The organism is Janthinobacterium kochi (genome assembly GCF_051380715.1).
In the GTDB taxonomy this organism is placed as follows: Bacteria; Pseudomonadota; Gammaproteobacteria; order Burkholderiales; family Burkholderiaceae_D; genus Janthinobacterium.
Window position 1 is genome coordinate 280,853 of record NZ_JBNYXO010000006.1, and the last position, 57,037, is coordinate 337,889.

The 57,037-nt window shown below is 62.8% G+C and carries 51 protein-coding genes and 1 riboswitch (2 of these 52 cut by a window edge); of the genes, 36 read left to right on the forward strand and 15 right to left on the reverse strand.

The features are described from left to right. Positions 1-27 carry the start of a rhodanese-like domain-containing protein gene (locus ACQ4WL_RS16025; protein ID WP_436510633.1) on the reverse strand. 390 nt of this gene lie to the left of the window's left edge, so only the first 27 of its 417 coding nucleotides appear in the window; the start codon lies at positions 25-27; the stop codon falls past the left edge of the window. A 106-nt stretch (positions 28-133) separates the two neighbouring features. Between ACQ4WL_RS16025 and gpmA the strand changes: the two genes are divergently transcribed. The 17 genes from gpmA to ACQ4WL_RS16110 all read left to right on the forward strand — a co-directional run bounded on the left by gpmA (position 134) and on the right by ACQ4WL_RS16110 (position 18,209). Beyond that, positions 134-880: a 2,3-diphosphoglycerate-dependent phosphoglycerate mutase gene (gpmA, locus tag ACQ4WL_RS16030; RefSeq protein ID WP_436510634.1), complete on the forward strand. Its 747-nt coding sequence runs from the start codon at positions 134-136 to the stop codon at positions 878-880. Positions 881-956: 76 nt separating this feature from the next. Continuing rightward, the gene (locus tag ACQ4WL_RS16035) at positions 957-2,420 is read left to right on the forward strand and encodes a murein hydrolase activator EnvC family protein (RefSeq protein WP_436510697.1); all 1,464 of its coding nucleotides are present in this window, start codon (positions 957-959) and stop codon (positions 2,418-2,420) included. Positions 2,421-2,468: 48 nt separating this feature from the next. After that, positions 2,469-3,962, forward strand: coding sequence for a S41 family peptidase (locus ACQ4WL_RS16040; protein WP_436510635.1), 1,494 nt, complete (start codon positions 2,469-2,471; stop codon positions 3,960-3,962). Between the two features lie 88 nt (positions 3,963-4,050). Next, complete coding sequence (locus ACQ4WL_RS16045; RefSeq protein ID WP_436510636.1) at positions 4,051-4,812, forward strand: HesA/MoeB/ThiF family protein; 762 nt, start codon at positions 4,051-4,053, stop codon at positions 4,810-4,812. A gap of 93 nt (positions 4,813-4,905) precedes the next feature. Then, positions 4,906-5,358, forward strand: coding sequence for a type II secretion system major pseudopilin GspG (gene gspG, locus ACQ4WL_RS16050; protein ID WP_436510637.1), 453 nt, complete (start codon positions 4,906-4,908; stop codon positions 5,356-5,358). A 12-nt stretch (positions 5,359-5,370) separates the two neighbouring features. Then, positions 5,371-5,850, forward strand: a complete 480-nt coding sequence (gspH, locus tag ACQ4WL_RS16055; RefSeq protein ID WP_436510638.1) for a type II secretion system minor pseudopilin GspH — start codon at positions 5,371-5,373, stop codon at positions 5,848-5,850. After that, positions 5,847-6,242 (forward strand): type II secretion system minor pseudopilin GspI, encoded by a 396-nt coding sequence (gspI, locus tag ACQ4WL_RS16060; protein ID WP_436510639.1) that lies wholly within the window; start codon positions 5,847-5,849, stop codon positions 6,240-6,242. The genes gspH and gspI overlap by 4 nt, the downstream gene beginning before the upstream one ends. Beyond that, positions 6,242-6,877: a PulJ/GspJ family protein gene (locus ACQ4WL_RS16065; RefSeq protein ID WP_436510640.1), complete on the forward strand. Its 636-nt coding sequence runs from the start codon at positions 6,242-6,244 to the stop codon at positions 6,875-6,877. Before gspI ends, ACQ4WL_RS16065 begins: the two co-directional genes overlap by 1 nt. Next, positions 6,874-7,848 (forward strand): type II secretion system minor pseudopilin GspK, encoded by a 975-nt coding sequence (gspK, locus tag ACQ4WL_RS16070; protein ID WP_436510641.1) that lies wholly within the window; start codon positions 6,874-6,876, stop codon positions 7,846-7,848. The genes ACQ4WL_RS16065 and gspK overlap by 4 nt, the downstream gene beginning before the upstream one ends. A gap of 19 nt (positions 7,849-7,867) precedes the next feature. Beyond that, positions 7,868-9,097 carry a type II secretion system protein GspL gene (gene gspL / locus ACQ4WL_RS16075; protein ID WP_436510642.1) on the forward strand — a complete coding sequence of 410 codons (1,230 nt, stop codon included), beginning with the start codon at positions 7,868-7,870 and terminating at the stop codon, positions 9,095-9,097. After that, positions 9,094-9,633, forward strand: a complete 540-nt coding sequence (locus ACQ4WL_RS16080) for a type II secretion system protein M (RefSeq protein WP_436510643.1) — start codon at positions 9,094-9,096, stop codon at positions 9,631-9,633. The genes gspL and ACQ4WL_RS16080 overlap by 4 nt, the downstream gene beginning before the upstream one ends. Then, positions 9,630-10,406 (forward strand): type II secretion system protein N, encoded by a 777-nt coding sequence (locus tag ACQ4WL_RS16085; RefSeq protein ID WP_436510644.1) that lies wholly within the window; start codon positions 9,630-9,632, stop codon positions 10,404-10,406. Before ACQ4WL_RS16080 ends, ACQ4WL_RS16085 begins: the two co-directional genes overlap by 4 nt. Next, on the forward strand, positions 10,403-12,646 hold the full coding sequence (gene gspD, locus ACQ4WL_RS16090) for a type II secretion system secretin GspD (RefSeq protein WP_436510645.1): 2,244 nt from the start codon (positions 10,403-10,405) through the stop codon (positions 12,644-12,646). Before ACQ4WL_RS16085 ends, gspD begins: the two co-directional genes overlap by 4 nt. Positions 12,647-12,656: 10 nt before the next feature. Then, complete coding sequence (gene gspE / locus ACQ4WL_RS16095; protein ID WP_436510646.1) at positions 12,657-14,078, forward strand: type II secretion system ATPase GspE; 1,422 nt, start codon at positions 12,657-12,659, stop codon at positions 14,076-14,078. A gap of 10 nt (positions 14,079-14,088) precedes the next feature. After that, positions 14,089-15,309 carry a type II secretion system inner membrane protein GspF gene (gspF, locus tag ACQ4WL_RS16100; protein WP_436510647.1) on the forward strand — a complete coding sequence of 407 codons (1,221 nt, stop codon included), beginning with the start codon at positions 14,089-14,091 and terminating at the stop codon, positions 15,307-15,309. Between the two features lie 16 nt (positions 15,310-15,325). Beyond that, positions 15,326-15,889: a type II secretion system protein N gene (locus ACQ4WL_RS16105; RefSeq protein WP_436510648.1), complete on the forward strand. Its 564-nt coding sequence runs from the start codon at positions 15,326-15,328 to the stop codon at positions 15,887-15,889. A 79-nt stretch (positions 15,890-15,968) separates the two neighbouring features. After that, complete coding sequence (locus ACQ4WL_RS16110) at positions 15,969-18,209, forward strand: patatin-like phospholipase family protein (protein ID WP_436510649.1); 2,241 nt, start codon at positions 15,969-15,971, stop codon at positions 18,207-18,209. Here ACQ4WL_RS16110 and ACQ4WL_RS16115 read toward each other — a convergent pair. Next, complete coding sequence (locus tag ACQ4WL_RS16115) at positions 18,182-18,967, reverse strand: helix-turn-helix domain-containing protein (RefSeq protein WP_436510650.1); 786 nt, start codon at positions 18,965-18,967, stop codon at positions 18,182-18,184. The genes ACQ4WL_RS16110 and ACQ4WL_RS16115 overlap by 28 nt on opposite strands. A gap of 168 nt (positions 18,968-19,135) precedes the next feature. Here ACQ4WL_RS16115 and ACQ4WL_RS16120 point away from each other — a divergent pair, with 168 nt between their 5' ends. Continuing rightward, complete coding sequence (locus ACQ4WL_RS16120; protein ID WP_436510651.1) at positions 19,136-19,750, forward strand: outer membrane protein; 615 nt, start codon at positions 19,136-19,138, stop codon at positions 19,748-19,750. A 152-nt stretch (positions 19,751-19,902) separates the two neighbouring features. On the opposite strand, the gene ACQ4WL_RS16125 is transcribed toward ACQ4WL_RS16120, so the two are convergent. From ACQ4WL_RS16125 to ACQ4WL_RS16160, 8 genes are all read right to left on the reverse strand, one after another. After that, the gene (locus ACQ4WL_RS16125) at positions 19,903-20,097 is read right to left on the reverse strand and encodes a hypothetical protein (RefSeq protein ID WP_076565067.1); all 195 of its coding nucleotides are present in this window, start codon (positions 20,095-20,097) and stop codon (positions 19,903-19,905) included. 15 nt (positions 20,098-20,112) lie between these two features. Then, positions 20,113-21,471, reverse strand: a complete 1,359-nt coding sequence (hslU, locus tag ACQ4WL_RS16130) for an ATP-dependent protease ATPase subunit HslU (protein WP_436510652.1) — start codon at positions 21,469-21,471, stop codon at positions 20,113-20,115. A gap of 134 nt (positions 21,472-21,605) precedes the next feature. After that, a complete protein-coding gene (gene hslV, locus ACQ4WL_RS16135) occupies positions 21,606-22,142 on the reverse strand; it encodes an ATP-dependent protease subunit HslV (RefSeq protein ID WP_010394217.1) in 537 nt (178 codons plus the stop codon). Positions 22,143-22,363: 221 nt separating this feature from the next. Next, positions 22,364-22,816, reverse strand: coding sequence for an RNA polymerase-binding protein DksA (dksA, locus tag ACQ4WL_RS16140; protein WP_034753066.1), 453 nt, complete (start codon positions 22,814-22,816; stop codon positions 22,364-22,366). Between the two features lie 482 nt (positions 22,817-23,298). Further along, on the reverse strand, positions 23,299-24,405 hold the full coding sequence (locus ACQ4WL_RS16145; RefSeq protein ID WP_436510653.1) for a CobW family GTP-binding protein: 1,107 nt from the start codon (positions 24,403-24,405) through the stop codon (positions 23,299-23,301). A 138-nt stretch (positions 24,406-24,543) separates the two neighbouring features. Continuing rightward, complete coding sequence (locus tag ACQ4WL_RS16150; RefSeq protein WP_436510654.1) at positions 24,544-25,491, reverse strand: tyrosine recombinase XerC; 948 nt, start codon at positions 25,489-25,491, stop codon at positions 24,544-24,546. A 7-nt stretch (positions 25,492-25,498) separates the two neighbouring features. Continuing rightward, on the reverse strand, positions 25,499-26,176 hold the full coding sequence (locus tag ACQ4WL_RS16155) for a DUF484 family protein (RefSeq protein WP_426087405.1): 678 nt from the start codon (positions 26,174-26,176) through the stop codon (positions 25,499-25,501). 178 nt (positions 26,177-26,354) lie between these two features. Then, the gene (locus ACQ4WL_RS16160; RefSeq protein ID WP_436510655.1) at positions 26,355-27,431 is read right to left on the reverse strand and encodes a porin; all 1,077 of its coding nucleotides are present in this window, start codon (positions 27,429-27,431) and stop codon (positions 26,355-26,357) included. Between the two features lie 415 nt (positions 27,432-27,846). Here ACQ4WL_RS16160 and ACQ4WL_RS16165 point away from each other — a divergent pair, with 415 nt between their 5' ends. After that, complete coding sequence (locus tag ACQ4WL_RS16165) at positions 27,847-29,349, forward strand: tetratricopeptide repeat protein (protein WP_436510656.1); 1,503 nt, start codon at positions 27,847-27,849, stop codon at positions 29,347-29,349. A gap of 23 nt (positions 29,350-29,372) precedes the next feature. On the opposite strand, the gene dapF is transcribed toward ACQ4WL_RS16165, so the two are convergent. The 3 genes from dapF to ACQ4WL_RS16180 are packed head-to-tail and all read right to left on the reverse strand — an operon-like array spanning position 29,373 to position 31,989. Then, positions 29,373-30,236, reverse strand: a complete 864-nt coding sequence (dapF, locus tag ACQ4WL_RS16170) for a diaminopimelate epimerase (protein WP_436510657.1) — start codon at positions 30,234-30,236, stop codon at positions 29,373-29,375. Positions 30,237-30,247: 11 nt separating this feature from the next. Continuing rightward, positions 30,248-31,123: an LpxL/LpxP family acyltransferase gene (locus ACQ4WL_RS16175; protein WP_436510658.1), complete on the reverse strand. Its 876-nt coding sequence runs from the start codon at positions 31,121-31,123 to the stop codon at positions 30,248-30,250. After that, positions 31,120-31,989, reverse strand: a complete 870-nt coding sequence (locus ACQ4WL_RS16180; RefSeq protein ID WP_436510659.1) for a lysophospholipid acyltransferase family protein — start codon at positions 31,987-31,989, stop codon at positions 31,120-31,122. The genes ACQ4WL_RS16175 and ACQ4WL_RS16180 overlap by 4 nt, the downstream gene beginning before the upstream one ends. 188 nt (positions 31,990-32,177) lie before the next feature. On the opposite strand from ACQ4WL_RS16180, the gene metK reads away from it, so the two are divergent. The 5 genes from metK (at position 32,178) to metF (ending at position 36,946) form a co-directional block, all read left to right on the forward strand. Further along, positions 32,178-33,344, forward strand: coding sequence for a methionine adenosyltransferase (gene metK / locus ACQ4WL_RS16185; protein WP_071079821.1), 1,167 nt, complete (start codon positions 32,178-32,180; stop codon positions 33,342-33,344). 143 nt (positions 33,345-33,487) lie between these two features. Then, the gene (locus ACQ4WL_RS16190) at positions 33,488-34,000 is read left to right on the forward strand and encodes a hypothetical protein (RefSeq protein WP_436510660.1); all 513 of its coding nucleotides are present in this window, start codon (positions 33,488-33,490) and stop codon (positions 33,998-34,000) included. Between the two features lie 58 nt (positions 34,001-34,058). After that, positions 34,059-34,126: riboswitch (S-adenosyl-L-homocysteine riboswitch) on the forward strand. 24 nt (positions 34,127-34,150) lie between these two features. Further along, complete coding sequence (ahcY, locus tag ACQ4WL_RS16195; protein ID WP_436510661.1) at positions 34,151-35,575, forward strand: adenosylhomocysteinase; 1,425 nt, start codon at positions 34,151-34,153, stop codon at positions 35,573-35,575. A 197-nt stretch (positions 35,576-35,772) separates the two neighbouring features. Beyond that, positions 35,773-36,129, forward strand: coding sequence for a phage holin family protein (locus ACQ4WL_RS16200; protein ID WP_436510662.1), 357 nt, complete (start codon positions 35,773-35,775; stop codon positions 36,127-36,129). After that, on the forward strand, positions 36,116-36,946 hold the full coding sequence (metF, locus tag ACQ4WL_RS16205; RefSeq protein ID WP_436510663.1) for a methylenetetrahydrofolate reductase [NAD(P)H]: 831 nt from the start codon (positions 36,116-36,118) through the stop codon (positions 36,944-36,946). Before ACQ4WL_RS16200 ends, metF begins: the two co-directional genes overlap by 14 nt. Positions 36,947-36,956: 10 nt before the next feature. Here the strand turns inward: metF and ACQ4WL_RS16210 are convergent, their stop codons facing one another. Continuing rightward, positions 36,957-37,568: a 5-formyltetrahydrofolate cyclo-ligase gene (locus tag ACQ4WL_RS16210; protein WP_495542730.1), complete on the reverse strand. Its 612-nt coding sequence runs from the start codon at positions 37,566-37,568 to the stop codon at positions 36,957-36,959. Between the two features lie 65 nt (positions 37,569-37,633). Here ACQ4WL_RS16210 and ACQ4WL_RS16215 point away from each other — a divergent pair, with 65 nt between their 5' ends. From ACQ4WL_RS16215 to ACQ4WL_RS16230, 4 genes are all read left to right on the forward strand, one after another. Further along, positions 37,634-39,580, forward strand: a complete 1,947-nt coding sequence (locus ACQ4WL_RS16215; RefSeq protein WP_436510665.1) for a lytic transglycosylase domain-containing protein — start codon at positions 37,634-37,636, stop codon at positions 39,578-39,580. A gap of 22 nt (positions 39,581-39,602) precedes the next feature. Then, positions 39,603-40,319 (forward strand): glutathione S-transferase family protein, encoded by a 717-nt coding sequence (locus ACQ4WL_RS16220; protein WP_436510666.1) that lies wholly within the window; start codon positions 39,603-39,605, stop codon positions 40,317-40,319. A gap of 10 nt (positions 40,320-40,329) precedes the next feature. Beyond that, entirely contained in the window at positions 40,330-41,427 is a 1,098-nt protein-coding gene (locus ACQ4WL_RS16225) for a tRNA nucleotidyltransferase/poly(A) polymerase-related protein (RefSeq protein ID WP_436510667.1), read from the forward strand. 86 nt (positions 41,428-41,513) lie between these two features. After that, positions 41,514-42,227 (forward strand): GNAT family N-acetyltransferase, encoded by a 714-nt coding sequence (locus ACQ4WL_RS16230; protein ID WP_116742988.1) that lies wholly within the window; start codon positions 41,514-41,516, stop codon positions 42,225-42,227. Here ACQ4WL_RS16230 and ACQ4WL_RS16235 read toward each other — a convergent pair. After that, a complete protein-coding gene (locus ACQ4WL_RS16235; protein ID WP_070220829.1) occupies positions 42,219-42,743 on the reverse strand; it encodes an Lrp/AsnC family transcriptional regulator in 525 nt (174 codons plus the stop codon). The two genes, ACQ4WL_RS16230 and ACQ4WL_RS16235, sit on opposite strands and share 9 nt — an antisense overlap. A gap of 125 nt (positions 42,744-42,868) precedes the next feature. On the opposite strand from ACQ4WL_RS16235, the gene hppD reads away from it, so the two are divergent. The 8 genes from hppD to kefC form a co-directional block, all read left to right on the forward strand. Further along, positions 42,869-43,996, forward strand: coding sequence for a 4-hydroxyphenylpyruvate dioxygenase (gene hppD / locus ACQ4WL_RS16240; protein WP_436510668.1), 1,128 nt, complete (start codon positions 42,869-42,871; stop codon positions 43,994-43,996). A gap of 295 nt (positions 43,997-44,291) precedes the next feature. Further along, positions 44,292-47,888: an indolepyruvate ferredoxin oxidoreductase family protein gene (locus ACQ4WL_RS16245; RefSeq protein WP_436510669.1), complete on the forward strand. Its 3,597-nt coding sequence runs from the start codon at positions 44,292-44,294 to the stop codon at positions 47,886-47,888. A 123-nt stretch (positions 47,889-48,011) separates the two neighbouring features. Continuing rightward, positions 48,012-49,535: a S41 family peptidase gene (locus tag ACQ4WL_RS16250; RefSeq protein WP_436510670.1), complete on the forward strand. Its 1,524-nt coding sequence runs from the start codon at positions 48,012-48,014 to the stop codon at positions 49,533-49,535. A gap of 163 nt (positions 49,536-49,698) precedes the next feature. Then, complete coding sequence (locus tag ACQ4WL_RS16255; RefSeq protein ID WP_436510671.1) at positions 49,699-52,410, forward strand: TonB-dependent receptor plug domain-containing protein; 2,712 nt, start codon at positions 49,699-49,701, stop codon at positions 52,408-52,410. A 126-nt stretch (positions 52,411-52,536) separates the two neighbouring features. Then, entirely contained in the window at positions 52,537-54,312 is a 1,776-nt protein-coding gene (locus ACQ4WL_RS16260) for a M14 family metallopeptidase (RefSeq protein WP_436510672.1), read from the forward strand. 98 nt (positions 54,313-54,410) lie between these two features. Beyond that, a complete protein-coding gene (locus tag ACQ4WL_RS16265) occupies positions 54,411-55,577 on the forward strand; it encodes an MGDG synthase family glycosyltransferase (protein WP_436510673.1) in 1,167 nt (388 codons plus the stop codon). A 10-nt stretch (positions 55,578-55,587) separates the two neighbouring features. Then, positions 55,588-56,160 carry a dual specificity protein phosphatase family protein gene (locus ACQ4WL_RS16270; protein ID WP_436510674.1) on the forward strand — a complete coding sequence of 191 codons (573 nt, stop codon included), beginning with the start codon at positions 55,588-55,590 and terminating at the stop codon, positions 56,158-56,160. A 62-nt stretch (positions 56,161-56,222) separates the two neighbouring features. Continuing rightward, a protein-coding gene (gene kefC / locus ACQ4WL_RS16275) for a glutathione-regulated potassium-efflux system protein KefC (protein ID WP_436510675.1) crosses the window boundary here: on the forward strand, positions 56,223-57,037 show its 5' end (the start). 1,012 nt of this gene lie beyond the right edge of the window; 815 of the gene's 1,827 nt are visible here — the first part of the coding sequence; it begins with the start codon at positions 56,223-56,225; its stop codon lies off the right edge, out of view.

Sequence of the window (57,037 nt, forward strand, 5' to 3'; positions counted from 1 at the left end):
AAAAATGTGGTCGATAATGAATTTCACGTAGGGTCCAATGGTTTAAGTCAATCCGCGCATTATAAAATAGAAGCTGGACGAGGTCTTTTTACGTTTTGCTTTTTTGATTTGAACCCCTTGAGAAGATAGAACTATGTACAAAATCGTTTTCATGCGTCACGGCGAGTCCACCTGGAACCTCGATAACCGCTTCACCGGCTGGACCGACGTCGATCTGACGGAAAAGGGCGTCAACGAAGCCAGGGCCGCCGGCCAGATCCTCAAGCAGGAAGGTTTTACGTTCGACCTAGCCTACACTTCCGTCTTGAAGCGCGCCATTCGTACCCTGTGGCTGGCGCTCGACGAGATGGACATGATGTATTTGCCGATCAAGAACGACTGGCGCTTGAATGAGCGCCACTATGGCGCCCTGCAAGGCCTGGACAAGGGCGAGACGGCCGCCAAGTATGGCGACGAGCAAGTACTGGTCTGGCGCCGCAGCTACGACACGCCGCCGCCGCCGCTGGAAGCGAACGACGACCGCGCCTCGTTCAACGATCCGCGCTATGCCGGCTTGCCGAAGGCGTCGATTCCGCTGACCGAATGCCTGAAAGACACCGTCGCGCGCGTGATGCCGGCCTGGGACGAAGAGATCGCCCCAGCCATCCGCGCTGGCAAGAAAATCATCATTTCGGCCCACGGCAACAGCCTGCGCGCGCTGATCAAGATGCTCGACGGCATCAGCGACAGCGATATCGTCGGCCTGAACATTCCGAACGGCCAGCCGCTCGTGTATGAACTGGACGCCGACCTGAAACCGATTCGTCATTACTACCTGGGCGACCCGGCAGCGATTGCGGCAGCGCAAGCGGCCGTGGCGAACCAAGGGAAGGCCAAGTAACTTGTTGTCTTTCTTCCGCGGCACAGCGATCGCCCCCTCTGCTGAACGACCCCTGCCGGCGTGGCGCGCCGGCGCCATGCTGTGCGCAGCGCTGCTGTTGTCGAGCGGCGCCGTACAGGGTGCCAAGCCCACCGAACGCAGCAAGCAGAAAGCGGCCGCGGAAGCACAACGTGCTGGATTGCAACAAAAGCTGACGGCGCTCAAGCGCGACATCAGCCGCACGGAAAGCGCCAAGGATGACGCGGCCGATACCCTGGCCGAGTCGGAAGAGGCCATTTCCAACGCCAACCGCGCCTTGCGCGACCTGGCACAGGAGCAAAGCGCGACGGGCGTGAAACTCAATGCGCTGGGGCAGGAGCACCAGCAACTGACGGCCACCGTCGAGAAACAAAAGACGCAGCTGTCCAAATTGCTGCGTGAACAATATGTCGCTGGCAACGAAGACCGCATCAAGCTGCTCTTGTCGGGCGACAATCCGAACCGCATCAACCGCGACTTGCAACTGATGGCGTATGTGTCGCAGGCGCAGGCACGCCTGCTCGATGCCTTGCGCGCCAACTTGCTGGCCGTGGAGAAAAACCAGGCGGACGTGCAGAACGCCAAGGATGAACTGGAAGAAATCGCGCAGGAAGAGCGCGACCAGAAGGCCCTGCTGGTGCAGGAAAAGGCGCGCCGCGCCGCCTTGCTGACGAGCTTGTCGCAGCGCCTGGTGGCGCAGCGCAAGGAAGTGGGCAATGTCGAGCGCGACGAACAGCGCATGGGCAACCTGGTCGACAAGCTGGCGAAACTGATCGAAGAGCAGGCCGCCGCCGCAGCAGCCGAAAAGAAACGCCAGCAATTGCTGGCCGAGCAGCGCGCCGCCGCGAAAGCGGCCGCCGACGCCAAGATCGCGGCGGAAAAACGCGAACGCTTGCTGGCCGCGCGCGCCAAGGCCGCCCAGGCGCAGGCCGAACGCGAACGCCTGGCGAAAGAGCAACAAAACAAATCGGGCAAGATCAAGCCGCAGACGCCGCCACCGCCGCCTGTGAAACTCGAACCGATCGATGACGACGAGCCGCCGCAGGTGGCCAAGGTGACACCGAAGCCGGAACCCAAGCCGGAGCCGGAGCCGGAACGCCCAAGCCTGGGCCCGGCCGCGCCGGCCGGCGCCTTTGCCAGCCTGAAAGGGCAACTGCGCGCCCCCGTGGCGGGCAAGATCGCCGCCCGCTTCGGCAGCAAGCGCGGTGACGGCCCCAGCTGGAAGGGCGTGTTCATCCGCACGGGCGAAGGCAGCGAAATCCACGCCATCGCCGGCGGCCGCGTGGTGTTTTCCGACTGGCTGCGCGGTTTCGGCAATTTGATCATCGTCGACCATGGCGGCCAGTACATGAGTATTTATGGCAATAACCAATCCTTGCTGAAACGGGTGGGCGATGCCGTCAAGGGTGGCGACGCCATTGCCAGCGCCGGCAACAGCGGCGGCAACGAGGAATCAGGGCTATACTTTGAATTGCGCCATCAGGGCCGCGCCTTCGACCCCGCCACCTGGGTGAAGTTTTAAGTTCCCCACCATTGCTGCGGCAGCGAATTTGTAGATTGTGAAGAAGACATGGGCATCAAAGTCAAAAGTATCGGCCTGATCGGTCTGGGCGTACTGGCCGGCATCGGTATGTCGCTGCAGTTCCCGGCCGTGGCGCAAAAAATCACGAATGCCCCGCTGCCGCTCGATGAGCTGCGCCAGCTGTCCGATGTCTTTGGCCTGATCAAGTCTGATTATGTCGAGAAGGTGGAAGACAAGAAACTGCTGACGGAAGCCATTTCCGGCATGGTCTCGTCGCTGGACCCGCATTCTGTCTACCTCGACAAGAATGCCTTCAAGGAAATGCGCGAAAGCGTGCAGGGCAAGTTTGTCGGCATCGGCATCGAAGTGAGCATGGAAGACGGCTACGTGAAAGTCGTCTCGCCCATCGAGGACAGCCCTGCCGCCAAGGCCGGCATCCTGGCGGGCGACCTGATCACCCGCCTCGACAATATCCCGCTGAAAGGCTTGCAGCTGGAGGAAGTCATCAAGAAGATGCGCGGCCAGCCTGGCACCAAGCTGGTGCTGACGATGTCGCGCAAGGGAGAAAGCAAGCCGCTGGTGTTCCCCATCGTGCGCGAGGAAATCCGCGTGCAAAGCGTGAAAGCCAAGATGGTCGCGCCCGGCTATGCCTGGCTGCGCATCGCCCAGTTCCAGGAACCGACCGTCGATGACATGGTCAAAAAGATCAATGCGCTGTATGCGCAAGACCCCAAGCTGAAGGGCCTGGTGCTGGACTTGCGCAACGATCCCGGTGGCGTCGTGCCGGGCGCCATCGGCGTGGCGACAGCATTTCTTCCGGGTAACTCCGTCATCGTTTCGACCAAGGGCCAGTTGCCCGAGTCGAAACAGGTGTTTTATGGCCGCCGCGAATTCTATGCGCCGCCGGGCGCCAAGGCCGACCCGCTGGCCAAGTTGCCGGCCGCGCTGAAAACCGTGCCGCTGGTGGTGCTGGTCAATGCCGGTTCCGCGTCCGCCTCGGAAATCGTCGCCGGCGCCTTGCAGGATTACCAGCGCGCCACCGTCATCGGTACGCAAACGTTCGGCAAGGGTTCCGTGCAAACCTTGCGCCAGATCACGGCCGACACGGCCGTCAAGCTGACGACGGCCCGCTACTACACGCCGAAAGGCCGGGCCATCCAGGCGCGCGGCATCGTGCCCGACTTGCTGGTCGATGAAACGGCCGAAGGCGATGGCTGGAACAGCCTGCGCGTGCGCGAGGCGGACCTGGAAAAACACTTGAGCAGCAACGATGGCAAGCCGGAAGCGGCCAAGCCGACCATGGAAGGCATGCAGGAACAGCTGGAAGAAGAGCAGCGCCTGATCGCCACCGCGAAAAAGCGCAAGCCGCTCGAATACGGCGCCAAGGACGATTTTCAACTGCAGCAAGCCTTGAACCACTTCCAGGGCTTGCCGGTGCAGCTGGCCAAGGCTGACGCCAAGGGCGAGAAGATCAGCGCCAAGCCGGAAATCGCTTCCGACATCAAGGCCGATGACAAGAAGATTCCGGTGCAGAAACCTTGATGCTTAACCCAATGCAAAAGCTGGGGTCAGTCGCTTCGCGATCGGGATGTGCCCCATTGGGGCGCATCCCCCCAGCGGGTCTGACCCCGTGAACGACAACCAACTACTGCGCTATTCGCGCCATATCCTGTTAGACGAGATCGGCATCGAAGGCCAGCAAGCCTTGCTCGATGCGCATGTGCTGGTGATCGGCGCGGGCGGGCTCGGCTCGCCGGCGGCCATGTACCTGGCCGCCAGCGGTGTTGGCAAGCTGACCCTGGTCGATGACGATACGGTCGATCTCACTAATTTGCAGCGCCAGATCGCCCACACGACGCAGCGTGTGGGCCAGCCGAAAGTGCTGTCGGCGCGCGAAACCTTGACCGGCATCAATCCCGAAATTGACATCGTCGCCTTGCAAGAGCGCCTCGACGGCGCGCGCCTGGCCGAACTGGTGGCTTCCAGCACGGTGGTGCTCGACTGCACCGACAACTTCGCCACACGCCACGCTGTCAACCGCGCCTGCGTGGCGGGCAAGGTACCGCTGGTGTCGGGCGCCGTGATCCGTTTCGATGGGCAAGTGAGCGTGTTCGACCCGCGCACCGGCACGCAGCCGTGCTATTCCTGCCTGTTTCCGCAGGAGCAGCAGTTCACGGACGAGGCGTGCTCGAGCATGGGCGTGTTCGCGCCGCTGGTGGGCGTGGTGGGCGCCATGCAGGCGGCCGAGGCGTTGAAACTGGTGATGGGCGTGGGGCAATCGATGGCCGGGCGCCTGCTGCTGCTCGACGGCTTGCACATGGAATGGAGCAGCATGCAGGTCGCGCGCGACCCCGGCTGCGCCGTTTGCGGTGTAGTGGTCTTGCCGCTCTGAGTAGCCCTGCACAAATTTTTCCCCATATGACAGGCTTTGTCATATTTCCGCTTTATACTCTGCACTCATTACTTACCTTCTTCTCTCTTTCTTATGCAAAACGCAGCAAACCATCCGATACGCCAGCGCCGCGCGCGCGGCTTCACCTTGATCGAAATCATGGTCGTGGTGGTGATCATGGGCATCCTCGCGACGCAGGTGGTGCCTATGCTGATCTCCCGCATCGGCGAATCGAAAGTGGCGTCGGCGAAAGTCAACATCGCCACCGTGATGCAGCAGCTCAAGCTGTACCACCTGGACAACCAGCGCTACCCGACCACCGAGCAGGGCCTGCGTGCCTTGGTCGAGAAACCGACCACGGGACCGGCCGCGAATGGCTGGAAGGCGGGCGGCTATGTGGACAAAATGCCGAAAGATCCATGGGGCAATCCCTACCAGTACCTGTCGCCAGGCTTGAAAGGCGAAGTCGACATCATTTCGCTGGGCGCCGACGGCCAGCCTGGCGGTAGCGGCGACGACGCCGATATCGGCTCTTGGGAACTGTAAGTTTTTCATTGCATGCCTGCCATGACCACCGGTCTGCGCCAGCGCGGCTTCACGCTGATCGAATTGCTGGTGGTGATGGTCATCATCGGGGTGACCCTGGGCCTGGTGTCGCTGAACGCCATGCCGAATGGCCAGCAAGCCCTGCAAAAGGAAGCCGAGCGCATCGCCTTGCTGCTGCAGCTGGCGCGCGATGAAGCCATCGTGCGCAGCCGGCAGGTGGCGTTCGAGGCTGACGAAAATCAATACCGTTTCCTGGTGCTCAATGAAAAGCTGTGGCAACCCGTGACGCAGGATGATCTGCTGCGTGAGCGCAGCTTCAGCAATACACCCATGCTGCTCAGCGTGCAGCCGTCGAACAGCGTGGCCCAGCCGCTGCGCATCATTTTCGGCCGCGAACCGGTCGACAAGCCTTTCGTGCTGACCCTGGCCAGCGGCGAGCGCAGCGTGGCCATCCGCGCCGACGGCATCGGCCATTTCACGGTCGAACAATGATGGGCCTCTCCCGACAACGCCGCCAGCGCGGCTCGCAGTTCGGCTTCACCTTGCTGGAAGTCCTGGTGGCCCTGGTCATCGTCGGCACGGCCCTGGGCGCCTCGCTGCGCGCCGTGGGCAGCCTGACGCAAAACAGCGACGGCTTGCGCAGCGCCATGATGGCCACCTGGTCGGCGGAAAACCACCTGGTGCAGCTGCGCCTGGCGAAGACTTTCCCGCAGACGGGCAAGCGCACGGTCGACTGCCCGCAAGGCGATTTAAAGCTCATTTGCGAAGAAGAAGTGGTGGCCACGCCGAATCCCCGTATCCGGCAAGTGCGCGTCAACGTGTACGACGTGCAATATCCGGCCCGGCGCATCGTGCGTCTGGTGTTGCTGGCGTTCAACGACTGATGGCGCGCCGCAATCACTCCACCGCCGGTTTCACCTTGATCGAGTTGCTCGTGGCGATCGGCATCCTGGCCATGGTCGCCGTGCTGGGCTGGCGCGGCCTGGACAGCATCGTGCGTTCGCGCGAAGTGCTGAGCAGCCAGCTGGAGCAGGCGCGCGGCATGCAGCTGGCGTTTGCCCAGATGCAGAGCGATTGCGACCACCTGGCCGGTGCCGGCCAGAGCAATACCCTGATGAATGGCCGCACCAACCTGAGCGCCGAGACCGACCGCCTGACTCTGGTGCGCCTGGCCGCGTCGGAGCAGGAGCCGCAGCAGTTGCAAGTGGTCACTTACCGCCTGCGCGGCGGCGTGCTGACGCGGCGCGAGTCAAATGGCACGCGCGACCTGGTCGTGCTCGACACCCTGTGGCAGGCGGCGCGCGACGATACCGATACCTCCAACGCCGACGTGGCCCTGATGCGCGGCGTCGGCAGCATGGTCATGCGGGGTCAAAAGCGCCAGAATACGCCGAATCCTGAGTGGATCACCATGCTTGCCGGTACAAAAACAGATGATTTTGTCGGCCTGGAAGTGACCTTGCAAATGCCGGGCCAGGATGCGGGCCTGTCCAAAGTCTTCTTGTTGGGGCCGGGATGAAGCGCTTTTCGCTCCCGGCGCGCCAACGCGGCGTGGCCGTCATCACGGCCTTGCTGCTGACGGCGCTGGTCATCACGGTCGTCGCCAGCCTGTTCTGGCAGCAGCAGGTGCAGGTGCGTTCGATGGAAAACCAGCGCCTGCGCCTGCAGACGCAGTGGGCCATGCGCGGCATGGTCGACTTCGCCCGTTTCTGGTTGCGCCAGGATAATCCCTCGCTGACGGCGGCCGACGGCGTGTGGGCCACGCCCATCGAGGAAGCGCGGCTCGACGATTACGTCGACCGCGAAAAGGTCGACACGGAAAAATTCGATGCCACCGTCTCGGGCCGCGCACTCGACGCGCAGGCGCGCTTTAATATTACCAACTTGGCCACCACGGGCGTCGTCAACCCACCCTACGTGCAGGCGTACCGGCGCTTGCTGGCCAACTTGCAGCTCGATAGTTCTCTGGCGCAGGCCACGGCCGATGCCGTGCTGCGCGCGCGGCCGAAACCGCGTGCCCCCGACAGTGGCACCGATGGCAAGACGCCCGCTACCCCCGCCACCACGGGCGGCGGCAGCGAACCTGTGGCGTTCACGCAGATCGAGGATTTGCTGGCCGTGCCCGGCTATACGCCGCAAGCCATCGAGAAGCTGCGCGACTTCATCATCGTGTTGCCGAAAGCGACTGCGGTGAACGTGAATACAGCGTCGGCCGAGGTGCTGTCGGCCATTACCGACATGTCGGTGTCCGAGGCCAGTGCGCTGACCTTGAGTAATCCGCGTAAAAAGTTTGTCGATAGAACAAATTTCCAGAATAATATCAACGGCAAAATGCCGATCGACGGTGTGGAGATTGATGTGAAAAGTCAGTACTTCCTGACCGTGATCCGCGTGCGCCTGGACCGCGCCGCGCTCGATGCGCAGGCACTGGTGTGGCGCGAGCCGAATCCTGCGCGCACCACCAGCCTGGTCTGGTTGCGGGAAAATTAACAGCTGAAAGCGAGTCACTTTGACAATATTGTATATCCGTCACCCGGCCAAGGCGTCCACCGACAGTGCGCCTGCCTGCTCCTTCGTGCTGGCCGGCGATGGCGGCGCCCTGCTACAGCAGGGCAGCGCGCCGCTGGGCAGCCTGGGCCAACTGATCGCCGGTGCGAAGCAGGTGGTATTGCTGCTGGCGGCGGCCGACGTGACGCTGCTGCGCCTGAAAACCCCGCCGCTGGCCGGCGCCCGCCTGCGCGCGGCCTTGCCTGGCCTGGTGGAAGAACATATCCTCGGTGACGCGCAGGATTGCCTGCTGGCCGCCGGCGCGCCGGACGCTGCCGGCATGCGCACGGTGGCCGTGGCGCAGCGCGCCTGGGCCGAGGTACTGGTCAAGGCTTTACTGGCGCAAGGCGCGCGCAAAGTGGTGCTGCTGCCATCGCAGCTGTGCCTGCCCTTGCAGCCTGGCAGTGTGACGGCATCCTTGCACGCGGCTGGCGACGGCCTGGAACTGGCCTTGCGCCAGGCGCCGCAAGAAGGTTTGGGCCTGGTCTTGCCGGCTCAGCCGCAGCAGGCGCTGCTGACGACGCGCGCGTTTGCCGGCGACGTGCCCCTGACGGTCTACGTGGCGCAGGCCGAGCTAGCGCAATATCAACAGCTCGCTGCCGGCATCGAGGGCGTGACGCTGGAACCCGACCATTGGGCGCACTGGATCGCCGGCGCCAAGGGCGCGGGGCTGGACCTGGCGCCCGCGCTGGGCACGGCCACGGGCTCGGCCACCGAATGGCGCCGCTGGCGCTGGCCGCTGCGCCTGGCGTTGCTGGCCGTGGTCGTCAACCTGGCCGGCATGAATATCGAATGGATGCGCTTGAAGCGCGAGGCCGCCACCGTGCGCACCTCGATGCAGCAAACCTTCAAGGCTGCGTATCCGAATGAAGCGCCTGTGTATGGCCTGGAAGCGGAGCAGATGCGGCGCAATATCGCTGCTGCCCGCCTGCAAAGCGGCCAGGCCAGCATGGATGACTTCACCAGCATGAGCGCGGCGCTGGGCGAGGCGCTGGGCGCTCTGGCCGGGCGCGGCGTGGTGGCCTCGCTGGAATACCGCGAGCGCAGCCTGATCGTCACGCTGAAACCGGACATGGTCGACGCCAGCGCCCAGGCGCAGGTGCGCGATGGCCTGGCCGCGCGCAAGCTGGCCTTGAATGAAACAGCGCCGGGCGTGTGGAAGATCACGCCGGCCACGGGAGCAAAAGCATGAGTGCCGCAGTCAACAAGGCGCGCGCCGCATTGACGCGGCAGCAGCAGGCCGTGCAAGCCTTTTGGGCGGAACGCACGCAGCAGGAGCGCAAGCTGCTCTCCATCGGCGGCGTGGTGGCGGGCCTGGCTCTCGTCCACGCGGTGTTTTTCGCGCCGGCCTGGACGGGCCGCATCGCCTTGCAAAAGAGCTTGCCCGAGCTGCGCCAGAACGCGGCCCAGTTGCAGGCGCTGGCGCGCGAAGCGGGCGAACTGGCGCGCCAGGCGCCCGTGCAGGTCGCGCCCATGGGCCGTGAAAGCCTCGATGCTTCGTTGAAAGCGCGCGGCTTGAGCCCGCAATCGCTGTCGCTGACGGGCGAATATGCGCGCGTGCAGTTAAATGGCGTGCCGTTTGCCAGCGTCATGGTGTGGCTCGACGGCTTGCGCCGCGAAGGCCGCGTGGCGGTGCAGGAAGCGAAAATCACGGCGCAGGCGCAGGGCAAGGCGGGGCTGGTCGATGCCAGCCTGACCCTGCACCAGAGCCCGGGCGCGGCACGATGAGGCGCTTGCTTGGCTGGCTGCTGGCCATCATCGTCAGCGTCTGCGTCACCCTGCTGGTATTTTTCCCGGCCGGCTGGGTCGCCGGCATCGTGGAAAAGCAGACGGGCGGACGTTTGACCTTGGGCGACGCGCAAGGTACCCTGTGGCGCGGTTCGGCCTTTATCGGCGGGGCGGCCAGCGCGAATGGTGCCGTGACGCCGCTGCTGCCGGGGCGTTTCAGCTGGCGCATTTCGCCCTCGGTGCTGTGGGGATCGGTGGACGTGGAATTGCAAAACCCGCAGGCGCTGTCGCAGCCGGTGAACTTGCGCGGTTCGTGGTCGCACTGGCAGGTCAGCCCGGCGGCCCTGCTGCTGCCGGCCGATGGCCTCGGTGGCCTCGGTGCGCCGCTCAACACCGTGGCGCCGACGGGCAGCATGCGATTGTCGTGGAGCACCCTGCAGCTGGCACTGGAAAAGCAGCAGTTTTCCGCCGTCGGCCGCACCACCTTGCAGATGACGGACATGGCGTCGCGTCTGTCGTCCTTGCGTCCGCTGGGCAGCTACGAGCTCGATTTCGATTGGCAGGGGCAGCAGGCGACGTTGACCTTGCGCTCCATCAAGGGACCGCTGTTGCTCGACGGCAGCGGCAGCCTGCAACAGGGGCGCATGCAGTTTTCCGGCCAGGCCCAGGCCGCAGCAGGATATGAAGAGACCTTGGCGAGTTTGTTGAATTTGCTGGGACAGCGCCGTAGCAATAGCGAAAAAAACATCATCGCCTTAGAGTTCAGACAATGAAAAAACCATCCGTGAGCCCCCATACTTTCTCCTTTTCGCTGCGCCGCCTGTCGGCCGCCGCCTTGCTGTGCTGTTCCGTGGCCGGCATGCCGGCATCCGCCTGGGCCGCGCCCGGCGATGAAGCGGCGCTCAATTTCGTCGGCGCCGACATCGAATCGGTGATCAAGGCCGTGGGCCATTACACCAACATCAATTTCGTCATCGACCCGCGCGTCAAGGGCACGATCACCCTGGTGTCGGAAAAATCCATCAGCAAGACACAGGCTTTCGGGCTGCTGGCCTCTGCGCTGCGCCTGCAGGGCTACGCGGTGGTCTCCGGCGACGGTTACGCGAAAGTGGTGCCGGAAGCGGACGCCAAGCTGCAATCCGTGCCGACCCAGGTGGGCAATGGCGCCAGCCAGGTGAAGGGCGACCAGATCGCCACCCAGGTGTTTTACCTGAACTACGAATCGTCGGCCAACCTGCTGGCCGTGCTGCGGCCCCTGATTTCGCCGAACAACACGATCAACGCCAACCCGGGCAACAATTCGCTGGTGATCACCGATTACGCGGATAACCTCAAGCGCCTGGCGAAGATCATCGCCGCACTCGACGTGCCCGCCTCAACGGACCTGGACGTGATCCCCGTGCGCTATGCCATCGCTTCCGACCTGGCTTCGATGGTGAATAAACTGATGGAAGGCGGGAATGCGGGCGCCGGCGCGGGGGCCGACACGGGCAAGGTTTCCGTGCTGGCCGACCCGCGCACCAATTCGCTGGTGCTGCGCGCACCATCGGCGGCGCGCGCCAACCTGGCCAAGTCGCTCATCTCCAAGCTGGACCAGCCCACCACGCAGCTGGGCAATGTGCACGTGGTGTACCTGAAGAACGCGGACGCCACCAAGCTGGCGCAAACCCTGCGCTCGGTGGTGACGTCGGACGGCACGGCCGCCTCGGCGCAGCAGGGCACCAGCAACCAGGGCACGAACAACCAGATCAGCCAGAACAACAGTGGCATGAACAGCACTGGCCTGGGCGGCGGCTCGCAAAGCGGCAGCACGGGCGGCGCTTCGCTGAACAACGCTCCGCAGCAGCTGTCGTCCGGCGGCGCGGCCGGTTTCATCCAGGCCGATGCGTCGACGAATACCCTGATCCTGACCTGCAACGAAGCCGTCTACCGCAACCTGCGCGCCGTGATCGACCAACTCGACGTGCGCCGCGCCCAGGTCTACATCGAGGCGCTGATTGTCGAAGTGACGTCGTCCAAGGCGTCCGAATTCGGCGTGCAGTGGCTGGGCCTGTCGGGCGACAGCGGCAGCAACTACCGCGTGGGGGCGCTGCAGTCGTTCGCTTCCGGCACCAGCAACAACATCGGCGCCATCGCCACGGGCGGCGGCAAGGTCTTGCCGACGGGCGGCCTGACGGTGGGCATCTTCAAGCAGATCAACGGCGCGCTGGGCCTGGGTGCCGTGGCGCATGCGCTGGAATCGGACGGCAACGCCAACATCCTGTCGACGCCGAACCTGATCACCCTGGACAATGAGCTGGCGACCATCAAGGTGGGCCAGAACGTGCCTATCCTGACGGGCCAGTACACCAGCACGGCCGGCACCAACACCAATCCCTTCCAGACCATCGACCGCAAGGAAGTGGGCCTGACCCTGAAGGTGCGTCCGCAGATTTCCGAAGGCGGCACCATCAAGCTGGGCATCTATCACGAGACGTCGAGCGTGGATAAATCCACGTCGACGGCCGTCAGCGGCATCACCATCAACAATCGCGTGATCGAGAACAATGTGCTGGCCGACGATGGCCAGATCATCGTGTTGGGTGGCCTGATCGAGGACAGCACGGGCGACAATGCGGAGAAAGTGCGCGGCCTGGGCGATATCCCCCTGATCGGCAACCTGTTCAAGTACCAGACGCGCGAGCGCAAGAAAACCAACCTGATGATCTTCCTGCGCCCTGTCATCGTGCGCAACAAGGAGCAGAGCGGCAGCCTGGCGGCCGACCGCTACGACTATATGCGCTCGGCCGAGACGGCCGCCGTACCGGCGACGGGCAATCTGATGCTGAAAGACCTGGGCACGCCCGTCTTGCCGGCCCTGCAGGATGGCCAGCCGGTGGGCGGCAACATGGTGACGCGCCCCGTGCCGCCGGCACCGACGCCGCCGCCAGGCGCGCCGGCCAACGCGGCCACGCCACCGCAGCCGCTGCTGCAGCAATACCAGCAGCAGCAATTGCCGCAGCAGCAGAAGTGATGGGACAGCCATGAGCAATCTGCTTCCCTACGCCTACGCCCGCGATTTCGGCCTGCTGGCGCGGCCCGGCGCGGTCGATGGCGCCCCGGTCGAGGTGCTGGTGGCCGCATCGACGGCGCCGGCGGCCATTGCCGAAGTGTCGCGCCGTTTCGGCCAGATTCAATTGACGCTGCTGCCGCGCGGCGAACTCGATGCGGCCATTGCCGGCGCCTACGCGGGCGGTGGCGGCGACGCGTCGCAGATGGCCGATGAATTCGACGCCGACCTGGATCTCACCAAGCTGTTGCAGGACGTGCCGGCCATCGAGGACTTGCTTGAATCGTCCGACGATGCGCCCGTCATCCGCATGATCAACGCGCTGCTCACGCAGGCGCTGCGCGAAGGCGCGTCCGACATCCACATCGAGCCGTTCGAGCAGACCTCCGTCGTGCGCTTTCGCATCGATGGCAGCCTGCGCGACGTGGTGCGCCCGCGCAAGGCCATCCACGGTTCGCTGATCTCGCGCATCAAGATCATGGCGCAGCTCGACATCGCCGAAAAACGCTTGCCGCAGGACGGCCGCATCACCCTGCGCGTGGGCGGCAAGCCCGTTGACGTGCGCGTTTCGACCCTGCCCACCGGGCATGGCGAACGGGCCGTATTGCGCTTGCTGGACAAGGAAGCGGGCCGCCTCGACCTGCAGCACCTGGGCATGAGCGCACCCATGCTGAAGCAGTTCGATGGCCTGATCACGCAGCCGCACGGCATCGTGCTCGTCACGGGGCCCACCGGCTCGGGCAAGACCACCACCCTGTACGCGGCGCTGTCGATGCTCAATGCCACCACCACGAACATCCTGACGGTGGAAGACCCGATCGAGTACGACCTGGCCGGCGTGGGCCAGACGCAGGTCAATTCGCGCATCGACATGACCTTTGCCAAGGCGCTGCGGGCGATTTTGCGGCAAGATCCCGATGTGATCATGATCGGCGAGATCCGCGACCTGGAAACGGCGCAGATCGCCGTGCAGGCGTCGCTGACGGGCCACCTGGTGCTGGCGACCCTGCATACCAACGATGCCTCGGCGGCCGTCACGCGCCTGCTGGACATGGGCATCGAACCGTTCCTGCTGTCGTCGTCGTTGTTGGGCGTGCTGGCACAGCGCCTGGTGCGCAAATTGTGCGGCGCGTGCAAGACCTTCGATGGGCAATACTGGCAGGCGGTCGGCTGCGAGCATTGCGGCCAGACGGGCTACCAGGGCCGAGTGGGCGTGTACGAGCTGCTGCGCACGACGGAGCAGATCCGCGCGCAGATCCACAACCGCGCCTCGGAAGCGGACGTGCGCGCCGTCGCCCTGCAGGACGGCATGACGAGCATGCGCGACGATGGCGAACGCTGGTTGCGCGACGGCACCACCACGCAGGCTGAATTGCTGCGCGTGACCAAAGACTAGGCCCGCCACCATGCCCGCATTCCGTTATGAAGCCGTCGATGCCCAGGGCGCCACCCGCAAGGGCGTGCTCAATGCCGACAGTCCCCGTGCCGCGCGCGCCGAGTTGCGCGTGCAAGGCCTGGTGCCGCTGGCTGTCGAACCGATCACCGCGCAGGTGGACGCCGCCGGCGTCACCAAGCGGCGCGGCTTCGGCGAGCGCCTGTCGAGCACCGAGCTGGCCCTGTTTACGCGCCAGCTGGCCAGCCTGCTGGAAGCGGGCCTGCCGCTCGAGCAAGCGTTTTCCGCCTTGCTGGAACAGGCCGAGCGGCCGTATTTGCGCGACCTGATCGCTTCCATCCGTTCGGAAGTGATCGGTGGCGCCGCGTTTTCCGACGTGCTGGCGCGCCATCCGCGCGATTTCGCGGAAATTTATCGGGCGCTGGTGGCGTCGGGCGAGCAGATCGGCCATTTGTCGCGTGTGCTGTCGCGCCTGGCCGATTACATCGAGCGGCGCAATGCGCTGGTGCAGAAGGTCAAGCTGGCGTTTACCTATCCCGCCATCGTCACGGTGGTGGCGTTTTCCATCGTGATTTTCCTGCTCACCTACGTGGTGCCGCAGATCGTTTCCGTGTTCGCCAATACCAAGCAGAAGCTGCCGCTGCTCACCATCATCATGCTGGCACTGTCGGACTTCGTGCGCCACTACGGCATCCTGGTGGGCATCGTCCTGATTGGCGCCTGGTTCGCCTGGCGCCGCGCGCTGCAGCAGCCGGCCCTGAAACGGCGCTGGCACACCTGGCTGCTGACGGCGCCCCTGTACGGCAAGTTCGAGCGCAGCCTGAACACGGCGCGTTTCGCCAGCACCCTGGCCATCACCACGGGCTCCGGCGTGCCGATCTTGCGCGCGCTCGACACCAGCCGCGATACGCTGACCAATGTGGCGATGCAGGAACTGGTGGAAGAAGCCAGCGGCGCCGTGCGCGAGGGCGTCAGCCTGGCGCGCGCGCTGTCGGCGCAAAAGCATTTTCCTCCCATGCTGATCCACATGATACGCGCCGGCGAAATCACGGGCGAGTTGCCGGCCATGCTGGAACGCGCCGCCAGCGCGCAGGAGCAGGACCTGGAACGCCGCACCCTGACCATTGCCGGCCTGCTGGAGCCAGCCCTGATCCTGGCCATGGGCGTGGTGGTGCTGCTGATCGTGCTGGCCGTGCTGATGCCGATTATCGAAATCAATCAGCTGGTCAAATAAGAGACTCAAGGAAGCCATGAAGCGTTTGCCTCAATTTACAAGTTTGCTCGCCGTCGTGGCGCTGTCCGTGTCGCTGGCCTATTGGGCCATTCAGCTGTTCAAGGCGCCGCAGCGTCCCATCAATCCGCCCCCCAATCCGGTGGTGCAGGATGCCAGCGTGGAGGCGGGCGCCTCGCTGTTCGGCGGCCAGGCCAGCGTGGCTACGGTCAGCAATTACCAGCTCAAGGGCGTGGTGGCCGCCAGCAATGGCCGCGGCAGCGTGGCCATCATCTCGACCGACGGCAAGCCCTCCGTAGCCCTGCCGGAAGGCGCCGAGGTGGTGCCTGGCGTGACAGTGCTGGAAGTGCATGCGCGCCATGTGTTGCTGCGCGATGGTGGCGTGAGCAAGCGCATCGACCTGGTGGCTGACGACAAGGCGCTGGCCTTGCCGGGGCAGGTGTCTGTCACACCAACGCAGGCCGCGGCCCCTGCGCCGACAAACAGCCTGGTGCCGCCACCGTTGCCGATGGAGCAGCAGCGGCCGGCGACCATGATGCCGGCGCCGCAAGTGACCAGCAGCGTACCGCCGCCGTCGAATTGAGCTGATTGCCGGATTTACCCCGATTTACCGTATTACCATCATGCTGATGGCGCGTGCCGCCATCGCGACAGGAGTCTTCATGTTCTCGATCCGTGCCGTCCTGGCAGCAGGCTGCGTGGCGGCGCTGTGCGCCTTGCCGCAAGCTGGCGCCGCCGCCATCTCTTCCCCGGCAGCCGCTCAGGCGGCATCCGTGCCGGCGCGCCCGCGCATCGCCCTGGTGCTGTCGGGCGGCGGCGCGCGCGGCCTCGCGCATATCGGCGTATTGAAAGTGCTGCAGGAGCTGCATGTGCCGATCGACCTGGTGGTGGGCACCAGCATGGGCGGCGTGGTGGGCGGCGCGTATGCGGCCGGCGCTTCCGTGGCGGACCTGGAAAAGATGGCGCGCGAAACCAACTGGGCGCGCGTGGTGGCCGACCGGCCGCCGCGCGATGAACTGGCGTTCCGCCGCCGTGAGGAAGATTTATTGCTGCCGTCGCGCATCGAGTTTGGCACCAGCCGCAACGGCATTTCCACGCCGCCGGCCGCGGCCAGCAATGCGGCGCTGGAAATGGCGCTGAACCGGCTGCTGCCGGCGGGCATGCGCGACCGCCCCGCCAGCCAGCTGCCGCTGCCTTTCCGTTCGGTGGCCTCCGACCTGGTCAATGGCGAGCTGGTGGAGCTGGTCGACACGCCGCTGTTCCTGTCGATGCGCGCCTCGCTGGCCGTGCCGGGCGTGTTTGCCCCAGTGCGCGTGAACAACCGGCTGGTGGTCGATGGGGGCCTGGTGCGCAACCTGCCCGTCGACATGGCGCGCGCCATGGGCGCCGACATCATCATCGCCGTCAACGTGGGCACGCCGCTGGCGCCGGAAAAAGACCTGGGCAGCGCCATCGGCGTGGCGCAGCAGATGCTGCAGATCCTCACGGAGCAGAACGTGCAGCGCTCGCTCAAGGAGCTGCAGCCGCAGGATATCCTGGTGGCGCCGGATTTGACGGGTGTCAGTTTCCTCGACTTTGAAAATTATGCGCGCGCCATGCGCGCCGGCGAACAGGCGGCGCAGGCCTTGGCCGCCCGTCTGGCGCCGCTGGCCCTGCCGCCGGAACAGTTTGCAGCGCGCGAGCAGCTGCGCCTGGCGGCGCCAGCCCTGCTGGACGTGGCCCTGCCGCTCACGCGCCTGGCAGTGGAGAGCGAAGGCGATATCAATCCGCGCATCCTGCAGGCGCAATCGGGCCTGGTGGAAGGGCAGTCGGTCAGCCAGGAAGATGTGCTCAAGGCGGCGGCCAGGCTGTATGGCCGCGGCGACGTGGCGCGCGTGGAGACGGAAGTGGTCGATTCGGGTGACCAGCGCACGGTCAATATCAAGGCGGTCGAAGCGCCGTGGGCCAGCAACCGCCTTCGCGTGGGCCTGGAGCTGTCCAGCGATTTCAGGGACAGCAATAGCTTCGCCCTGAAGCTGCTGCATGTGCGCTCGAATCTGAACAGCTGGGGCGGCGAGTTGCGCAGCACGGCGCAGATCGGCAATGCGCGTGGCTATGGTGTGCAGTTCTGGCAGCCGCTGGGCGCAGGCAACCCGTGGTATATCGCGCCGCAGCTGCAGTACACGTCGTCGGCGATGGATGTCTTTGACAAGGGCCGACGCAGCGCACGCGTGACGTATAACGGCCAGACGGCGGCGCTGGTGCTGGGACGCGAGTTCGGTACCTGGGGCGATTTGCAGTTCGGTGTCACGCGCACGGAGGTCAAGGGCAAGCTGGCGATACCGGCCGATCCCACGCAGCCCGAGTCACGTGCGCTGGGCACCACCCAGTTCGTCCAGTTCCGCGTCGATACGCTCGATTCGCCGGGTTTCCCCACGCGCGGCGCGCTTCTCGACGCTACCTGGACGCGCGCCTCGACCACGGGTTCGGGCGAAGCGGCGCTGGGCCGCTCTTCGCTGACGGCGTTGAAGGCTTTTGGTTACGGCAACTGGGCCGGCCACGTGTATGGCGAATGGGCGCGCGCGCAGCGGGGCGAGGCGCCGCTCAGCCTGGGCGGCTTCCTGCGCCTGTCCGGCACGGATTTTGAATCGGTGAGCGGACGCAGCATCGCCCTGGCGCGCGTGGTGATGGCACGCCGCATCGGTTCCCTGCCCAGCACCCTGGGCGGCGCCGTGCGGGCCGGCTTTTCGCTGGAAATGGGCGGCGGCTTTGACCAGAACGAGCGCTGGAAGTCCACCAAGTTCACGCAGGCGAGCAGCGCCTTCATCTCCGTCGATACCCGCTTCGGCCCCGTGTACGTGGCCTCGGGCGCATCGAAGGGCGGCGAGAGCACTTTCTATCTGTTCCTGGGACCGGTCTGGTAAGGAGCCGCCGGGGCGGGGGACGCCGTGCTGCGGCGCAGGGCCGTGAAGGCGGCAAATTCCCATGAGCGAAACCCCAGCAGCAGGGTAAAGCCGTCGCGCTCGGCGGGCGCAAGGCGCCGGTCGTTCTGGTGCAGCCGCGCCAGTTCCTCGGCCAGCTGGCGGATCTTTTGCACCAGCTCTTGCGCGCTCGACAACGACAGGCGCGCCGGGATGCACATCAGGGTTTCGCCGGCGCCATCGAAATGCCCGCTGAAATAATCGGCCACCACGTGTTCGCGGAAGTACTGCTGCACCGGGCCGTCGGCCAGCCAGTGGAAGGCGTTCGAGACGCGCAGGCTGTAGCGGTTCAGCGGTTTGAGTTCGATCAAGCCTAGCCGGTCCAGCTCGGCCAGGCAGCCGATGCATTCTGCCTGCGTCAGCGCATACGTTTCCACCACCTGCTCCAGGCTCCAGTGGCCCAGGCAGCAGATCGCCACCAGCAGCAAGCGCGGATGCGCCACCAGCGACTTTTCCTGCACCAGCGTGAGCGTATCGGCATGCGGCGTGATGTCGGCCGCGCCGCGCAGTACGTCTTCCATGGCGATGCCCGAGGCCTTGCAGATCAGGGCCAGGCGCGACAGCGACATGTCGTGCTGGCCAAACATGCGCTTGACGCTCGACTCGCTCATGGCGATGCGCTCGGCCAATACCTTGTACGTGATGCCGGCGGCACGCAATTGGGTGCGCAGCACGCGCAAAACCAGTTCAGGTGAACTCACGAGATATCCTTTTTTACAAGATTGGTGGCGGATGACGGTACCGAATGTAGCCGCAAATGGCACTTTGCACAAGGTGATAGTACTTCCCGGCAAAAGAGATGACACTCCCGCTTGTGGCTCGCGCAGCGCGCTACAACCAGGCAATCCATCCACTTGTAGAGGTTATCCATGTTCTCCAAATTTCATTTTCCAGCAGCGATACTGGCGTTGGCCGCCATCGCTCCCCTGCATGCCGCCGCAGCCGAGCCTGCACCGGGTCCATTCTATGCGGGCGCCAGCTATGGCTTTCGCGCCAGTAGCGGCCTCGATTGCCTCGCCGGACAAAGCGATTGCGACAAAAGCAGCAAGCGCAATGGCAAGGCCTACCTGGGTTACAGTTTCGACGCGCTGCCGTTTCAGGGCGGCGTGGCCCTGCCTTCGATTGAGCTGGTGGGGTATACAGGCGGCGAGGTCAAGTCCGGCTTCGACACGGATACCGGCAAGCGCGCTGGCCGCGGCAAGTTCACGGGCCTCGGCATGCAGGGCGTGCTCGGTTACCAGTTTGACGCGTTTACACTGAGTGGCCGCGCCGGCGCGGCTTATACGCAGGGCAAGGTCGATTATCTGGGCGGCGGTTCGGACAAGAAGAGCAAGATCGGCCTGACCTACGGTATCGGCACGGCGTATGCGCTGAACCAGAACTGGTCGCTGCACCTCGACTGGGACCGCGTGCCCGTCAAGTACAACAGCAAGCAAACGACCAAGGTCGACATGTTTTCGCTGGGCGCGTCCTACCGTTTCTAAGGGGATGCTGCTGCGGCAGAGAGTGGCCTGATGGCGGACGCCCCGATGGGGGTGTCCGCGGGCGGCCTAAAATGGCCATGGCTGCGTTGCATGGCCTCGCCGTATTATCCATACTGTCTTCGTCCATGCGCCTTGCCCTGGACATTTTGAGATCAGTCTTTGACGTCGACCTTCAGCAGCAATTTCGCCAGCAGGCGTTTTTCCTGCTGGCGCTGGCCAGACACGGTTTTCACGTGCGCCCCGGCGGCGCGCTGCAAGGCGGCCGCGGCGACCGGATTGCGCGGTTTTTGCGAGGGTTCGACGCGGAACTGCATTTTCTGCCGCGTCGCCAATGCCTTGTTTGCCATCGGTCCCCTCCCTCTTTACAGCACGTAGCGCGACAGGTCCTCGTTGACCGACAGCGCTTCCAGGCGTTCGTTGACATACGCGGCATCGATCACCAGCAGGTTTTCCGTGCTGCTGCTGCCTTCGCTGGCTGTAAACGACACTTCTTCCAGCAATTTTTCCATCACCGTGTACAGACGGCGCGCGCCGATGTTTTCCGTGCGCTCATTGACCGAATAGGCGATTTCCGCCAGGCGCGTGATGCCTTCCGGCGCGAATTTCAAGGTCAGGTTTTCTGTCGCCAGCAAGGCTTCGTACTGCATCGTCAGGCAGGCGTCGGTGCTGGTCAAAATACGCTCGAAGTCCGAAATCGACAGCGATTCCAGTTCTACGCGGATGGGGAAACGCCCCTGCAGTTCGGGAATCAGGTCCGACGGCTTGGCCAGGTGGAAGGCGCCTGAGGCGATGAACAGGATGTGGTCCGTGCGTATCATGCCGTACTTGGTGTTGACGGTCGTGCCTTCGACCAGCGGCAGCAGGTCGCGCTGCACGCCCGCGCGCGAGACGTCGGCGCCGCCGGACTCCGAGCGCGAGGCGATCTTGTCGATTTCATCGAGAAAGACGATGCCGTTCTGCTCGACGTTCTGGATGGCCTTCTGTTTCAGCTCATCTTCGTTGACCAGCTTGGCCGCTTCTTCCTCGACCAGCAGTTTTAATGCTTCGCGGATCTTGACCTTGCGCGCCTTCTTGCGCTGCCCGCCGACACCCGAGAACATGGACTTGATCTGTTCCGTCATTTCTTCCATGCCTGGCGGCGCCATGATTTCCATCTGCGGGCCCGCCTCGGCCAGCTCGATCTCGATTTCCTTGTCATCGAGTTCGCCCTGGCGCAATCGCTTGCGGAAGGTCTGGCGCGTGCTGTCGCCGCCACCGCTGCCGCTGTCCACGGCCGCTGGCGTATTCGGCGTGAAGCCGAAGTCGCGTGCCGGCGGCACGAGGATGTCGATGACGCGGTCTTCGGCCGCATCTTCGGCGCGTGCGCGCACTTTCTTCATTTCCAGCGCGCGCGTCTGCTTGATGCCGATGTCGATCAGGTCGCGGATGATGGTGTCGACGTCGCGCCCCACATAGCCCACTTCCGTGAATTTGGTTGCCTCGATCTTGATGAAGGGCGCCTCGGCCAGCTTGGCCAGGCGGCGCGCGATTTCCGTCTTGCCGACGCCCGTGGGGCCGATCATGAGGATATTCTTGGGCGTGATTTCATGGCGCAGGGGCTCGGCCACCTGCTGGCGGCGCCAGCGGTTGCGCAGGGCGATGGCGACGGCGCGCTTGGCCTTGGCCTGGCCCACCACGTGCTTGTCGAGTTCGGTGACGATTTCCGACGGGGTCATGTTCATGATCATAGTTAGCTTTCTGTCTTCTTTGCGTAGAGTTCCCGAAAAACGTTCAGGGCAAGGCGCGTGGCCGCAGGCAGTACGTTTTTGTACGCCCAGGCCATGCAACGCAGCCATGGGCGTTTTCTCGGGGACTCTTAGTCGAGGGTTTCGATGATGTGGGACATATTCGTATAGATGCAGAGTTCCGCGGCGATGGTCAGCGATTTCTTGACCACTTCGGCCGGCGACAAGTCCGTGTTTTCCTGCAGCGCCTTGGCGGCCGACTGGGCGTAGGTGCCACCCGAGCCGATGGCGCCGATGCCGTCTTCCGGTTCCAGCACGTCGCCATTGCCCGTGATGACCAGGGTCGACTCGCTGTCGGCTACCAGCAGCATCGCTTCCAGGCGGCGCAGCACGCGGTCGGTGCGCCAGTCCTTGGCCAGTTCGACGGAGGCACGCAGCAAATTGCCCTGGTGCTTTTCCAGCTTGCCTTCAAAACGGTCAAGCAGGGTGAAGGCGTCGGCCGTGCCGCCGGCAAAGCCGACCAGGACCTTGCCCTGATACAACTTACGCACCTTGCGAGCCGTGCCCTTCATGACAATGTTGCCCAAAGTTACCTGGCCATCGCCGCCCAGGGCGACTTGCTTGCCGCGCCGGACGCAGAGGATGGTGGTGCCGTGAAATTGTTCCATAGTGACCTCAAAAGATTCGTGCCGATGCGTGCAGCGTCATGTGCCTGCGCGCCCATGGCTCAAAAGTGGGGATGGAAAAGGCAATTGCAAGCGGCGCTTGCCGCTGCCGTGCCTGCTTCAGTGTAGTCGGCGCAGGACGAAAAAAAAGCACGCAACCGAGGTTGTGTGCTTTTTTTCGCCATCACGGGGCAGCCGGGGCGGCCGCGCAAGGGGAGGGGCGATCAGTCGCCGTACAGCTTTTGCTTCAGTTCGCGCCGTTGCTGGGCTTCCAGCGACAGGGTGGCGGTCGGTCGGGCGATCAGGCGCGGGATGCCGATAGGCTCGCCCGTTTCCTCGCACCAGCCATAGTCGCCGGCGTCGATGCTGGCGATCGATTGCTGCACTTTCTTCAGCAATTTGCGCTCGCGGTCACGCGTGCGCAGTTCCAGCGCATGCTCTTCCTCGATGGTAGCGCGGTCGGCAGGATCCGGTACGAGCACGGTTTCACGCAAGTGTTCCGTGGTTTCGCCGGCGTTTTTCAGCAGGTCTTTTTCGAGCTGCTGCAGACGCGCCTTGAAGAATGCCAGTTGTGCCGGATTCATGTAGTCATCTTCGCTCATGGCGCGAATTTGGTCTTCGCTGATGAGAGGGATGTCTTGGTTGGCGGCCGGGGTCGATTTATTAGTTTTGGTCATAACTTCGCTTACCTTCGATACGACAGAGTTTTCAAATTGATCAGTTGATGCGGCGACGCCGAGCAACTGTACAGGTTCCGCTGGGCATTGCTGTCCGGATGTACTGCTTGCGACCTTGGCTTGCCGGCGTCGGCCAGGACTACCGGCCGGCTACATTTGCCATGTTGATAACTTTTTACCGCTCTATGCCAGTCGCGCTATGCGCGCGACGATGGGCGTGTTGGGTGGATCGCTTGCATGCCTGGCATGTGGCCAGCGGCAGTTTGCCAGCATTTCATGACAGGCGAACGACATGGGCCGTTTTCGTCGCTGATTTTGGCACGCTTTGCCTTATATTGCCATCCCGATTTGTTGCCTAGCCGATCAGAGACGGCTACTTGTTGGTTTATGCCAGCAAGTTGGGTGTCGGACAGCGGGAAAGCGTGCTTAACTTTCCCTTTTGTTTCTGCTTTGCAAAGAATACTTTGCAAAACCCGGCTAGTTTATACCAAACATTGTTCGAGTCCGCGAATAAAAATGTCTTTTGGTAGATTTTTGCCAATAAACACCATTTTGCTGCCGCGCACTTCATTCTCGCCCCATTTGGCACCCAGGTCGCTGCCCATCAACTGGTGCACGCCCTGGAAGACCACCTTGCGTTCGGCTCCCTGCATCAGCAGCACGCCTTTGTAGCGCAGCATGCGCGGGCCATACACTTGCACCAGACCGCCGAGGAACTCGTCAAGCTTGGCGCTGTCGAACGGTTGCGTGCTCTTGAAAACAAAGGCGGCGATGTCGTCGCTGTGCTGTGCATGGTGGTGGTTCGCATGGCCGCAATCGGTGGCGCAGGCGTCGCTGTGCTCATGTGCGTGCTCATGTGCGGGTTCATGCTTGTGCTCATGTGCGTGATCGTGGTCGTGCGCTTTGTCGTGGTCGTGGACGTGCGCCGTTTCCGTGGCCAGGAAATCCGGGTCCAGTTCCAGCTTTTCATTCAGGTTGAAACCGCGAATGTCGAGCACCTCGGCCAGCGGCGCGCGGCCGAAATCGACCTTGGCAATGGGGGCGCGGGGATTGATGCGCTTCAGGCGGCGCGTCAGGGTGGTCACGTCCTCTTCACTGACGAGGTCGGTTTTCGACAGCAGCAGCTTGTCGGCAAAACCCACTTGCCGCTGGGCTTCTTCATATTCATCGAGTTGCTTCATGGCATGACGGGCATCGACCACCGTGATAATGGCGTCGAGCATGTAGTGGCTGCCCACTTCTTCGTCGACAAAGAAAGTTTGCGCCACGGGGCCGGGATTGGCCAGGCCCGTTGTTTCGATGACGACGCGGTCAAACGCCAGCAGGCCGGCGTCGCGTTTGCGTGCCAGTTCCGTCAGGCCCACGATCAGGTCGCCGCGCACGGTGCAGCAGATGCAGCCGTTGTTCATCTCGATGATGTGCTCGTTGCTATCCTGTACCAGGATTTCATTGTCGATGTTTTCCTGGCCAAACTCGTTTTCGATCACGGCGATGCGCATGCCATGGTCTTCCTGCAGTATGCGGTTGAGCAAGGTGGTTTTGCCGGCGCCCAGGAAACCGGTGAGGATGGTGGTTGGAATCAGTGCCATGAGAGATGCCTATGCTGTAATCGATGGTGCCACCGCGCAAGCGGAAGAATGCGGACGATTATGCCGGAATTTTGCAAATGCTTGCAAATGCGCGCCGATCCGCTTGATATGGATCAGGCTGGCCCCGGCTGCGGCTGCCTACTTGAGCTTGGCGCGCGGGTGCGCCTGGTCATACACGTGCGCCAGATGCTGGAAATCGAGGGCCGTGTAGACCTGGGTCGAGGTGATGCTGGAATGACCCAGCATTTCCTGTACGGCGCGCAAGTCGCCTGACGATTGCAGCACGTGCGAGGCAAATGAGTGGCGCAGCACGTGCGGGTGCACGTTGGCGGGAATGTCGGTGGCCAGCGCATGGGCCTTCAGGCGCAGCTGCAATACGCGTGGCGAGATGCGCGTGCCGCGCGTGCTTAAAAACAAGGCAGCGCTGCCATCCCTGGCGGGCGGGCGCACGGCCAGCCAAGTACTCAAGGCCACGAGCGCTGCCTTGCCGACAGGCACCTTGCGCATCTTGCTGCCCTTGCCCGTGACGATGACTTCGAAGCTGGCCATGTCGAGCCAGCCCAGCGAGGCGGGCTGGCCGCCCTCGGCCTTGCAGTAATGGGTGTCCAGGCTGGTCAGTTCGGAGACGCGCAAACCGCTCGAGTACAACAGCTCGAACATGGCGCGGTTGCACAGTTGTTCCGGCTCGGCGCCACCCTGCTGGTGTTGCGCGGTCGCGACGAGTCGCACGGCGTCGTCCACCGACAGGGCTTTGGGTAAGGTTTTGGCCCGTTTGGGCGCGCGGATGCCGTCGACGGGGTTGGCATCGAGCTTGGTCTCGCCACTGAGCCAGTTGAAAAAGCCCCGCCACGACGACAGCTTGCGGGCGATCGAACGTGGGTCCAGGCCGCCGCTGTGCAGCTTGGCCGTGTAGCGGCGTATTTCGTTGTGCGCGAGGGCGGTCCAGGGCGTATTGCCGCTCAGTTCCAGCAAGGCGCGCAGGTCGCGCCCGTAGGCGTCCAGCGTATGCGGCGACAGCTTGCGCTGCGTGGCCAGCTGCGCCAGATAGGCGTCGAGCCATTCGGCCTTGTCGCGCGCTTCATGCATGGTGTTCTCAGGCAGGCGAGCCGGCGCGCAGCGCGGCCAGGGCGGCGCTGGCCGTGGCGCCGATGTGCACCAGGAAGTCCGTGCCCATGCTCGAGGTAAAGCGTTCGCTGTCGGGCGAACCGAGCACCAGCAAGCCGAAGGTGCCGGTCGTGCCGGGCGCGCGCAGGGCGATCATGACGGTCGATTCGATTTTATCCGCCTGCAACCAGTGCACGGCTTCGAAATCGCGGTTGCTGCCGCAGTACGGCGCTTGCAAGCTGTTGGCGAACATGCGCACGTCGGCCGTGACATCTTCCGTGAACCAGCCGTTGGCGTGTTCCGGCAGCACTTGCCACAGGCGCAGGCTGACATAAGGCACGTCGAAATTGCTTTGCAAGGCATCGACCAGCACGCGCGGCATGGCCGCATCGCTGCGCACTTGCAGCATGGCCTGGTTCCAGCCGTGGAACTTGCTGGCGATGTCGCCATTTTCCTCGGCCAGGCGGCTCAGTTTGGACATGCGCAGTTCGAGCGCCTTGTATTTGTCACGCATCACTTCCATCTGCCGCTCCTGCAGCGAGATGGTGCGTCCCGTCAGCGGGCTGCTCAGCTTGACCTCGCCGAGCAGCGCGGTATGCTCTGCGAAGAAAGTCGGATGCTCGCTCAGGTACTGGGCGACGGTGCTGGAATCGAGTGTGGCGGTCATTGATAGTCAGAAGAGAGAAGGATGAACGCTTCATTCTAACCGAGAGTGCGCCCGCATAGGCGCAAAGGGCAGGGCGCCGATGCATTTTCCGCGCGCACATGAAAAAAGCGGCATGGTTGCCCATGCCGCTTTGTATTCCTAGCTCAGCAATCACCCGTGGAGGGTGACAGGCGGGGCATTAGAAGTTGTGGTGTACGCCGATGCCGATGTAGTTGACGCTTTTCGCAACGGTGTAGTTGATGTTATTAGCAACGGCTGCTTTCTTGTTCGAAATATCCGCGTACAGGTAGGTGCGTTTCGACAAATTGTAGTCATAGCCCAGCGATGCCTGCTTGGTCTTGACGACGCCATCCGGGGTTTTCTGGCCATAGCCAGCGCGGATCTTGCCTGGGCCGACGTCGTAGTTGGCGCCAATCAGCCATGCCTTGGTATCTGTATTGATGATCTTGAAGTTGCCATCATCCTGATGCTGGTACGACGCCATCAGTTTCAATTCCTTGACCGGATTGAACGATGCAGCAACCGACCACAGCTTGGCTTGCAAGCCATTGCGCTCGTAAGCGGCCATGGCGGCGAACTGTTCATTGGTATAGGTAGCCGACATCGAGTACGGATTCGACGCTGGCGCAATGTTTCCTACCACGGCGTAGTTACCCGAGGCAAATGTGACTGCGTTGACCGGCGTACGCGCTGGGACGGCGGCATTGGAATTGGCTTCCTTGGCGGCCACGGTGGCGTTGAACTGGAAGCCGCTGATGACTGGCGAATTATAGAACAAGGCGTTCGAGAAGCGGTTACGCGAGTTGCCATCCGCACTCAGTGGATCGCTGGTGTAACCGGCGACCGTGATGTCGGTCTGGAAACCGGCTTGCGTAGGCATGCCCGACCATGGTTCGAACGCGGTGCTCGCTTCCTGGAAGGCAGTCAGGCCACGGCCCAGGCGGACGGTACCGAAGTTGCCTTGCAGGCCGACGCGGCTCTGACCCTGGAACAGCGGACGGGAGTTGCTTTCCAGCGTACCCGTATCGGTTTCATAGCGAATTTCCAGTTGGAAAATAGCTTTCAAGCCATTGCCCAGATCTTCCGTGCCCTTGAAACCCAGTTTGTTGTTGTCGCGTTTGGTGACGGCAGTGGTGGAACCTGTCGCTTTACCCAGGCCAGCATCGATCGTGCCGTAGATTTGGACGGACGACTGCGCTTGTGCGGTTGCGGCAAAGGCGCCGAAGAGTGCGAGGGCAACGAGTGATTTTTTCATGTCTTATTCCCTATTAAAAGTGAGTTCCGTCCGAGATCCGAGCAGATTGAAATGCGCCAATTACCGCGTTTCGATGAATGAACCTTAATTCGTCGGCGCGCAAGACGTGCGGGATTGGTCAAATATGCGTGAAAAAATTGGTGAAAAGCGTCATAAATCCATGGTCCTGTTGTATTTTTGTAACGCGCGGTTTCTGCCGATCCTGCGCCGATAGCCAGCGTTCTCCTATCGCCACGGTGGCGGCTCCTTGCCATCTTGGCGTATGTTGGCCAGGAGATTGTTGCGTTGAGTCAAGTTCTTCAGCCGGCTTTGGCGGATTTATGACACAAGGACGTTACACTAAGGGACGGCCTGCATTGATGGGCCTGGAGACAGCTCACTATTATTAGAATCATTGACTCAATATCGAGAATCGATGGCAAATCGCGAAACATTAGGATTGATCAAGGGCGCACGTGCGGGCGATGTGGCTTGCCAGCTGGCGTTGGGGCGGCTGTATCTGTTCGGACAGGGTGTGCCGCAGAGTTTGCCGACAGCCTTGCACTGGCTGGCGCGGGCGGCCCAGGAAGATAGCCAGGAAGCATGCTTGCTGATCGGTACGCACGTGCCTTTCGCCGTGGCGCAACCGGCAGCCAAGACGCTGATTCCGTATTACGCGCAGGCGTTCGATGCGGGCCTGGTGCAGGCGGGCCTGGTGCTGGCGCAACTGGTGCTGGGCAACGCCGCCAGCAGTTGTGAAACCATGCGCGCCAAGGCGCGCGTGGCGCTGGACGCCGCCGTGCGGGCCGGCTTGCCCGATGCGCAATGGTTGTTATCCATGCAAGAAGGATCGTCTGCCGCCGCCGTGCCTGATACCAGCCTTGCTGGCGAACAGGCGCTCAATGGCGACACGCCGTTGCAGGCCGGACTGGAGCAGGCCTGGAACCAGGGCGACCATGCCGGATTCCTGTCGCAAGGCTTGCCGCTGGCGCGCCAGCTGTTACAGCGCCAGGCTGCGTCCGGTGCGCGTGCCATCACCCTCGACGCGCAGCAGGTGCTGTTGCTGTCGCGTTGCGCCCAGGCACTGGCGCCTGGCGGTGATGCCGAGGGCTGGCAGTGTTGCGAGCTGGCCGCGCATGGCGGCGACCGCACGGCGCAGCTGGAGCTGGGACTCGGCTATGCGCGCATGGATGCGCATGGCCAGCGGCTGGCCACGCGCAACGGCGCGGCCAATTTCAAGCGTGCCGTGCGCTGGCTGACGCAGGCGGGTGAGCAGGGCCTGGCCGAAGCCTGGTTTGTGCTGTCGCGCATTTACACAAAACCGGAATTTTCCCAGCGTAATGTGGTCGAGGCCCATTCGTGCCTGGAGCGTGCCGCCGACCTGGGGCATGGCCCGGCCCAGCTCGAGTGCGGCATGCATGCCTGGCGCAATCGCCGCGATGGGGTCAACAACGATGTGCGTGCCGCCTATTGGTTGCTGCAGGCGCAGGCGCAAGGCAGCATTGAAGCGGAGGCGGCGCTGGCGAAGATCGCGCCATACGGTGAGCCCGGCGATTGGGGCCAGTACGCCGCCCTGGAGGCCGATGGGCACTTGCGGCAATTGGGCCAGAGCCACCCCCTGCTGGCGGCGCGGCTGGAGCTGGCGCGCCGCTTTCATCTGTCGCGTGCCGAAGCGCTGCTGCTCGATCTCCATGCCGCCGACCAGGGGCATTGTTTGTTGATCGATATCAGCGCCACGCATGGGCGCGGCAAGCGGCGCCTGGTGTTGATCCGCACGGCGCAGGAGCGCCAGCTGCTCGATCAGGTGGTGCGCCTGTTCGAACGCGTCGATTGCGGCGTGACGGGGCCGGAAGGCAATTACCGGCAACGCCTGTACCGCCTGAAGTGCTACCTGGCCGAGCTGGGTGTGGCGCAGGAACAGCAGTTCCTGGTGGCATGATGTGAGGCGGCTTGCCGCTTTGACTACAGTTCGATCGTGCCTTCGAATACGGTCACGGCCGGGCCCGTCATCAGCACTGGATGGCCTGGGCCTTGCCAGGCGATCGACAGTTCTCCGCCGCGCGCGCTGATGCGCACGGGCGAGTCGAGCCGGCCGCGCAGGATGCCGGCCACGGCAGCGGCGCAGGCGCCCGTGCCGCAAGCGAGGGTTTCGCCCGCGCCCCGTTCAAACACGCGCAGTTTCACGTGATGGCGGTCGATGATCTGCAGGTAGCCGGCGTTGACGCGGCGGGGAAAGCGCGGATGGTGCTCGATCAGCGGGCCCGATTGTTCCAGGTCTTGCGCGTCGACATCTTCGACCACTTGCACGGCATGTGGATTGCCCATCGAGACGACGGACACCAGCACGGTTGTATCGTTGCCCGGCAGCGCCAGGTCCAGCGGCCACAAGGTGTCGTTGCCTTCTGCTACACCGTCCAGGCCGTTTGCATCGAATGGCACCAGCTTTGGCTCCAGCACGGGCGCGCCCATGTCGACCGTGATGCTGCCGTCGAGTTCCAGGCGTGGTGCGATGATGCCGGCCATGGTTTCCACGCGGATGCTGTCCTTGCTTGACAAGCCTTTTTCGCTGACGAATTTGACGAAGGCGCGCGCGCCGTTGCCGCATTGTTCGACTTCGCCGCCATCGTTGTTATAGATGCGGTAGCGGAAGTCGCAGCCGGGCAGGCGCGGCTTTTCCACCACCAGGATCTGGTCGGCGCCGATGCCGAAACGGCGGTCGGCCAGGCGCTGCCACTGGGCTGGCGTGAAGTCGATATCTTGATTGATGGCATCGATGACGATGAAGTCATTGCCGGCGCCATGCATCTTGGTAAATTGGAGTTTCATGTTCTGCCGTATCACTGGTGCTGGTTATAAAACGAGGCTTCGCCTTGCGGACGCGTCTTGAAGCGTTTATGGGTCCAGAAATACTCGGCCGGCGCTTCGCGCACGCGCTCTTCGATGAATTCGTTCATGCGGCGCGTGGCGGCCGTGATGTCGTCGCCTGGATAATCGTCCCAGGCCGGGTAATAGGTCACTTTCCAGCCCTGGTAATTGGGCAGGAAGGTGGCGATGACGGGAATGACTTGCGCCTTGGCGGCCAGCGCCAGACGCGCCGTGGCCGTCAGAGTGGCCGCGGGCACGCCGAAGAAGGGCACGAATTCCGCATCCTTTTCGCCGAAATCCATGTCCGGCAGCATGAAATACGGCAAGCCGTCGCGCAGCGCGCGCAGAATCGTCTTGATGCCGTCCTGGCGCGTAAACAGCTTGGGCGGCTTGAAGCGCGAACGGCCATTGCGCAAGGCCTGGTCGAAGGCGGGGCTCTTTTGCTGCACATACATGGACGAGGCGGAAATTTCCATGGCCGTGGCGGCGCCGGCCACATCGAGGCAGACAAAGTGCGGACACAGCAAGATGGTGGGCTTGGCCGCGATCTGCTGGCCCGGGAAGGCGGGCACCTTCTTGATCAGGCGGTTCAGGCGCGCTTCCGACGACCACCACAGGATGCTGCGCTCCCACACGCTGCGCGAATACGCCTGGAAATGCTGGCGCGCCAGGGCCACGCGTTGCTGTTCCGTCAATTCCGGCATGCACAGGCGCAGATTTGTCAGGGCAATCTTGCGCCGCGTGGGCATGGCGATGAACAGCACGCTGCCGACGGCCACGCCGAAGCGGCCGAGGATGGGCAGGGGCAGCCAGTGCAGCAGCCACATGAAGGCGATCAGCAGTCTCATGCCTGCTCCTTGGCAGCATCCGGCGCCGCTGGCGTGGGTGGCGGCGCGCCGCGCGGCACCTTGTAGCGATTGTAGCTCCACAGGTATTGCGCGGGACTGCGCGCGATCAATTGTTCCATGGCCGCATTGATGGTACGCGCCTGCTGCGCCGAGGTGCTGTCCAGCGATTCGGTAAACGGCACGAAATGCACGACATAGCCGCGCCCGCCCGGCAGGCGCTCGGCGTAGGTGATGATGACTTCGGCGCCGCCCATCTGCGCCAGCTTGGCCGGCAGGGTCATGGTGTAGGCGGGGCGGCCGAAGAAATCGGCCCACACGCCTTCGCCTTCTTGCGGCACCTGGTCCGGCAGCAGGCCGATGGGCTGGCCTTTTTTCAGGCATTTGGCAAAGATGCGCACGCCCGACATGTTGGCCGGCGCCAGCATCAGGTTTTCGCGTGCGCGCGCCCCTTCGATCAGCGGTTTCAGGGCGGCGCGCTTGGGCGGGCGGTACATCACGGTGAGCGGCGTGCGCAGGGCGATCTGCTGGGCGACGATTTCAAAGCAGCCCAGGTGTGGTGTCAGGAAGACGATGCCGCGGCCGTGCTGCAACGCTTTTTCCACCAGCTCCCAGTTTTCCACCGTCGCGTGGCGCGCCACGCGTTCGGCTGGCGCACACCAGATGAAGGGCAATTCCAGCACGCTCTTGCCCGCTTCGGCCACGGCCGTGTGCAAGTGTTGCGTAAACCCCGCACCTTGCATGTTCTCGCGCATGCGGCGCCGGTAGGACGGGGAAATGGCGTAAATCACCCAGCCGAGCGCAGCGCCCAGGCCATGCAGGACGGGCAGGGGAAAGAGGGATAAGAAGCGGAAAATTGGGACTAACATGAATAAGCTGTTTCCAGGAATGGCGTGTTGCTGTGCCAAAATTTTTTAAGAAGCGTAAAATACCACGTATGCAGTAACCGCTGAGTTAATAGACAACTTGCGAAGCGGAATATAAATATCGCTAAAGCGTCGCAGGCAACATCCTCTTTACTGCGACAGAACATTCACATAGTAATCAGGAGCTTGCAATGTCAAACGACTATCTCTTCACTTCCGAATCCGTTTCGGAAGGCCATCCCGACAAGGTTGCCGATCAAATTTCCGACGCCATCCTTGACGCCATCCTGACCCAGGATCCGACCGCCCGCGTGGCTGCCGAAACCCTGTGCAACACGGGTCTGGTGGTGCTGGCTGGCGAGATTACCACTTACGCCAATGTGGATTATATTCAAGTTGCGCGCGAAACCATCAAACGCATCGGCTACGACAATACGGAATACGGCATCGACTACAAGGGTTGCGCCGTGCTGGTGGCCTACGACAAGCAGTCGCCGGACATCGCGCAAGGCGTCGATGAAGGTGCGGGTATTGACCTGGATCAAGGCGCTGGCGATCAGGGCCTGATGTTCGGCTATGCCTGCGATGAAACGGCTGAGCTGATGCCAGCCGCCATCCACTACGCGCACCGCCTGGTCGAGCGCCAGTCGCAGCTGCGCAAGGATGGCCGTCTGCCATGGCTGCGTCCGGACGCGAAATCGCAAGTAACCCTGCGCTACGTCGATGGCCGCCCGGTTGGCGTGCACACGGTCGTGCTGTCGACCCAGCATGCGCCGGAAATCTCGCACAAGCAGATCGAAGAAGCCGTCATCGAAGAAATCATCAAGCCCATCCTGCCGCGCGAATGGCTGACGGAGACCAAATTCCTCGTCAACCCGACAGGCCGTTTCGTCATCGGCGGTCCGCAAGGCGATTGCGGCTTGACCGGGCGCAAGATCATCGTCGACACCTACGGTGGCGCAGCCCCGCACGGCGGCGGCGCATTCTCGGGCAAGGATCCATCGAAAGTCGACCGTTCCGCAGCCTACGCGGCCCGTTACGTGGCGAAAAACATCGTTGCCGCCGGCCTGGCGCGCCAATGCCAGGTGCAGGTCAGCTACGCCATCGGCGTGGCCAAACCGATCAACATCACCGTTTACACGGAAGGCACGGGCGTGATTCCTGACGCGGAAATTGCCAAGCTGGTGCTGGCGCACTTCGACCTGCGTCCAAAAGGCATCGTGCAAATGCTCGACCTGCTGCGCCCGATCTACCAGAAGAGCGCCGCCTACGGCCACTTCGGCCGCGAAGAGCCGGAATTCACGTGGGAGCGCACCGACAAGGTCGCCCTGCTGCGCGACGCTGCCGGCCTGAAATAAGCTAGTCCGCTTGCAAGAAAAGCGCTCCGGCCAGCAGGCCGCGGGCGCTTTTTTTATGGGCGCGCCCGCGACGGCGCGTAGCGAACGGCGCTGCCATGGGGAGTCGCTACAATTCATTGCAAATAAACCAATTAGGGAATTCCATGATCTTGTTGCGCCCACGCTCGCTGCTTGTTGTTCTGCTGGCTACATTCGGCCTGTCCTTTGCCGTGGCGGCGCCAGCCACGCTGACGGTGGGGCAATGGCTGGACAAGGCAGAAGGGGGCGACGGGCATGCCGTGCTGACTCTGGCGGCGGCCGGCAAATTTGTTTTCCCCGATGGCTCGCTGGCAACGCCGGTGCAGATCAGGCCCGAACTCACCGAGTTGATGGGGCAAATGTCGGTACGCCAGGCCTTGCATGTGCTCACCATTTATGCGGACAGTGGTTTTCTCGCCACGGATCCCGATGCCTGGCGCTCGAATATCAAGCCCGATCCCGTGATCACCTGCAAATGGGCCATGCGCGCCGCGAATTACCCCACCGACGGCAGCAAGGCCGATAAAGACATGCTGCCCATCCTGCGCGACCTGGCCGATGCAGTGGCGCAGCGCCTGGACGCTGACGCGCGCGCCACTTGTCTCATCCAGGGCAAGAACTGGCCGCGCAAACCGTAGGGCGCCGGCCCGCTTGACTAATGGTTGCCGCCGGCGCATGGCCAATGTTATGATGCAACGTCCGAGGAGCGTTGCGACGAAGAAATTCGCCAGGCTCGGAATATCCTGCAACTGCGCTCACGTACCTTTTTCAACTGAAAGGAGGGCGTGATGAACGCCGTACTCAAATCGCAACACGACTACACCATCGCCGATATCACTCTGGCCGCATGGGGCGACAAAGAAATCAAGATTGCTGAAACGGAAATGCCTGGCCTGATGGCCATCCGCGAGGAATTCGCGGCAGCGCAGCCCCTGAAAGGTGCGCGCATCACCGGTTCCATCCACATGACCATCCAGACCGCCGTGCTGATCCAGACCCTGGAAGCACTGGGTGCGCAAGTGCGTTGGGCATCGTGCAACATTTACTCCACGCAAGATCACGCTGCCGCCGCCATCGCTGCCGCCGGCACGCCTGTGTTCGCCATCAAGGGCGAGTCGCTGGACGATTACTGGGAATACACGCACCGCATCTTCGAATGGCCGAACGCGGACGGCAAGGCTGTCTACTCGAACATGATCCTCGACGATGGCGGCGATGCTACCTTGCTGCTGCATCTGGGCGTGCGCGCTGAAACCGATCTGTCGGTGCTGGCCAACCCGGGTTCGGAAGAAGAAATCTGCATGTTCAACTCGATCAAGCAACACTTGCTGGTCGACCCGACCTGGTACTCGAAGCGTCTGCCGGAAATCCTCGGCGTGACGGAAGAAACCACCACCGGCGTGCACCGTTTGTATCAAATGCACAAGGATGGCAAGCTGGCTTTCCCTGCGATCAACGTCAACGATTCCGTCACGAAGTCGAAATTCGACAACCTGTACGGTTGCCGCGAGTCGCTGGTCGATGGCATCAAGCGCGCCACCGACGTGATGATCGCCGGCAAAGTGGCCGTCATCGCCGGTTACGGTGATGTCGGTAAAGGTTCGGCACAAGCCATGCGCGCCCTGTCGGCGCAAGTATGGGTGACGGAAGTCGATCCGATCTGCGCACTGCAGGCGGCGATGGAAGGCTACCGCGTGGTGACCATGGATTACGCCTGCGAACATGGCGACATCTTCGTTACCTGCACCGGCAACTATCACATCCTCACGCACGATCACCTGACGCGCATGAAAGACCAGGCCATCGTCTGCAACATTGGTCACTTTGACAATGAAATCGACGTTGCTTCGTTGAAGCAATACGAGTGGGAAAACATCAAGCCGCAAGTCGACCACATCATCTTCCCGTCGGGCCGCCGCATCATCCTGCTGGCCGAAGGCCGCCTGGTCAACCTCGGCTGCGGTACGGGCCACCCGTCGTACGTGATGAGCTCGTCGTTTGCCAACCAGACGATCGCCCAGATCGAGCTGTACGCGAACACGGCCAACTACCCTGTCGGCGTGTACACCCTGCCGAAACACCTGGATGAAAAAGTCGCCCGCTTGCAACTCAAAAAGTTGAATGCGCAGCTGACGGAACTGACGCAAGAGCAAGCCGACTACATCGGCGTGCGCACGGAAGGTCCATACAAACCAGAGCACTACCGCTATTAATTTGGCTGCTTGCCTCGGGAACCTACTGCGCGGCGCGGGGCGCGGCCGGCGATGCTCGCTGTACATAAAGTACAGCTGCGCTTCTCGGCCACACCGCGCATCCGCTCGCTACGGTTCGCGAGGCAACAAGGCACACTTGTGTAATCTGAAAAGTCCGGCGGTCGCCGGTCTATTATCATTTTTGACAGGCTAGAGAAATGCGCTTGCTACTGATTTGGTTTATCAATGCGGCAGCCCTGTTTGCCGTCCCATACCTGATGCACTCGGTGACGATGAGCAGCGGCTGGACCGCGCTGCTGGCCGCTGCCGTGCTGGGACTGGTCAATGCGCTGATCCGCCCCTTGCTGATCCTGCTGACCCTGCCCGTGACGTTTTTGTCGCTGGGCCTGTTCATTTTGATCATCAACGGCTTCCTGTTCTGGCTGGTGGCGCAGGTGATCGATGGTTTCCATGTCGCCAGTTTCTGGTCTGCCGTGGGTGGTGCCATTGTGTACAGCATCATTTCCTGGGCCCTGTCGACCTTACTTTTGAGTAATGACGATGGAAAAGCATAATTTCAGTATTGAGTTTTTCCCGCCGAAAACCCCGGAAGGGGCGGAAAAGCTGCGCGCCACGCGTGTCAAGTTGTCTGAATTGAATCCGAAGTATTTCTCGGTGACGTTCGGCGCCGGTGGCACCACGCAGCAGGGTACGCTCGATACCGTGCGCGAGATCCTGGCGGCCGGCGAACAGGCCGCACCGCACCTGTCTTGCGTCGGCGGCTCGCGCGCATCGATCCGCGCCGTGCTGGCCGACTTCAAGGCGGCCGGCGTGAGCCGTATCGTGGCCTTGCGCGGCGACTTGCCGAGCGGCTACGGCGCCTCGGGCGAGTTTCGCTATGCCAACGAGCTGGTGGAATTCATCCGCGCCGAGACGGGCGACCATTTCCATATCGAAGTGGCCGCCTATCCGGAAATGCACCCGCAAGCCCGGTCGCCGCAGGACGACCTGCAGGCGTTTGCGCGCAAGGTGCAAGCCGGCGCCGATGCGGCCATCACCCAGTACTTCTACAATGCCGACGCGTATTTCCAGTTTGTCGAGCAGACGCAGAAGATGGGCATCAACGTACCTATCGTGGCCGGCATCATGCCGATCACGAACTACACGCAGCTGATGCGCTTTTCGGACATGTGCGGTGCGGAAATTCCTCGCTGGGTGCGTCTGAAACTGGCCAGCTTCGGCGACGACAGCGTGTCCATCAAGGCCTTTGGCCTGGACGTGGTGACGGGCTTGTGCGAACGCTTGCTGGAAGGCGGTGCGCCAGGCTTGCATTTCTATAGCATGAATCAGGCGGCGCCCACTACCGCACTGTGGCAGCGGCTGGTCAAGTAATCGCTCGGGCTTATCGCGCCTGACAGTAAAGATCGCCCTCGGTCATGATGTGATCGAGGGCGATGTCATATGTGCCGTTGGGAAAGCTGGCCGCCAGGCAGGCATAGGCGATGCCCAGGGTGCGCGGACGCGGCGTAGCCGCCAGGGTACGGTCGTAGTAGCCGCCGCCATAGCCGAGACGATACCGTTCCCCATTGAATCCCAGGCAGGGCACCAGCAGGGTGGCTGGTGCCGGGCGCAGGCGCAACTGGGCCGGCACGGCCACGCCCATGCCATCTTTCACCATCGCTTCGCCTGGCCTCCAGTCGGAAAATGCCAGCGGCGCATGCTTTTCCAGCACTACCGGCAAGCTTAATTGCACGCCGCGCGCGGCCAGCTGCGCATACGCGCCGTGCAAGTCCGGCTCGCCATGCAGGGGCCAGTACACGCCCAGTTCCTTGACGTTTTCTTGCGCGCACCAGTCCAGCAGGCGCTGCGCGATGGCCGCATCCCACCCTGCGCGCGTGGCGTCGGGCAGGGCGCGGCGGGCCGCCAGCAGGGCCTTGCGCAAGCCGGCTTTGTCCTGTGGCGCAATGGGTGGCCGTGTAGCCGGATCGCATGTTATTCTAGGGTCGCTATTCATATCACCATCAAGTTAAGATTGAGAGTCGTACATTGATTTCCCCACTGAAATGGATTGCCGGCACGATGCTGTGTGTTGCATCGGCCTTGTCTCCCCTGGCCGCCCTGGCCCAGGTATCGGCCAGCGCAACGCCTGCCGCCCCCGACACGCGCAGCGAGGACGATGCCTTCCTGCTGCTGCGCGATGCCGCGCGCAAGGATGACGCCGAAAAAGCCGACTTTTATGCGGGGCGCCTGACGAACTACCAGATTCCATCGTATGTTGACTATTATCGGCTGAAACCGCGCATCAAGCAGCTGAGCGAAGCGCAATTTCGCGATTACCTGAACCGCTACAAGGGCAGCGCCATCGCCGACCGTTTCCGCAACGACTGGCTGCTGGAGCTGGGCCGCAAGCGCGACTGGGTCGTGTTTGACGAGCAATATCCACAATTCGCGCTCGATGACGACACCCAGCTCAAGTGCTACGCACTGATGTCGCGCGCCGCCAAAGGCCAGAACGTGGCGTCCGAGGCGCGCAACCTGCTGCTGTCGCCGCCTGGCTATGGCGAAGCGTGCGGCAGCCTGATCGCCGTCCTGGCGCAAAATGGCCAGTTCGATACGAACGACCTGTGGGCGCAGATCCGCCTGGCGGGCCAGACGAATGCCACGGGCCCGGCGCGTCGCATCGCGCTGCTGCTGGGCGCGTCCGACGCGAAGATGGCGCAAGCGATCGACTTGCCGGCGCTGATGCTGGCCAAGAGCGCGGGCGCCAGTCGTGCCGACCATGAAATGTACCTGGTGGCCGTGGGCCGCATGGCGAAAAGCACCTTGAAGCTGGGCGTGGTGGCGCTGCAAAAGGCGAGTGCGCAACTGACGCCGCAGGAGCAAGCCATCGGCTGGGCCAGCCTGGCCTTGCAGGCATCGTATTCGCTGGCGCCGGAAGCGTTTGACTATTGGCAAAAATCCAATGGCGCGCCATTGACCCAGGAGCAGATGCAGTGGAAAACGCGCATTGCCTTGCGCGAAGGCAACTGGCCCATGGTCAAGGCCTCCATCCAGGCCATGCCGGCCTCCCTGCGCACGGACCCCACCTGGGTCTACTGGCTGGCGCGCGCGCAGCAGGCGGAAACGCCGGGCCGCCCGAATGCGCAAGCCGACACCCTGTATCGCACGATTAGCGAACAATCGAATTTCTATGGCTTGCTGGCCAATGAAGAGCTGGGCAACCATCTGGTCTTGCCGCCGCCGGGCCAGCCCGTCAGCCCCGCGGAAATCGCCGCCATGGCCGCCAATCCGGGCTTGCAGCGTGCCTTGAAATTTTTCAACATGCGCTTGCGCTTCGAAGGCACGCGTGAGTGGAACTGGGAATTGCGTTCGATGACGGATCGCCAGCATCTGGCGGCTGCGGAATTTGCGCGCCAGAACAATGTGCTCGACCGCATGGTCAACACCTCGGACCGCACGCGCCTGGAAGTCGATTACACACAGCGTTACCCGACGCCGCACGACGACGTCATGCATCCGGCCACGCAAACCCTGGGCCTCGACAAAGCCTGGGTGTATGGCTTGATCCGCCAGGAATCGCGCTTCATCATGGATGCACAGTCGCATGTGGGCGCTTCGGGCCTGATGCAGGTCATGCCATCGACGGCCCGCTACGTCGCCAAGAAGATCGGCCTCACCGATTTCGTCACGGAAACTTTGAGCGATGTGCGCACCAACGTCTTGCTGGGCACGAATTACCTGAACATGGTGCTGGGCGGTCTCGACGGTTCGCAAGTGCTGGCCAGCGCCGCCTACAACGCGGGACCGGGGCGCTTGCGCATCTGGCGCGCCACCATGACGCGTCCGCTGGAAGGCGCCGTCTTCGCCGAGATCATTCCGTACACGGAAACGCGCGGGTATGTGAAAAACGTGATGGCCAACGCCACGTATTATGCGGCCCTGTTCGATAAGCGACCGCAGTCGCTGAAAGCGCGCCTGGGTACCGTGGGACCGAAAAACAGCGCCATCGCGGCCGACTTGCCTTGAACCTTCCCTGGAATAGCTGATTATGCAAACGACCATCCTTGATCCCAGCCTGACGCAAACCCTGGCCGCCGCGCGCGAGCCGGGCCTGACCCTCATCATTGGCAACAAGAATTATTCGTCCTGGTCGATGCGCCCGTGGGTCGCCATGACGGCGTTCGGCATCCCGTTCCAGGAAGTGCGCGTGCTGCTCGACCAGAGTGACACGGCCACCAAAATCGCCGAGTATTCGGCCTGCGGCCGGGTCCCCGTGCTGCTGGCGGGCGAGATCACGATCTGGGATAGCCTGGCCATCTGCGAATACCTGGCCGAGCAGTTTCCCGATAAACACATGTGGCCGCAGGACGTGGCCGCGCGCGCCATGGCGCGCTGTGTCTGCGCGGAAATGCATTCCGGTTTCGCCGGCTTGCGCACGGACATGTCGATGAATATCAAGGCCAAGTTGCCGGGACGGGGCCGCACGGCCGCCGCGCAGGCGGACATCGGCCGCATCAGCGAAATCTGGGAAGAGTGTTTATCGCGCTTTGGCCACCACCAGTTCCTGTTCGGCGACTTTTCCATCGCCGATGCGTATTTCGCTCCCGTTGTCATGCGTTTTCGCACGTATGGCGTGAGCCTGGCGCCGGCGCTGAACGCGTATTGCGAGCGCGTGCAGGCGCACCCGGCCGTGGCCCGCTGGATCACGGAAGCGCTGGCGGAAACGGAAGTGGCGCCTAAGCACGACGCGGAATTACCTGATTAAGAGAAGTTCTATGAAGATTTACACGGTCGGTGGTGCGGTGCGCGACCAACTGCTAGGCTTGCCCGTCAAAGACCACGACCACGTTGTCGTCGGCGCCACGCCTGAAGACATGCTGCGCCAGGGTTTTCGCCCCGTCGGCAAGGATTTCCCCGTCTTCCTGCACCCGAAGACGCAGGAGGAATACGCCTTGGCCCGCACGGAACGCAAGACGGCGCCCGGCTACCGGGGCTTTGTCTTCCATACGGCGCCCGACGTCACGCTGGAAGACGACCTGGTGCGGCGCGACCTCACCATCAACGCCATCGCGCAAGCGGAAGACGGCAGCCTGACCGACCCGTTCGGCGGTATTCAGGATATCCAGCATAAAATCTTCCGCCACGTCTCCGACGCGTTTGGCGAAGACCCCGTGCGCATCTTGCGCCTGGCCCGCTTTGCCGCCCGCTTCGACACTTTTACGGTGGCACCGGCCACCATGGAACTGATGCGCAAGATGGTGGCCGACGGCGAAGTCGATGCCCTGGTGGCCGAGCGCGTGTGGCAGGAAGTGGCGAAAGGATTGATGGAAGCGCGCCCATCGCGCATGCTGACGGTGCTGCAGGAATGCGGCGCGCTGGTGCGCATCATGGGGGAAATTCAGCTGAGCGAACGTTTGCTGCAGGTCATCGACCATGCCGCCGCGCAGGGCCTTGACTTGCCGGTGCGCTTCGCCACCCTGACGCTACATATGAGCAAGGATGCCATCGAGCAATTGAGCGAGCGCCTGCGCGTGCCCAACGAGTGCCGCGAGCTGGCCGTCATGGCGGCGCGCGAGCTGGAGCATATCAATGGCGCCTTGACGCTGAGCGCCGAAGCCATCGTCGCCTTGTGCGAACGCTGCGACGGCTTGCGCAAGCCGCAGCGCTTTGCGCAACTGCTGCAAGCGGTGGCGTGCGATGGGCTGGTCGCGGGCGATTTCCCGCAAGCGGCGCGGCTGCAGGGCGGACTGGACGCGGCGCGCGCCGTCAACGCGGGCGCGCTGGCGCAAGGCTGCACGGAGCCGAAACGCATCCCCGAAGTCATCCATGCGGCGCGGGTGGCGGCCGTGCAGGCATTCCTGGCCCAGGCTTGAATGGCGGGAATAGGCTACAATGGCGCCACAATGTTGCACTGCACAATATCGGCCTGACGGGCCGCAGCACCGCCCCAGGAGTCGTCGTGACCTTACCCAAGCTGTTTCAAAATCCGTTTCGCCGCTGGCTCAGTCGTAGCGGCGGCGGGCGTCCGAGCGTACTGGTCAAGCAGTTGCATGAGCGCGACCGGCGCCGCATGATGAAGCATTTCCTGTCGCTGGAGAAAAGCGACCGCCTGCTGCGTTTCGGCAGCACCTTGCCCGATGAACTCGTCGCCCAGTACGTGCAGAAGATGGATTTCTCGCGCGACATGATTTATGGCGTCTACAACAGCCTGTTCAAGCTGGTGGGCGTGGGCCATCTGGCGTTCGCGCCGAAAGACAAGTCGCCGGCGAAAAGTGTCGTGACAGACAAGGAGCAGGTGGCCGAGTTTGGCGTGTCCGTGTCGAAATCCATGCGCGGCATGGGCGTCGGTTCGAAACTGTTCGAGCGGGCGGCGATACACTGCCGCAACAACGATGTCGATACCCTGTACATGCATTGTTTGTCGTCGAACAAGACGATGATGCATATCGCCAAGAAAGCGGGCATGGAAATCCAGCGCGACTATGGCGAAGCTGATGCTTATTTGAAACTATTGCCGCCGAACCCGAGCAGCATGCTGCAGGAAGCCGTACAGGAGCAGTTTGCCATGTTCGACTACACGCTCAAGGCGAACGCGCGCGCCGCATTCAAACTGTGGGATCGCTTGCCGGGGCGCAAGAAGAAGCCCGAGCCACCGTCACCGCCGTCACAGTAAGGGCAGGGCCGTCGTATCCTTGATGCGCTGCAAGGCAAAGCTCGATTTCACGTCCAGCACGGCCGGGTGGCGCAACAGGGTCGCCATCATGAAGCGCGAAAAGTGCTCCATGTCTTCCACATGCACGCGTAATAGATAATCCATTTCGCCCGTCATCGCATAGCAGGCCACCACTTCCGGCCAATGCGCCACGGCCACGGCGAAGTCGGCGCGCGGCGAGGTATTCGTCACCAGGTTGGGCGCCAGCACGCGCGCCGTGCTGTGCGCGGTGGCGTCACTGTGCTTTTCCAGGCGCACATTCACATAGGCGAGCAAGCCCAGACCGATCTTTTCCGGGTCCAGCAGGGCTACGTACTGGCGGATGACGCCCGCTTCTTCCAGCCGTTTGACGCGGCGCAAGCATGGCGACGGCGACAGGCTGACCTGTTCGGCCACGTCCTGATTCGACAGGCGGCCATCGGCCTGCAGGACGGCAAGGATCTTGCGGTCTGTTTTATCCAGCGTAATTTTGCTCATGCTCCCTCCGGTGGTTCTCGTTTCACGCAATATTATTGCGCAAATCATGATTGTTCGGGAGATCTTTGGCATTTAATGCCCGTGAGCCACGCCTATACTGTGCGCTACTTCTTGGAGGAGACATCATGCAATTTCAGCCTTGGGATAACCCGATGGGTACCGATGGTTTCGAGTTCGTCGAGTATGCAGCACCAGACCCAAAAGCATTGGGCAAGCTGTTCGAGAACATGGGCTTCACGGCCATCGCGCGCCACCGCCACAAGGATGTGACCCTGTATCGCCAGGGCGACATCAATTTCATCATCAATGCCGAACAAGATTCGTTCGCTCAGCGTTTTGCTCGCCATCACGGCCCGTCCGTGTGCGCCATCGCCATCCGTGTCGACGACGCAGCCTTTGTGTACCGCCGCGCGCTGGAACTGGGCGCCTGGGGTTTCGATAACAAAACAGGTCCGATGGAGCTGAATATCCCCGCCATCAAGGGCGTGGGCGATTCGCTGCTGTACTTCGTCGACCGCTGGCGTGGCAAGGGCGCCGACAAGGAAGGCGCCGCTGCACCGGGCGGTATCGGCGACATCAGCATCTATGACGTCGACTTCGTCGCCATTCCCGGCGCCGTTGCCAACCCGGTCGGCCATGGCCTGACCTATATCGACCACCTGACGCACAATGTGCACCGTGGCCGCATGAAGGAATGGGCGACGTTCTATGAAAGCCTGTTCAACTTCCGCGAAGTGCGCTATTTCGACATCGAAGGCAAGCTGACGGGCCTCAAGTCGAAGGCCATGACTTCGCCCTGCGGCAAGATTCGCATCCCGATCAACGAATCGTCGGACGACAAGTCGCAGATCGCCGAATACCTGGACCAGTACCATGGCGAAGGCATCCAGCACATCGCGCTGGGCACGGACAATATCTACGCTTCCGTGCAAGGCATGCGCGACACTGGCATCGACTTCCAGGACACCATCGAGACGTATTACGAGCTGGTCAACCGCCGCCTGCCGAACCACGGCGAGCAGCTGGAAGAACTGCGCCGTCTGCGCATCCTGATCGATGGCCACAGCACGGAAACGGAACGCGAACTGTTGCTGCAAATTTTCACGCAGACGGTGATCGGCCCGATCTTCTTCGAGATCATCCAGCGCAAGGGCGACCAGGGCTTTGGCGAAGGTAATTTCCGCGCCCTGTTCGAATCGATCGAGCTGGACCAGATCAAGCGCGGCGTGCTGAAAGATACGAGCGCGGCGTAAGCCGACTCATGCCCGGGATGTCGGATTACGCTGCGCTAATCCGACCTACAGCTGGGGCCAGTAGGTCGGGTTAGCCAGAATGGCGTAACCCGACATGCCCGCAAAAAAAAGCACTAAAAAGCAGCAAAAAGTACAAACACGGGAGTGCAGTGCAGCAAAAGAACCGCGCGCATTCCTGTGGTAGTCTACGACAAACAAGTCATTTTTCCGCACCGGCATGCTCACAAAGCGCGGCCGGTACGTGTGAGTTCAACCGACTTTGCACGCGTAGCACCGAGAATAATGGAGACAAGTAATGAATGCACCAATCAAGGGCTCGAGTCTTGAGCCGGGCGCGCACGCGTCTGAAATTTCCCTGAACGACAAATACACGCTGGAGCGTGGCCGCGCCTTCATGACGGGCACGCAAGCGCTGATCCGCCTGCCCATGCTGCAGCGCGAGCGCGATCTCAAGGCTGGCCTGAATACGGCCGGCTACATCACCGGTTACCGCGGTTCGCCTGTGACGTCCGTCGACATGACGGCGATCAAGGCCAAGAAATACCTCGATGAACACCACGTCAAATTCCACCCGGGCCTGAACGAAGACCTTGCCGCTACGGCTGTCTGGGGCACGCAGCAAACGAATCTGTTCGAAGACGCGAAATACGACGGCGTATTTGGCATGTGGTATGGCAAGGGCCCCGGCGTGGACCGCTGCGGCGACGTTTTTAAACACGCGAATAACGCCGGTTCCGCCAAGCATGGCGGCGTGCTGGTACTGGCCGGCGACGACCATGCGGCCAAATCCTCGTCCACGGCGCACCAGTCCGACCATATCCTGAACGCCTGTGGCATTCCCGTACTGTACCCGTCATCGGTACAGGAATACATCGACTACGGCTTGCACGCCTGGGCCATGAGCCGCTATACGGGGCTATGGGTGTCGATGAAATGCGTGACCGACATCATCGAGTCGGGCGCCGCCGTCGACTTCGACCCGGACCGCGTGCAGATCGTGCTACCCACCGACTTCGAGATGCCGGCCGGTGGCTTGAACATCCGCTGGCCCGATACGGTGCTGGAACAAGAAGTTCGCATGAACAGCTACAAATGGTATGCGGCGCTGGCGTATGCGCGTGCCAACAAGCTCAATAAAATCATCTGGGACAGCCCGAAGGCGCGCATCGGCATCATCACGGCTGGCAAATCCTACCTGGACACGCGCCAGGCGCTGGCCGACCTGGGCATCGATGAGCAGACTGCGTCCGACATCGGCATCCGCCTTTACAAGATTGGCATGACCTGGCCGCTGGAAGCGGATGGCGTGCATGAATTTGCCAAGGGCCTCGATGAAATCCTGGTGGTGGAAGAAAAGCGCCAGATCCTTGAATACGCGCTGAAGGAAGAACTGTATAACCTGAAGGATGGCGAGCGTCCGCGCGTGGTCGGCAAGTTCGACGACACGGGCGAATGGAGCAACCAGAAGGGCACCGGTCATGGCGACTGGCTGCTGCCGGCCACGTATGAACTGAACCCGGCCATGATCGCCCGCGCGATTGCCAGCCGCATTTCGCGCTACTACGCGGGCCATCCCGTCGAGCAGCGCGTGAAGGAGCGCATCGCCTACCTGGAAGCGAAAGAAAACGTCCTCAAGGCCATCAGCGTGAAACCCGATCCGCAAAAGGACCGCACGCCATTCTTTTGCTCCGGCTGCCCGCACAATACCTCGACCAAGGTACCGGAAGGCTCGCGCGCGCTGGCCGGCATCGGCTGCCATTACATGGTGCTGTGGATGGATCGCGAGACGTCGACGTTTACCCACATGGGCGCCGAAGGCGTCACCTGGGTGGGGCAGGCGCCGTTCACGAATGAAAAGCACGTGTTTACCAACCTCGGTGACGGCACGTATTTCCACTCGGGCATCCTGGCCATCCGCGCCGCCGTCTCGGCCAAGGTGAACATCACTTATAAAATTCTGTTCAACGATGCGGTGGCCATGACGGGCGGCCAGGAATTCGACGGCCCTCTATCGCCGGCCATCATCTCGCGCCAGATCGCCGCCGAAGGCGTCGGTCCCATCATCGTCGTCACCGACGAACCGGAAAAATACCCGGACGATTACGCCTGGGCGGAAGGCGTCACCGTGCGCCACCGTTCGGAACTGATGGACGTGCAGCGCGAACTGCGCGACATGCCCGGCGTGTCGGCCATGATCTACGACCAGACCTGTGCCTCGGAAAAACGCCGCCGCCGGAAACGCAATGAGTATCCGGACCCGGCCAAGCGCGCCGTCATCAACGAAGCCGTCTGCGAAGGTTGCGGCGACTGTTCCGTGCAATCGAACTGCCTGTCGGTGGAACCGCTGGAAACGGACTTGGGGCGCAAGCGCCAGATCAACCAGTCGTCCTGCAACAAGGATTTCTCGTGTACGACGGGTTTCTGCCCCAGCTTCGTGACGGTGGAAGGCGGCGGCTTGAAAAAGCCGAAGAAGGCAGCTGCTGCCGACAAGGATGCGCCCGCCGCGCCGGCCTTGCCGACACCCACCATTCCCTCGACGGCGGAACCGTTCGGCATTTTAGTGACCGGCATCGGCGGCACGGGCGTGGTCACCGTCGGCCAGATCCTGGCCATGGCAGCGCACGTGGAAGGCAAGGGCTGTTCCGTGCTGGACATGAGCGGCCTGGCGCAAAAGGGCGGCCCCGTGATGTCGCACGTGCGCCTGGCGGACCGCCAGGAAGATATCCATTCGACCCGCGTCGGCACCGGTGCGGCCGATCTCGTCATCGGCTGCGACCTGATCGTCACGGCCAGCCGCGATGCTTTGTCGCGCATGGGAGAAGGACGCAGCTGGGCCATGATCAACTCGACCAGTTCGTCGACGGCCGCCTTCGTGAAGAACCCGGACTGGCAATTCCCCGGCGCTTCCGCACGCATGGAAATTGAAAAGGCCTGCGGCAGCGACCACGTCGACTTCATCGACGCGGGCCAGATCGCGACGGCGCTGATGGGCGACTCTATCGCGACGAATATGTTCATGCTCGGCTACGCCTGGCAAAAGGGCAAAGTGCCGCTCACCGAAGCGTCCATCATGAAAGCCATCGACTTGAACAACGTCTCGGTGGCGTTCAACAAGGCCGCCTTCAACTGGGGCCGCGCGGGCGCCCACGATACGGCCAGCCTGGTGCGCATGACGACGCCAGCGAAAGTGGTGGAATTCAAGCGCATCGACACGCTCGACGACATCATCGAAAAACGCGTGGCCCTGCTGACTGCCTACCAGGACCGCGCGTATGCGCAGCAATACCTGGACTTCATCAAACAGGTGCGCGCCGCCGAAAGCGCCCTGAATGGCCCGCACTTGCGCCTGACGGAAGCGGTGGCCCGCTACTTCTACAAGTTGATGGCTTACAAGGACGAGTACGAAGTGGCGCGCCTGTACACGGACGGCGCCTTCCAGGCGAAGATTGCCGCCATGTTCGAAGGCGACATCAAGCTCAAATTCCACCTGGCGCCACCGATCATGGCGAAGACGGATGCCCAGGGCCATCTGATCAAGAAGGAATATGGCCCGTGGATGCTGAAGGCCTTCGGCGTGCTGGCCAAGTTCAAGGGCTTGCGTGGCACGGCCTTTGACGTGTTTGGCCATACGGCCGAGCGCAAGATGGAGCGCGCGCTGATTCTTGAATACCGCGCGACGGTGGGCGGCTTGCTGCCCAAGCTGACGACGGCCAAGCTGGCGCAAGCCGTGGCCATTGCCAGCATTCCCGAAGACATCCGCGGCTATGGCCACGTGAAGGAGCGTCATTTGAAGGCGGCGAAAGAGAAGGAAGCCAGCTTGTTGATCGCCTTCAATGCGCCGGCGCCGCTGCCGCCCATCGTGGCAGCACCCGTGGCGGCCAGCGTGGCGTGATGGTGTGAACTTCATGTTGTAGCAATGGCGCCTGCGGGCGCCATTTTTTTGTGTCAAAGAAAACAACGTTTGTTTGTAAAACGCCTTATAATTTTTCGATAATTTCTTTATGGAAAGTTTGTCATGCGTTCCCTGCGTTTTTCCGCCCTGGCAGTGCCCCTTGCTCGTCCTGTTGTCCTTTCCTTTGCATTGCTGTTGAGCGCCTGCGGCGGCGGTGGCGGCAGCAGCGGCAGTGCGGCCATCGTGCCGCCCGTGACGCCGACGGGTCCCACCGCGCTGGTGGCTTCTTCCACGGTCGCGAACCGCTGCGCGGCGCCGCGCAGCGGCAGCGGCATCGACAAGCCGGGCACCTTGCTCGATGAACTGACGTGGGTGCGCAGCTGGATCGATGAAACCTATCTGTGGTACCGCGAAGTGCCGACCACCTACCAGCCGCAGAGCTTTGCTACGCCCATCGCGTATTTCGACGTGCTGAAAACCACGGCCACGACGGCGTCCGGCAAGCCCAAGGACCGCTTCCATTTCACGTATACGACGGCCGAATGGGAAGCCTCGCTCAATGGCGTGGAGCTGGGCTACGGCATGTTGCTGGCGCTGACGCGTACCACGCCGCCGCGCACGGCCGTGATCTCGATCGTCGAGCCAGGCTCGCCGGCCGACCTGGCGGGCTTGCGGCGCGGCGACGTGCTGCAAACCGTCGACGGCGTCGATTTCGTCAATGCCCCCGACACGGCCAGCGTGCAGACCATCAATGCTGCCCTGTTCCCGGAGGCGCAAGGCACGCACACGCTGGGATTTGGCCGTGGCGGAACGGTGCTGAGCGCCACCCTGCAGGCGGTCGAGGTCAATACGAGTGCCGTGCAAAACGAGCGCATCATCGACACGCCCACGGGCAAGGTGGGCTACCTGACCTTCAATACGCATAACAACGTGGCCGAACGCCAGCTGGCCGAAACCATGCGCCGCTTCCAGGCGGCCGGCATCAGCGACCTGGTGCTCGACGTGCGCTACAACGGCGGCGGCTACCTCGATGTCGCCAGCGAGCTCGCTTACATGATTGCCGGTCCGCAAGTCACCACCGGCAAGACCTTCGAGCAGGTGCTGGTCAATGACAAGACGCGGCCGGAAGCGCCCGTGCCCTTCCATGCGCAAAGCCAGGGCTTTCCCGCGCCCAACCCGCTGCCCAAGGGCACGCCGCTGCCCTCGCTGGGCCTCAAGCGCGTGACCTTGCTGACAACGGGCAATACCTGCTCGGCCAGCGAAGCCATCATCAACGGCTTGCGCGGCGTGGACGTGCAGGTCAACCTGATCGGCGGCACGACGTGCGGCAAGCCCTACGGTTTCTATCCCACGCCGAATTGCGGCACCACGTATTTTGCCGTGCAGTTCCAGGGCGTCAACGCCAAGGGCTTTGGCGACTTTGCCGATGGCATGGCGCCGACTTGCGACGTGGCGGACGATTACCAGCACCAGCTGGGCGACGCGGCCGAAGGCATGCTGGCGGCGGCGCTGCGCTATCGCAGCAGCGGCAGCTGCACGCCGGCCACGGGCGCCATCAGGCTGTTGAGTTCGGTGCAGAGTCCGGCCGACACGGCCACGCGCCTGTTGCGGCCGTCTTACAAGGAAATTGCCGTCATGTATCGCTAAGGCGCATGTTTCTGCCATGAACTAGCTTGGGCGGCTGGCATTTTCCTGCTCAAGAATCTTTCTATATAACAATTTTGATATATAGAAAGATGAATCGATTCGTTCTGGAATGACTGGCATTTTGCTATCTTGCCGCTTTTCTCCCACCTTGAGAAGCGCAACGATGTCGAAACAGTTCAAGTTAACACCGCTCAGCCTTGGCGTACTGGCCATCCTGGGCGGCACCGCATGGCAGGCGCACGCGCAAACGCAAGCGCCCGCAGCGGATCAGCAGGCAGCGGCCACCCCGCCAGCCGTCGTGGTCACCGGTTCGCGCATTCCCCGCGCCAGCCTGGAAGGCCCGTCTTCCGTCACCATCCTGACCGGCGATGAAATCACCAAGCAGGGCTACAAGAACGTCTTCGACGCGCTGACCAATCAAGTGCAGAACAGCGGCTTTACGCAAGGCGAAGATTACGGCAACACCTTCACGCCGTCGGCCAATACCATCAGCCTGCGCGGCCTGGGGCCGAACCACACGCTGATCCTGCTGAACGGCCGCCGCCTGGCTGACTTCCCCATCGCTTATGACGGCGCGGTCAACTTTACCAACCTGGCGAACATCCCGGCTAGCATTGTCGAGCGCATCGAGATTCTCAATGGCGGCGCCTCGGCCATCTATGGCTCGGACGCGATTGCCGGCGTGGTCAACGTGATCCTGAAAAAACAGACGGAAGGCTTCGATATCAACGTCAAGCTGGGCGGCACCTCGCGCGGCGGCGCCGGCAACCAGCGCGTGCAGTTGACGGGCGGCGGCAATGTCGACAAGCTGCACACCCTGTTCAGCGTGGAACTGAGCCAGCGCGACCCGCTGTGGAGCATGGACCGCGACTTCATGAGCAGCCGCTCCGGCGTGCCGACGACGATCGCCGCGCGCCGCACCCTGGTAAAAGACAACTATGTCGACCTGGGCGACACCTGCGGCCAGTTCGGCGACATGTTCGGCGGCAGCGTCAGCAAGTATACGGCGGCAAACGGCAGCTATTGCGCCAGCCCGAAAGCCCGTCCGACCTTCTGGACCACGCAGACGAAAAACCAGAGCCAGAACGTGTTCGGCAGCGTCAATTACGAGCTCGATGCCGACACCACCCTGTTTGCCGATGTCCTGATCGGCAAGAACAAGACCGTCAACAATACGCGCGGCCCATCGTGGACCTCGGCTTCGCTGAACGGCAATTCCTTCCTGAACCAGAACAGCGGCGCCTACGAAGAGTGGACGCGCTTTATCTCGCCCGAGGAAATCGGCGGCGTGCAGCGCTACAACCGCAGCTGGGAGGACCTGGCCACGGCCATCTCGCTGGGCGCCAAGGGCCGCATTCCGGGCAGCGCCTGGCAATATGAGGCGAACTATAACGCCTCGGTCTACACGAGCGAAGCCCACCGGCCGCAATTGCGCTCGAACATCGACAGCTTCTTCCTGGGACCGAAGCTGGGCACGGACGCCAAGGGCGTGGCCATTTACGCGCCCGATCCCGCGCGCCTGTCGCGCCGGCTGACGCCAGCCGAATTCGACAGCATCAGCGGCTACAGCACTAGCCATGACAAGGCGTGGACGAATACCCTGAGCCTGGCGACGAATGGCGATCTGTTCCAACTGCCTGCCGGCACGGCGAAGATCGCCACGATAGCCGAAGCGAGCAAGCAGGGCTTCAGCAACGAACCGGACGCGCGCATCGACGAAGGCTATTTCAATGTCGCCACCGGTTCGGGCGTCACGGCCGGCACCCGTTCGCGCTTTGCGCTGGGCGCGGAATTGAATGTGCCGCTGCATGAAAAGCTGACCGTTACCGTCGCCGGCCGCTATGACCGCTACAGCTTTGCGGGCCGCAAGGAAGGCAAGTTGACGTACAACGGCGGGCTGGAGTTGCGCCCGGCGCCGGAGCTGCTGTTCCGCGCCAACTACGCCACCAGCTTCCGCGCACCGGACATGAATTACATCTACCAGGCCCGCGGCAAAGGCTATTATGCGAGCACCACCGATTACTACCGTTGCGACGCGGCCGGACAGGCCATCGACGGCTGCAAATTCGCCAACCTGTCGCCAGGCGCCGATTACGTGCAGAACGGCAGCCGCGACCTGCAGTCGGAAAAGGGCAAGTCCTTCGGCGTGGGCGCCGTCTGGTCGCCGAGTGCCAATTTCGACGTCTCGGTCGACTACTGGAACATCAAGATCGACGACCTGGTGACGAACCTGAGCGCCGACAAGCTGCTGCGCGACGAATCCGACTGCCGCCTGGGCAAGGCCGACATCGGCTCGCCGACCTGTATCGATACCCTGGGCCGCATCGAACGTTACGCGGCCAATGCCTTGAACAAGGCGGGCGAGATCAAGACCATCACCGTCAATCCGATCAACGCGGCCAAGCAAAGCAGCAGCGGCATTGACGTCAGCCTGAAGTATCTGCTGCGCACGACGGACTATGGCCGCTTTGCCTTCAAGGCCAACTACGCCAAGGTGCTGAGCAAGAAATCGCAGCAATTTGCCGGTGACGAAGAGACCGACGAAACCAAATCGCTGACCAACATGGATTGGCCCGACAAGCTGAACTTGAGCGTCAACTGGGCGGCGGGCGACTGGTCGAATACCTTGCTGGTCAGCCGCTACGGCAAGGTGCCGAATGCCGCCGGCAAGGCTTACCTGACACCGACGGCGCTGGCCAACATCAGCACCGTGTACCGCATCAATGACCGCGCCACCGTTTCGCTGATCGTCAACAACGTGTTCGACAAGATCAAGCGCGACACCAGCAACGGCTGGCCGTACTACCCGATCGGCAATTACAGCCCGCAAGGCCGCCAGGGATGGATTGAGTTCAACTACCATTTTGGCGCGTAATTCACGCTTGCCAGAGCAAGGCCGGAGCAGCTGACGCTGTTCCGGCTTTTTTGTTTGCCACTGCGTTTTTACCTGACAGCCACTCTATAATTGCCCGCTTGTCCCTCTCGATGGAGTTTTTGACCCATGCTACGCCACACCCTGCTGTCCACCGTCCTGTTTACCGTGTTTGCCGCCAGCGCGCACGCCGCTCCCGCCCTGACGACGGTGGCCGAGCGCTCGGGTTTTTTGACGACGGGCCGCTATGCGGAAGTGGAAGCCTTGTGCCGGCAATTCCAGGCGCGCCATCCGAAGCAGGTGCGCTGCGTGGAATTTGGCCGCACACCGGAAAACCGCCCCATGCTGGCGCTGGCCGTATCCAATACGGGCGCGCTGACGCCGGACGCGGCCAAGCTGCGCAAGATACCGGTACTGCTGGTGCAGGGCGGCATCCATGCGGGCGAAATCGATGGCAAGGATGCGGGTTTCCTGGCCCTGCGCGAAGTTTTGGAAGGCAAGGCAGCGCCTGGCGCGCTGGACAAGCAGGTGCTGCTGTTCGTGCCGGTCTTCAATGTCGACGGCCATGAGCGCTTCGGCCAGTGGAATCGGCCGAACCAGCGCGGTCCCGTGGAAATGGGCTGGCGCAGCACGGCGCAAAACTACAATCTGAACCGCGAATACATGAAGGCCGATACGCCCGAGATGCAGCACATGCTGGCACTGGTGAACGCCTGGGACCCGCTGGCCTATGTCGACCTGCACGTCACCGATGGCGCGCAGTTCGAACCCGATATTTCGATCCAGGTGGAACCTGTGCATGCGGGCGATGCGGCCCTGCGCGTGGCGGGAACGGCGCTGCGCGACGGCGTGCTGGCCGATCTGGCCAGGCAGGGCTCGGACCCGAAGCCGTTCTACATTTCGTTTGCCGAGAACGACAATCCGCAATCAGGCTTTGTCGATTCGGCGCCGAACCCGCGCTTCTCGCATGGCTATTTCCTGTTGCGCAACCGCTTCGGTATGCTGGTGGAAACCCACTCGTGGAAGGATTACCCGACCCGCGTGCGCATCACCCGCAACACCATCGTCTCGCTGCTATCGCAAGTGGCCCAGCATGGCGCGCAGTGGCGGCAAACGGCGCTCGAGGCGGACGCGCGCGCCGCCAAGCTGGCCGGCAGCACCTTGCCGCTCACGTATAAAACCACTGAGAAGAGCCGCATGATCGCCTTTCGCGGCTACGCTTACACGCGCACGCCGTCCGAAGTGTCGGGCGCGCTGATGACGCGCTACGATGAAACCACGCCGCAGATATGGAACGTGCCGCTGCGCGACGAGATCGTGCCCGACTTGCAGCAGGCCGCGCCGCAGGCCGGCTACCTGGTGCCCGCCGCGCAGGCGCAGATGGTGGCGGCCAAGCTGCGCCAACATGGCGTGTCCTACCAGGTGCTCGATACCGCGCCGGGCAAGCTGCCGGTCGAAACCTTCCGCGCCACGACGGTGAAATTTGGCGCGCAGTCGTTCGAAGGACGCCAGACGGCAGCCGTGCAGGGCGAGTGGCAGAAAGAGGAGCGCGTGGTCGCTGCGGGCGCGCTGTACGTGCCCGTCAACCAGGCCAAGGCGCGCCTGGTCGTGGCCCTGCTCGAGCCGCGCGCGCCCGATTCCCTGCTGGCCTGGGGCAGTTTCAATACGGCCTTCGAGCGCAAGGAGTACATGGAAGAATACGTGGCCGAAGACGTGGCGCGTGCGCAGCTGGCGGCCGACCCGGCGCTGGCGGCGCAGTTCCACCAGAAGCTGGCCAGCGATCCCGCGTTCGCCAGGAACCCGGCCGCGCGCCTGGAGTTCTTCGCCCGCCGCCACGCTTCCTGGGATGAGCGCCTGAACCTGTATCCGGTGCTGCGCACGGATATCGCGCCGGTGCAGAAATAGGCAAAGCCGCGTCGCCTTGTGAAAATGCAATGTGCGCGGCGCGGGAAATGCTATTGTGCCTGCTTTCCAGGTCAGAAATTCCCGTGGAGCGCCAGCGCATGCCCCAGCAAACACCGAAAAAAATTCTTCTCCTGAGCGTCTCGGCCGGCGCCGGCCACCTGCGCGCGGCGCAAGCCATCGAGGCGTATGCGGTGCGCGATGACGGCGCCGGTTCCGCTGCGCTGGCCCGTCATCTGGATGTGATGGACTTTGTCACGCCCGCATTTCGCAAGCTGTACACGGATTTTTACATCAAGCTGGTCAACAAGGCGCCCGCGCTGTGGGGCTATCTGTACCATGCCAGCCACGATGCACCGCGCGACAGCTCGATGCAGCGCCTGCGCCGTGGCATCGAGCGCCTCAACACGCGCGCGCTGATGGCGCAGATCGCCGCCTTCCAGCCCGACGCCATCATCTGCACGCATTTCCTGCCGGCCGAACTGCTGTCGCGCGCACTGCGCCAGGGACAGCTGGCCTGCCCCGTCTGGGTACAGGTCACCGACTTCGATTTGCACCGCATGTGGGTGCAAGAACGGATGCAGGGCTACTTCGTCGCCACCGACGAGGTGGCGTTCCGCATGCGCCACGAAGGCATCCCCGCCGACCGCATCCACGTGACGGGCATCCCCATCATGCCCGCGTTCGCGCAGGCGCCCGATCGGGTACACAGCGCGCAGGCGTTTGGCCTGGACCCGCAGCGTACGACGATCCTGCTGATGGGTGGAGGGGCGGGACTGGGCAGCCTTGATACCGTCGCCGCGCGCCTGCTGGCGCTGGACGGCGACTTCCAGCTGATCGTGCTGGCGGGAAAAAACGCCGTCGCGCTGGCGGCGCTGCAGGATCTGGCCGGCCAGTATCCGGGCCGCTTGCTGGCGCAAGGCTTTACCGGCGAAGTCGAGCGACTGATGGCGTGCGCCGACCTGGTGATCACCAAGCCGGGCGGGCTGACCACCTCGGAATGCCTGGCCATGGGCTTGCCCATGATCGTCAATGCGCCGATTCCCGGCCAGGAGGAGCGCAATGCCGACTATCTGCTGGAGCAAGGCGTGGCCCTGAAGGCATTCGATGGCGTGACCCTCGAATACCGCGTGCGCCATTTGCTCGACCATCCGCAGCAGTTGCAATCCATGCGCGCAAAAGCGCTGGCGCTGGGCCGTCCGCGCGCCGCCTGCGACGTGCTGGCGCTGGTGCTGGACGACGGCCGCGCTGGCGCCGTTCTTCAATAACAAGGAAGCCATGATGTTGCATGCAGTACTACTGACAATTGCCCTTGGGCTGGCCGCCGCGCCGGCCTGGGCACAACTATCGTCGCCACGCCATCCGGACTGGGCGACGCCGCTGCCGCAGGTGTCGAACCTGCACCAGGTCACGCCCGTCCTGTACCGCAGCGCCAGGCTTGACAGCGCCGACGTGGCCCAGCTGCAGGCGCTGGGCGTGAAGACGGTGATCAGCCTGCGCTCCTTCCACTCCGATACGCAAGTTCTGGAAGGCAGCGGCATTCGCGCCATCCGCATTCCCATCAATACCTGGGCCATCGGCGACCGGCATGTGATAGCGACCATGCGTGCCATCCGCGCCGCCGGGCAGGATGGGCCCGTGCTGCTGCACTGCCTGCACGGCGCCGACCGCACGGGCATGATGGCCGCCATGTACCGCATGCTGTACCAGGGCTGGCCGCGCGAGAAGGCGATCGATGAGCTGAAAAATGGCGGTTATGGCTACCACGCCGTGTGGAAAAACATCGAACGCTATCTGTCGCGCGTGAATCTCGACGCGATGCGCGCGCGCATCGACGCGCCGCAGCCCTGATCCCCGCCGCCGCCCCACTTCAGGCATGATTGCGATTCCAATCACGTTTTTCCGGAATCCGCATGGAACACCACAGCTTTCTCATCAACATACTGTTTTACCTGGTGGCGGCCATCATCATGGTGCCGCTGGCCAAGCGCCTGGGCATGGGCGCCGTGCTGGGCTACCTGGTGGCTGGCGTCGTCATCGGACCGTGGGGCCTGGGCCTGATCAAGAATGTCGAGGTGATCCTCAACTTTTCCGAATTCGGCGTGGTGCTGCTGTTGTTTTTGATCGGCCTGGAGCTCGAACCCAAACGATTGTGGCTGCTGCGCCGTCCCATTTTCGGCTGGGGCGGGGCGCAGGTGGGCGTCGTCAGCGCGGGGCTGTGCGCCGTGGCCATGGCGTTCGGCGTGGATTGGCGCACGGCGCTGGTGGGCGCTCTGGGCCTATCGCTGTCGTCGACGGCCATCGTGCTGGCCACCCTGGGCGAACGAAAACTGATGAGCACGCCGGCCGGTTCCGCCGGCTTTTCCATTTTGCTGTTCCAGGATATCGCCGCCATTCCCATGATCGCGCTGGTGCCGCTGCTGGGCGGGCTGGTCACGCATAGCGGTGAACCGGGCTGGCTGCGCGTGGCCAAGCTGGCCGCCGTGCTGGCGGCGCTGGTGATCGGCGGGCGCTTTCTCGTCAACCCCGTCCTGCGCTTCATTGCCAAAACCGACTTGCGAGAAATCTTCACGGCCTTTGCCCTGCTGCTGGTGATTGCCATCTGCGTGCTGATGGAATCGGTGGGCCTGTCGATGGCGCTGGGGACCTTCATGGCGGGCGTGCTGCTGGCCGATTCGGAATACCGGCACGAGCTGATTAGCGACCTGGAGCCGTTCAAGGGGCTACT

Coding starts and splice junctions, on each gene's coding strand:
- ACQ4WL_RS16155 (WP_426087405.1), bottom strand. CDS start 26,176: ATGACCGCCACACTCGATTCCAGCACCGTCGCCCAGTACCTGAGCGAG.
- ahcY (WP_436510661.1), top strand. CDS start 34,151: ATGAACGCCGTACTCAAATCGCAACACGACTACACCATCGCCGATATC.
- ACQ4WL_RS16125 (WP_076565067.1), bottom strand. CDS start 20,097: ATGGCAAACAAGGCATTGGCGACGCGGCAGAAAATGCAGTTCCGCGTC.
- gspH (WP_436510638.1), top strand. CDS start 5,371: ATGCCTGCCATGACCACCGGTCTGCGCCAGCGCGGCTTCACGCTGATC.
- ACQ4WL_RS16040 (WP_436510635.1), top strand. CDS start 2,469: ATGGGCATCAAAGTCAAAAGTATCGGCCTGATCGGTCTGGGCGTACTG.
- ACQ4WL_RS16120 (WP_436510651.1), top strand. CDS start 19,136: ATGTTCTCCAAATTTCATTTTCCAGCAGCGATACTGGCGTTGGCCGCC.
- ACQ4WL_RS16190 (WP_436510660.1), top strand. CDS start 33,488: ATGATCTTGTTGCGCCCACGCTCGCTGCTTGTTGTTCTGCTGGCTACA.
- gspE (WP_436510646.1), top strand. CDS start 12,657: ATGAGCAATCTGCTTCCCTACGCCTACGCCCGCGATTTCGGCCTGCTG.
- ACQ4WL_RS16250 (WP_436510670.1), top strand. CDS start 48,012: ATGCGTTCCCTGCGTTTTTCCGCCCTGGCAGTGCCCCTTGCTCGTCCT.
- metF (WP_436510663.1), top strand. CDS start 36,116: ATGGAAAAGCATAATTTCAGTATTGAGTTTTTCCCGCCGAAAACCCCG.
- dksA (WP_034753066.1), bottom strand. CDS start 22,816: ATGACCAAAACTAATAAATCGACCCCGGCCGCCAACCAAGACATCCCT.
- ACQ4WL_RS16220 (WP_436510666.1), top strand. CDS start 39,603: ATGCAAACGACCATCCTTGATCCCAGCCTGACGCAAACCCTGGCCGCC.
- ACQ4WL_RS16260 (WP_436510672.1), top strand. CDS start 52,537: ATGCTACGCCACACCCTGCTGTCCACCGTCCTGTTTACCGTGTTTGCC.
- ACQ4WL_RS16265 (WP_436510673.1), top strand. CDS start 54,411: ATGCCCCAGCAAACACCGAAAAAAATTCTTCTCCTGAGCGTCTCGGCC.
- hslU (WP_436510652.1), bottom strand. CDS start 21,471: ATGAACATGACCCCGTCGGAAATCGTCACCGAACTCGACAAGCACGTG.
- ACQ4WL_RS16235 (WP_070220829.1), bottom strand. CDS start 42,743: ATGAGCAAAATTACGCTGGATAAAACAGACCGCAAGATCCTTGCCGTC.
- ACQ4WL_RS16200 (WP_436510662.1), top strand. CDS start 35,773: ATGCGCTTGCTACTGATTTGGTTTATCAATGCGGCAGCCCTGTTTGCC.
- hppD (WP_436510668.1), top strand. CDS start 42,869: ATGCAATTTCAGCCTTGGGATAACCCGATGGGTACCGATGGTTTCGAG.
- ACQ4WL_RS16245 (WP_436510669.1), top strand. CDS start 44,292: ATGAATGCACCAATCAAGGGCTCGAGTCTTGAGCCGGGCGCGCACGCG.
- ACQ4WL_RS16165 (WP_436510656.1), top strand. CDS start 27,847: ATGGCAAATCGCGAAACATTAGGATTGATCAAGGGCGCACGTGCGGGC.
- hslV (WP_010394217.1), bottom strand. CDS start 22,142: ATGGAACAATTTCACGGCACCACCATCCTCTGCGTCCGGCGCGGCAAG.
- ACQ4WL_RS16270 (WP_436510674.1), top strand. CDS start 55,588: ATGATGTTGCATGCAGTACTACTGACAATTGCCCTTGGGCTGGCCGCC.
- gspI (WP_436510639.1), top strand. CDS start 5,847: ATGATGGGCCTCTCCCGACAACGCCGCCAGCGCGGCTCGCAGTTCGGC.
- ACQ4WL_RS16065 (WP_436510640.1), top strand. CDS start 6,242: ATGGCGCGCCGCAATCACTCCACCGCCGGTTTCACCTTGATCGAGTTG.
- ACQ4WL_RS16175 (WP_436510658.1), bottom strand. CDS start 31,123: ATGAGACTGCTGATCGCCTTCATGTGGCTGCTGCACTGGCTGCCCCTG.
- ACQ4WL_RS16105 (WP_436510648.1), top strand. CDS start 15,326: ATGAAGCGTTTGCCTCAATTTACAAGTTTGCTCGCCGTCGTGGCGCTG.
- ACQ4WL_RS16080 (WP_436510643.1), top strand. CDS start 9,094: ATGAGTGCCGCAGTCAACAAGGCGCGCGCCGCATTGACGCGGCAGCAG.
- dapF (WP_436510657.1), bottom strand. CDS start 30,236: ATGAAACTCCAATTTACCAAGATGCATGGCGCCGGCAATGACTTCATC.
- ACQ4WL_RS16255 (WP_436510671.1), top strand. CDS start 49,699: ATGTCGAAACAGTTCAAGTTAACACCGCTCAGCCTTGGCGTACTGGCC.
- ACQ4WL_RS16110 (WP_436510649.1), top strand. CDS start 15,969: ATGTTCTCGATCCGTGCCGTCCTGGCAGCAGGCTGCGTGGCGGCGCTG.
- gspF (WP_436510647.1), top strand. CDS start 14,089: ATGCCCGCATTCCGTTATGAAGCCGTCGATGCCCAGGGCGCCACCCGC.
- gspD (WP_436510645.1), top strand. CDS start 10,403: ATGAAAAAACCATCCGTGAGCCCCCATACTTTCTCCTTTTCGCTGCGC.
- ACQ4WL_RS16085 (WP_436510644.1), top strand. CDS start 9,630: ATGAGGCGCTTGCTTGGCTGGCTGCTGGCCATCATCGTCAGCGTCTGC.
- ACQ4WL_RS16180 (WP_436510659.1), bottom strand. CDS start 31,989: ATGTTAGTCCCAATTTTCCGCTTCTTATCCCTCTTTCCCCTGCCCGTC.
- gspG (WP_436510637.1), top strand. CDS start 4,906: ATGCAAAACGCAGCAAACCATCCGATACGCCAGCGCCGCGCGCGCGGC.
- ACQ4WL_RS16225 (WP_436510667.1), top strand. CDS start 40,330: ATGAAGATTTACACGGTCGGTGGTGCGGTGCGCGACCAACTGCTAGGC.
- ACQ4WL_RS16150 (WP_436510654.1), bottom strand. CDS start 25,491: ATGCATGAAGCGCGCGACAAGGCCGAATGGCTCGACGCCTATCTGGCG.
- metK (WP_071079821.1), top strand. CDS start 32,178: ATGTCAAACGACTATCTCTTCACTTCCGAATCCGTTTCGGAAGGCCAT.
- ACQ4WL_RS16215 (WP_436510665.1), top strand. CDS start 37,634: ATGCTGTGTGTTGCATCGGCCTTGTCTCCCCTGGCCGCCCTGGCCCAG.
- gpmA (WP_436510634.1), top strand. CDS start 134: ATGTACAAAATCGTTTTCATGCGTCACGGCGAGTCCACCTGGAACCTC.
- ACQ4WL_RS16035 (WP_436510697.1), top strand. CDS start 957: ATGCTGTGCGCAGCGCTGCTGTTGTCGAGCGGCGCCGTACAGGGTGCC.
- ACQ4WL_RS16145 (WP_436510653.1), bottom strand. CDS start 24,405: ATGGCACTGATTCCAACCACCATCCTCACCGGTTTCCTGGGCGCCGGC.
- ACQ4WL_RS16210 (WP_495542730.1), bottom strand. CDS start 37,568: ATGAATAGCGACCCTAGAATAACATGCGATCCGGCTACACGGCCACCC.
- gspK (WP_436510641.1), top strand. CDS start 6,874: ATGAAGCGCTTTTCGCTCCCGGCGCGCCAACGCGGCGTGGCCGTCATC.
- ACQ4WL_RS16160 (WP_436510655.1), bottom strand. CDS start 27,431: ATGAAAAAATCACTCGTTGCCCTCGCACTCTTCGGCGCCTTTGCCGCA.